This window comes from Williamsia muralis NBRC 105860, assembly GCF_001598915.1.
In the GTDB taxonomy this organism is placed as follows: domain Bacteria; phylum Actinomycetota; class Actinomycetes; order Mycobacteriales; family Mycobacteriaceae; genus Williamsia; species Williamsia muralis.
This window is the reverse complement of sequence record NZ_BDAP01000001.1, coordinates 799,065-855,227: the sequence shown is the minus strand read 5'-3', so window position 1 is coordinate 855,227 and position 56,163 is coordinate 799,065. Positions and strand designations below refer to the sequence as shown.

General features: G+C 65.1%; 54 protein-coding genes (1 of these 54 cut by a window edge). 27 read left to right on the top strand and 27 right to left on the bottom strand.

Annotated features, from left to right (window positions below):
• From WIMU1_RS04155 to WIMU1_RS04145, 3 genes are all read right to left on the bottom strand, one after another.
• A protein-coding gene (locus WIMU1_RS04155) for a DsbA family oxidoreductase (protein ID WP_062795228.1) crosses the window boundary here: on the bottom strand, positions 1-268 show its 5' end (the start). The gene continues 398 nt to the left of window position 1, outside the view; the window shows 268 of its 666 coding nt (coding positions 1-268); it begins with the start codon at positions 266-268; its stop codon lies off the left edge, out of view.
• Positions 269-325: 57 nt separating this feature from the next.
• Entirely contained in the window at positions 326-721 is a 396-nt protein-coding gene (locus WIMU1_RS04150) for a hypothetical protein (protein ID WP_062795227.1), read from the bottom strand.
• A gap of 114 nt (positions 722-835) precedes the next feature.
• Positions 836-1,732: an MSMEG_6728 family protein gene (locus WIMU1_RS04145; RefSeq protein WP_062795226.1), complete on the bottom strand. Its 897-nt coding sequence runs from the start codon at positions 1,730-1,732 to the stop codon at positions 836-838.
• Positions 1,733-2,076: 344 nt separating this feature from the next.
• Here WIMU1_RS04145 and WIMU1_RS04140 point away from each other — a divergent pair, with 344 nt between their 5' ends.
• On the top strand, positions 2,077-2,859 hold the full coding sequence (locus WIMU1_RS04140) for a DUF559 domain-containing protein (protein ID WP_245969124.1): 783 nt from the start codon (positions 2,077-2,079) through the stop codon (positions 2,857-2,859).
• 138 nt (positions 2,860-2,997) lie between these two features.
• On the opposite strand, the gene groL is transcribed toward WIMU1_RS04140, so the two are convergent.
• From groL to WIMU1_RS04125, 3 genes are all read right to left on the bottom strand, one after another.
• Entirely contained in the window at positions 2,998-4,623 is a 1,626-nt protein-coding gene (groL, locus tag WIMU1_RS04135; protein ID WP_062795225.1) for a chaperonin GroEL, read from the bottom strand.
• Positions 4,624-4,848: 225 nt separating this feature from the next.
• Positions 4,849-6,798, bottom strand: coding sequence for an acyl-CoA thioesterase/bile acid-CoA:amino acid N-acyltransferase family protein (locus WIMU1_RS04130; RefSeq protein WP_062795224.1), 1,950 nt, complete (start codon positions 6,796-6,798; stop codon positions 4,849-4,851).
• Between the two features lie 174 nt (positions 6,799-6,972).
• Positions 6,973-7,545, bottom strand: coding sequence for a TetR/AcrR family transcriptional regulator (locus WIMU1_RS04125; RefSeq protein WP_062795223.1), 573 nt, complete (start codon positions 7,543-7,545; stop codon positions 6,973-6,975).
• A 94-nt stretch (positions 7,546-7,639) separates the two neighbouring features.
• Between WIMU1_RS04125 and WIMU1_RS04120 the strand changes: the two genes are divergently transcribed.
• The gene (locus tag WIMU1_RS04120; RefSeq protein ID WP_062795222.1) at positions 7,640-8,917 is read left to right on the top strand and encodes an MFS transporter; all 1,278 of its coding nucleotides are present in this window, start codon (positions 7,640-7,642) and stop codon (positions 8,915-8,917) included.
• Here the strand turns inward: WIMU1_RS04120 and WIMU1_RS04115 are convergent.
• Positions 8,880-9,662 (bottom strand): DNA-formamidopyrimidine glycosylase family protein, encoded by a 783-nt coding sequence (locus WIMU1_RS04115; protein ID WP_062795831.1) that lies wholly within the window; start codon positions 9,660-9,662, stop codon positions 8,880-8,882. The genes WIMU1_RS04120 and WIMU1_RS04115 overlap by 38 nt on opposite strands.
• 124 nt (positions 9,663-9,786) lie before the next feature.
• Here WIMU1_RS04115 and WIMU1_RS04110 point away from each other — a divergent pair, with 124 nt between their 5' ends.
• On the top strand, positions 9,787-10,956 hold the full coding sequence (locus WIMU1_RS04110; RefSeq protein ID WP_062795829.1) for a benzoate/H(+) symporter BenE family transporter: 1,170 nt from the start codon (positions 9,787-9,789) through the stop codon (positions 10,954-10,956).
• A gap of 128 nt (positions 10,957-11,084) precedes the next feature.
• Here WIMU1_RS04110 and WIMU1_RS04105 read toward each other — a convergent pair whose 3' ends face one another.
• The 4 genes from WIMU1_RS04105 to WIMU1_RS04090 all read right to left on the bottom strand — a co-directional run bounded on the left by WIMU1_RS04105 (position 11,085) and on the right by WIMU1_RS04090 (position 15,251).
• Positions 11,085-11,297, bottom strand: coding sequence for a heavy-metal-associated domain-containing protein (locus tag WIMU1_RS04105; RefSeq protein WP_062795221.1), 213 nt, complete (start codon positions 11,295-11,297; stop codon positions 11,085-11,087).
• Positions 11,298-11,461: 164 nt separating this feature from the next.
• The gene (locus WIMU1_RS04100) at positions 11,462-13,813 is read right to left on the bottom strand and encodes a heavy metal translocating P-type ATPase (protein ID WP_062795220.1); all 2,352 of its coding nucleotides are present in this window, start codon (positions 13,811-13,813) and stop codon (positions 11,462-11,464) included.
• Positions 13,814-13,846: 33 nt separating this feature from the next.
• Complete coding sequence (locus WIMU1_RS04095; RefSeq protein WP_174548695.1) at positions 13,847-14,827, bottom strand: DUF8832 domain-containing protein; 981 nt, start codon at positions 14,825-14,827, stop codon at positions 13,847-13,849.
• 112 nt (positions 14,828-14,939) lie between these two features.
• Positions 14,940-15,251: a metal-sensitive transcriptional regulator gene (locus WIMU1_RS04090; protein WP_062795219.1), complete on the bottom strand. Its 312-nt coding sequence runs from the start codon at positions 15,249-15,251 to the stop codon at positions 14,940-14,942.
• Positions 15,252-15,445: 194 nt separating this feature from the next.
• Here WIMU1_RS04090 and WIMU1_RS04085 point away from each other — a divergent pair, with 194 nt between their 5' ends.
• From WIMU1_RS04085 to WIMU1_RS04075, 3 genes are all read left to right on the top strand, one after another.
• Positions 15,446-16,894: an MFS transporter gene (locus WIMU1_RS04085; RefSeq protein WP_062795218.1), complete on the top strand. Its 1,449-nt coding sequence runs from the start codon at positions 15,446-15,448 to the stop codon at positions 16,892-16,894.
• A 761-nt stretch (positions 16,895-17,655) separates the two neighbouring features.
• Complete coding sequence (locus WIMU1_RS04080; RefSeq protein WP_342767047.1) at positions 17,656-18,645, top strand: HNH endonuclease family protein; 990 nt, start codon at positions 17,656-17,658, stop codon at positions 18,643-18,645.
• Between the two features lie 266 nt (positions 18,646-18,911).
• Complete coding sequence (locus WIMU1_RS04075) at positions 18,912-19,307, top strand: hypothetical protein (protein WP_133248744.1); 396 nt, start codon at positions 18,912-18,914, stop codon at positions 19,305-19,307.
• 63 nt (positions 19,308-19,370) lie between these two features.
• Here WIMU1_RS04075 and WIMU1_RS04070 read toward each other — a convergent pair whose 3' ends face one another.
• Positions 19,371-20,969, bottom strand: coding sequence for an ABC-F family ATP-binding cassette domain-containing protein (locus WIMU1_RS04070; protein ID WP_062795216.1), 1,599 nt, complete (start codon positions 20,967-20,969; stop codon positions 19,371-19,373).
• 211 nt (positions 20,970-21,180) lie between these two features.
• Between WIMU1_RS04070 and WIMU1_RS04065 the strand changes: the two genes are divergently transcribed.
• Complete coding sequence (locus WIMU1_RS04065; protein ID WP_211339031.1) at positions 21,181-21,627, top strand: GNAT family N-acetyltransferase; 447 nt, start codon at positions 21,181-21,183, stop codon at positions 21,625-21,627.
• Positions 21,628-21,678: 51 nt separating this feature from the next.
• Positions 21,679-22,005 carry an HPr family phosphocarrier protein gene (locus WIMU1_RS04060; protein WP_062795214.1) on the top strand — a complete coding sequence of 109 codons (327 nt, stop codon included), beginning with the start codon at positions 21,679-21,681 and terminating at the stop codon, positions 22,003-22,005.
• Between the two features lie 47 nt (positions 22,006-22,052).
• Here the strand turns inward: WIMU1_RS04060 and WIMU1_RS04055 are convergent, their stop codons facing one another.
• The 7 genes from WIMU1_RS04055 to WIMU1_RS04025 all read right to left on the bottom strand — a co-directional run bounded on the left by WIMU1_RS04055 (position 22,053) and on the right by WIMU1_RS04025 (position 28,435).
• Positions 22,053-23,126: an MSMEG_0565 family glycosyltransferase gene (locus WIMU1_RS04055; RefSeq protein ID WP_245969126.1), complete on the bottom strand. Its 1,074-nt coding sequence runs from the start codon at positions 23,124-23,126 to the stop codon at positions 22,053-22,055.
• A gap of 41 nt (positions 23,127-23,167) precedes the next feature.
• Positions 23,168-24,004: a carbon-nitrogen hydrolase family protein gene (locus WIMU1_RS04050; RefSeq protein ID WP_062795212.1), complete on the bottom strand. Its 837-nt coding sequence runs from the start codon at positions 24,002-24,004 to the stop codon at positions 23,168-23,170.
• A gap of 50 nt (positions 24,005-24,054) precedes the next feature.
• Positions 24,055-24,366, bottom strand: a complete 312-nt coding sequence (locus WIMU1_RS04045; protein ID WP_062795211.1) for an MSMEG_0570 family nitrogen starvation response protein — start codon at positions 24,364-24,366, stop codon at positions 24,055-24,057.
• Between the two features lie 44 nt (positions 24,367-24,410).
• Positions 24,411-25,820 carry an MSMEG_0567/sll0787 family protein gene (locus WIMU1_RS04040; protein ID WP_062795210.1) on the bottom strand — a complete coding sequence of 470 codons (1,410 nt, stop codon included), beginning with the start codon at positions 25,818-25,820 and terminating at the stop codon, positions 24,411-24,413.
• Between the two features lie 2 nt (positions 25,821-25,822).
• Positions 25,823-26,878, bottom strand: coding sequence for an MSMEG_0568 family radical SAM protein (locus WIMU1_RS04035; protein ID WP_062795825.1), 1,056 nt, complete (start codon positions 26,876-26,878; stop codon positions 25,823-25,825).
• Positions 26,879-26,971: 93 nt separating this feature from the next.
• Positions 26,972-27,496 carry an MSMEG_0572/Sll0783 family nitrogen starvation response protein gene (locus WIMU1_RS04030; RefSeq protein ID WP_062795209.1) on the bottom strand — a complete coding sequence of 175 codons (525 nt, stop codon included), beginning with the start codon at positions 27,494-27,496 and terminating at the stop codon, positions 26,972-26,974.
• A gap of 258 nt (positions 27,497-27,754) precedes the next feature.
• Positions 27,755-28,435, bottom strand: a complete 681-nt coding sequence (locus tag WIMU1_RS04025; RefSeq protein ID WP_062795208.1) for a TetR/AcrR family transcriptional regulator — start codon at positions 28,433-28,435, stop codon at positions 27,755-27,757.
• A 188-nt stretch (positions 28,436-28,623) separates the two neighbouring features.
• Here WIMU1_RS04025 and WIMU1_RS04020 point away from each other — a divergent pair, with 188 nt between their 5' ends.
• The 3 genes from WIMU1_RS04020 (at position 28,624) to WIMU1_RS04010 (ending at position 31,505) form a co-directional block, all read left to right on the top strand.
• Entirely contained in the window at positions 28,624-29,796 is a 1,173-nt protein-coding gene (locus WIMU1_RS04020; protein ID WP_030169363.1) for an acyl-CoA dehydrogenase family protein, read from the top strand.
• A gap of 84 nt (positions 29,797-29,880) precedes the next feature.
• Entirely contained in the window at positions 29,881-31,023 is a 1,143-nt protein-coding gene (locus WIMU1_RS04015; RefSeq protein ID WP_062795207.1) for an acyl-CoA dehydrogenase family protein, read from the top strand.
• Between the two features lie 26 nt (positions 31,024-31,049).
• The gene (locus WIMU1_RS04010) at positions 31,050-31,505 is read left to right on the top strand and encodes an SRPBCC family protein (RefSeq protein ID WP_023957098.1); all 456 of its coding nucleotides are present in this window, start codon (positions 31,050-31,052) and stop codon (positions 31,503-31,505) included.
• 4 nt (positions 31,506-31,509) lie between these two features.
• Here WIMU1_RS04010 and WIMU1_RS04005 read toward each other — a convergent pair whose 3' ends face one another.
• Positions 31,510-32,298 (bottom strand): HAD-IIA family hydrolase, encoded by a 789-nt coding sequence (locus tag WIMU1_RS04005; protein WP_062795206.1) that lies wholly within the window; start codon positions 32,296-32,298, stop codon positions 31,510-31,512.
• A 137-nt stretch (positions 32,299-32,435) separates the two neighbouring features.
• Here WIMU1_RS04005 and WIMU1_RS04000 point away from each other — a divergent pair, with 137 nt between their 5' ends.
• Genes WIMU1_RS04000 through WIMU1_RS03980 form a run of 5 tightly spaced genes read left to right on the top strand, consistent with a single transcriptional unit; the run spans position 32,436 to position 39,026 of the window.
• Positions 32,436-33,797 (top strand): dipeptidase, encoded by a 1,362-nt coding sequence (locus WIMU1_RS04000; protein WP_062795823.1) that lies wholly within the window; start codon positions 32,436-32,438, stop codon positions 33,795-33,797.
• Positions 33,797-35,032 (top strand): molybdopterin molybdotransferase MoeA, encoded by a 1,236-nt coding sequence (gene moeA / locus WIMU1_RS03995; protein WP_062795205.1) that lies wholly within the window; start codon positions 33,797-33,799, stop codon positions 35,030-35,032. The genes WIMU1_RS04000 and moeA overlap by 1 nt, the downstream gene beginning before the upstream one ends.
• Before the next feature lie 28 nt (positions 35,033-35,060).
• Positions 35,061-35,774, top strand: a complete 714-nt coding sequence (locus WIMU1_RS03990) for a phosphatidylserine decarboxylase (RefSeq protein ID WP_031331973.1) — start codon at positions 35,061-35,063, stop codon at positions 35,772-35,774.
• Positions 35,771-36,742: a CDP-alcohol phosphatidyltransferase family protein gene (locus WIMU1_RS03985; protein ID WP_062795204.1), complete on the top strand. Its 972-nt coding sequence runs from the start codon at positions 35,771-35,773 to the stop codon at positions 36,740-36,742. Before WIMU1_RS03990 ends, WIMU1_RS03985 begins: the two co-directional genes overlap by 4 nt.
• A gap of 52 nt (positions 36,743-36,794) precedes the next feature.
• Positions 36,795-39,026, top strand: a complete 2,232-nt coding sequence (locus tag WIMU1_RS03980) for an AAA family ATPase (RefSeq protein ID WP_062795203.1) — start codon at positions 36,795-36,797, stop codon at positions 39,024-39,026.
• A 16-nt stretch (positions 39,027-39,042) separates the two neighbouring features.
• Here the strand turns inward: WIMU1_RS03980 and WIMU1_RS03975 are convergent, their stop codons facing one another.
• Entirely contained in the window at positions 39,043-39,567 is a 525-nt protein-coding gene (locus tag WIMU1_RS03975) for a hypothetical protein (protein WP_062795202.1), read from the bottom strand.
• 189 nt (positions 39,568-39,756) lie between these two features.
• On the opposite strand from WIMU1_RS03975, the gene WIMU1_RS03970 reads away from it, so the two are divergent.
• Together WIMU1_RS03970 and WIMU1_RS03965 are read left to right on the top strand one after the other, a co-directional pair.
• Positions 39,757-40,311 (top strand): dihydrofolate reductase family protein, encoded by a 555-nt coding sequence (locus tag WIMU1_RS03970; protein WP_062795201.1) that lies wholly within the window; start codon positions 39,757-39,759, stop codon positions 40,309-40,311.
• 229 nt (positions 40,312-40,540) lie between these two features.
• Positions 40,541-42,109, top strand: a complete 1,569-nt coding sequence (locus tag WIMU1_RS03965; protein ID WP_158599287.1) for an HNH endonuclease signature motif containing protein — start codon at positions 40,541-40,543, stop codon at positions 42,107-42,109.
• A gap of 35 nt (positions 42,110-42,144) precedes the next feature.
• Here WIMU1_RS03965 and aroQ read toward each other — a convergent pair whose 3' ends face one another.
• Positions 42,145-42,747 carry a gamma subclass chorismate mutase AroQ gene (gene aroQ / locus WIMU1_RS03960; protein ID WP_062795199.1) on the bottom strand — a complete coding sequence of 201 codons (603 nt, stop codon included), beginning with the start codon at positions 42,745-42,747 and terminating at the stop codon, positions 42,145-42,147.
• A gap of 149 nt (positions 42,748-42,896) precedes the next feature.
• Positions 42,897-43,319 (bottom strand): hypothetical protein, encoded by a 423-nt coding sequence (locus tag WIMU1_RS03955; protein WP_116916489.1) that lies wholly within the window; start codon positions 43,317-43,319, stop codon positions 42,897-42,899.
• Positions 43,320-43,596: 277 nt separating this feature from the next.
• Here WIMU1_RS03955 and WIMU1_RS03950 point away from each other — a divergent pair, with 277 nt between their 5' ends.
• Genes WIMU1_RS03950 through WIMU1_RS03920 form a run of 7 tightly spaced genes read left to right on the top strand, consistent with a single transcriptional unit; the run spans position 43,597 to position 51,414 of the window.
• Positions 43,597-46,500, top strand: coding sequence for a Na+/H+ antiporter subunit A (locus WIMU1_RS03950; protein ID WP_062795197.1), 2,904 nt, complete (start codon positions 43,597-43,599; stop codon positions 46,498-46,500).
• Positions 46,497-47,063 carry a Na(+)/H(+) antiporter subunit C gene (locus WIMU1_RS03945; RefSeq protein ID WP_030169326.1) on the top strand — a complete coding sequence of 189 codons (567 nt, stop codon included), beginning with the start codon at positions 46,497-46,499 and terminating at the stop codon, positions 47,061-47,063. The genes WIMU1_RS03950 and WIMU1_RS03945 overlap by 4 nt, the downstream gene beginning before the upstream one ends.
• Positions 47,060-48,673, top strand: coding sequence for a Na+/H+ antiporter subunit D (locus WIMU1_RS03940; protein WP_023955462.1), 1,614 nt, complete (start codon positions 47,060-47,062; stop codon positions 48,671-48,673). The genes WIMU1_RS03945 and WIMU1_RS03940 overlap by 4 nt, the downstream gene beginning before the upstream one ends.
• A complete protein-coding gene (locus WIMU1_RS03935) occupies positions 48,670-49,431 on the top strand; it encodes a Na+/H+ antiporter subunit E (protein ID WP_062795196.1) in 762 nt (253 codons plus the stop codon). Before WIMU1_RS03940 ends, WIMU1_RS03935 begins: the two co-directional genes overlap by 4 nt.
• The gene (locus tag WIMU1_RS03930) at positions 49,428-49,691 is read left to right on the top strand and encodes a monovalent cation/H+ antiporter complex subunit F (protein WP_023955466.1); all 264 of its coding nucleotides are present in this window, start codon (positions 49,428-49,430) and stop codon (positions 49,689-49,691) included. Before WIMU1_RS03935 ends, WIMU1_RS03930 begins: the two co-directional genes overlap by 4 nt.
• A 2-nt stretch (positions 49,692-49,693) precedes the next feature.
• A complete protein-coding gene (gene mnhG, locus WIMU1_RS03925; RefSeq protein ID WP_023955468.1) occupies positions 49,694-50,026 on the top strand; it encodes a monovalent cation/H(+) antiporter subunit G in 333 nt (110 codons plus the stop codon).
• Positions 50,026-51,414: an ABC1 kinase family protein gene (locus tag WIMU1_RS03920; protein WP_062795195.1), complete on the top strand. Its 1,389-nt coding sequence runs from the start codon at positions 50,026-50,028 to the stop codon at positions 51,412-51,414. The genes mnhG and WIMU1_RS03920 overlap by 1 nt, the downstream gene beginning before the upstream one ends.
• Here the strand turns inward: WIMU1_RS03920 and WIMU1_RS03915 are convergent.
• The 4 genes from WIMU1_RS03915 to napA all read right to left on the bottom strand — a co-directional run bounded on the left by WIMU1_RS03915 (position 51,404) and on the right by napA (position 54,371).
• Positions 51,404-52,486 (bottom strand): glutamate--cysteine ligase, encoded by a 1,083-nt coding sequence (locus tag WIMU1_RS03915; RefSeq protein ID WP_023955470.1) that lies wholly within the window; start codon positions 52,484-52,486, stop codon positions 51,404-51,406. The genes WIMU1_RS03920 and WIMU1_RS03915 overlap by 11 nt on opposite strands.
• Before the next feature lie 56 nt (positions 52,487-52,542).
• On the bottom strand, positions 52,543-53,223 hold the full coding sequence (gene sodC / locus WIMU1_RS03910) for a superoxide dismutase[Cu-Zn] (protein WP_062795194.1): 681 nt from the start codon (positions 53,221-53,223) through the stop codon (positions 52,543-52,545).
• Positions 53,224-53,327: 104 nt separating this feature from the next.
• Positions 53,328-53,948 (bottom strand): LytR C-terminal domain-containing protein, encoded by a 621-nt coding sequence (locus tag WIMU1_RS03905; protein WP_245969127.1) that lies wholly within the window; start codon positions 53,946-53,948, stop codon positions 53,328-53,330.
• A gap of 75 nt (positions 53,949-54,023) precedes the next feature.
• Positions 54,024-54,371 (bottom strand): nucleoid-associated protein NapA, encoded by a 348-nt coding sequence (gene napA, locus WIMU1_RS03900; protein ID WP_023955476.1) that lies wholly within the window; start codon positions 54,369-54,371, stop codon positions 54,024-54,026.
• Positions 54,372-54,524: 153 nt separating this feature from the next.
• Here napA and WIMU1_RS03895 point away from each other — a divergent pair, with 153 nt between their 5' ends.
• Both WIMU1_RS03895 and WIMU1_RS03890 read left to right on the top strand, forming a co-directional pair.
• Positions 54,525-55,133, top strand: coding sequence for a peptide deformylase (locus WIMU1_RS03895; protein ID WP_062795192.1), 609 nt, complete (start codon positions 54,525-54,527; stop codon positions 55,131-55,133).
• A 38-nt stretch (positions 55,134-55,171) separates the two neighbouring features.
• On the top strand, positions 55,172-56,134 hold the full coding sequence (locus WIMU1_RS03890) for a GNAT family N-acetyltransferase (RefSeq protein WP_062795191.1): 963 nt from the start codon (positions 55,172-55,174) through the stop codon (positions 56,132-56,134).
• The last annotated feature ends 29 nt before the right edge of the window (positions 56,135-56,163 follow it).

Sequence of the window (56,163 nt, the reverse complement as noted above, 5' to 3'; positions counted from 1 at the left end):
GCAGTCCGACCTCATCCGCGATGGCGCTGACCTGGTCGAGCATCTGGCGCACCTGCCCGGCCGGCATCCCCTTGTGCTGCACGAGGAAGTCGATCTCCGAGCCGTCGAAGTCCACCGGGGTATCCGGGGCCAGCTCGAAGCTGTGGTAGGTCACCTCGACGTCGTCGCGGCCGGCGAAGTCGGCGAGCCCGGCCTCGAACTTGCGTTTGCCGATGTAGCACCACGGGCACGCGATGTCGGACCAGATATCCACGGTGATCGAAGCCATGTGACGTGCAACAGCCTGGTGTCGATCGGCATTCCCAGCGTCACGTAGACCGGCGTGTCAGGAGGGCACGACGCTGCTGGCCAATCCGGCTCCGAGTGCGAAGGTGAAGATCTGCAGGATCAGGCCCACCACCGGAACCCAGAACGCCACCCGGCGCCGCACCATCAAGATGGTCGCGGCGATGGTCGACACCACCACAGCCGCCACACCTCCGCCATCTGCGACGACGTACGCCCACAGCAGATTGTCCGTGTCACACCGATCGGCGTAGCAGCTGTCGGTGGCCATGACGAAGAAGAGGCTCATGTACACGCTGCCCACAAGGACGAGGACTTGCAGAGCCAGCAAGCAAAGTGTGGCGATGATGTCGGCGACCAGGCCCGGACTGCGGGGTGGAATCGCCGGAATCGGGGTGGGGTGCGGGTACGTCATGGCGGGAGGACCGTAGGTCATGACGATGAGAGTAGGACCGCGCACCGAGGCCACGGCAGCGTGAAACTACTCAAATCCGCGGTTTGGTTGTCGCCTCCCAGTGGCGTGATCAGCGATGACTCGAACCGGGTTCTGTCATCGAGTGGCGACTGGCACGGGGAAGAGCGCCCGCGGATTCTGGAGCAGAGCCGGCGGCACGACATCGCTGCGGGCGAGTACTCCCTCCCACTGCACCCGCCTGCGGTGCGGAACGAGAGTCGTTGCGCTGCGGGAGAATTGATACTCTCCCGTCAGCCTTCCGACGTGCAGATCCGGCGTGTCCGGAATCGGCACCGCGATCTCGTCGCCCACGGACAGGTCACCGACAAACGATGCCAGAACGCGCAGATCCTTGCCCGGCCGGCGTCCCGGAGCCCGTTCCTTCAGCAGCCTGCGGAGATCTCCGCCTGCCGCCGCGATGACATCGATACCGGACTCGGTCCCGAAACCGACGATGCCGCGGCGCCTGAACTCTTCGTACTGCTCTGCAGATGACGGCCGCACTACCCAGACCGTGCGGTCACCGGCGCGCAGCTGCGTCGGAACTTCTGGAGGGTCGGGCCAGAAGTACGGCATGTCGCCATCCATCTCTCCGAACACGGGGACGTAGAACTCCGGATCCTTCCGAACCAATGCGGCGCGGTGACTGAGGTAGAGGCGTTCGTCGTCCCACCACGGTGGCATCAGGCCATCAGCCACCAGCTCCGATTGGGGGCGCCCGACCACCTCCGGCGCGAACTCCGCGATCTGCCCCGCGGTGGTGTCGGCCCGCCCGCCCGCGGTCCACACCTCGACGAACGTCAGTCCGTAGCAAACCAAGGCCGGGGTATGTCCACGCCACATCTGCACCGCCGGATGGTTCCCCCACCCGTAGTCGAAGAGTTCGAGCGCCCGCAGGATCTGCAGTGTTTCGACCCGCTGCTTCCCCAACCGCGGCACGTCCAACACCGCGGCCGAGCGCGCGAAGTCCGGATACGGCAAGAAGGTCTGCATGGAGTTCGCATACCCCCTCGTGGAGATTTGATGCGGTCGGGTGGGGGCTGGCGGGCCTGGCTGCACACAAGTCGCTGTCGGAGGGCCGGATGTGACGTCAGCGGGTTACTTGTGTGCACTCAGCCCGGTGGCGCGTCTTGGTTGCACACAAGTCGGTGTCGCAGGGCCGGATGTGACGTCAGCGGGGTACTTGTGTGCACTTAGGCCCACCCTTACCACTTTTCGCGACGACACGTCGCCGGTCATCCACAGGCTGTGGATAGCCGGATGCGCGAATTATGTTTTGCGGCAACCATGCTCGGATGGGGGAAGTACGAACACGTGCGCAGCTTTTAGCGGGCGGGATGACCAAACGCGAAGTCTCGCGTCTGAATCGACTATTGCCTGAGGTCTACTCGACGTCCGACCCGGGATACGTCGAACTCTGTGCGGCAGTCACCTTGTGGAAGCCGACTGCCGTTCTCAGTCACACCACGGCTGCGTGGTTGTGGGGATTGCTGGAGGACGAGCCCACGACTGTCGAGGCCACCGTTCCGCCGAGCGTCTCGGTCCGCGGGCCGAGCTGGGTGCAGTTGCATCGGCGACCCGGTGTACATACGGTGCGCCGCAAAGGGCTGCCGGTGGTGCCGATCGAGCACTGCCTCATCGACGTCGCCACTACGCTTGACCAGCTGGCTCTCGAGGCTCTGTTCGACGCCGCAATCGGAACGCGGGTGAACTGGCGGGCAGTCGCCCGCCTCTGCGAGCGTTCAACAGGACGCCACGGAATCGTCGCTGTTCGCGAGCAACTACGCACGTGCTGTCCTCTCACCCGCTCGGAACCGGAGAGATTGGTGGCTCGCGCATTGAGTGCGCGCAACTTCCCGCTCGAGATCAACGTGAGAGTCGGCCGCTACTACGGCGACCTGGTGTGTCGTCGTGCGAGAGTCATCGTCGAAATCGACGGACGCGAATTCCATACAGACCCTGCAACTTTCAACAACGACAGAAAGCGCCAGAACGAACTCGTCGACGATGACTGGCGCATCCTTCGCTACTCGGCCGCGACGGCGATCGCCAACCTCGACGATGTCGTCGACGACATCATCCGCGTCGTGCGCAAGCGGCGCCGAAGCAGGCGGGCCTGAGTGCACACAAGTACCCCGCTGACGTCACATCCGGCCCTGCGACACCGACTTGCGTGCAACCACGCACGCACAAACGAAACCGGCCCACTCCCGAAGGAGTGGGCCGGTTCGCGTGAACGGTTGAGCGAGAAGCGTGGACTAGAAGCCCATGCCGCCCATCTCGTCGCCGCCCGGCATGGCCGGTGCAGCGTTCTTCTCGGGCTTGTCGGCAACGACGGCCTCGGTGGTGAGGAACAGAGCCGCGATCGAGGCTGCGTTCTGCAGCGCCGAGCGGGTGACCTTCACCGGGTCGTTGATGCCACGGGCCAGCAGGTCCTCGTACACACCGGTTGCGGCGTTGAGGCCGGTTCCCAGCGGGCTGTTGCGGACCTTGTCGGCGACAACACCGGGCTCGAGGCCTGCGTTGATCGCGATCTGCTTGGCCGGAGCCTCCAGGGCGACGCGGACGATGTTGGCGCCAGTGGCCTCGTCGCCTTCCAGGGTGAGTGCGTCGATGGCGGGCTCGGACTGCAGCAGAGCCACGCCGCCACCGGCGACGATGCCCTCTTCGACAGCAGCCTTGGCGTTACGCACGGCATCTTCGATGCGGTGCTTGCGCTCCTTGAGCTCGACCTCGGTAGCAGCACCGGCCTTGATCACAGCAACGCCGCCGGCCAGCTTGGCCAGACGTTCCTGCAGCTTCTCACGGTCGTAATCGGAGTCGCTGTTCTCGATCTCGGCGCGGATCTGCGACACACGACCGGCGATGGCGTCGGAGTCGCCCGAGCCCTCGACGATGGTGGTCTCGTCCTTGGTGACAACGACCTTGCGGGCGGTGCCGAGGAGTTCGACGCCGGCGCTCTCGAGCGACAGGCCGACCTCTTCGCTGATGACCTCGCCACCGGTGAGGATGGCGATGTCGGCCAGCATGGCCTTGCGACGGTCACCGAAGCCCGGAGCCTTGACGGCAACAGACTTGAAGGTGCCACGGATCTTGTTGACCACCAGGGTCGAAAGGGCTTCGCCCTCGACGTCTTCGGCGATGATCAGCAGCGGCTTGCCGGCCTGGATGACCTTCTCCAGCAGCGGCAGCAGGTCCTTGACGGTCGACACCTTGCCGGAGACCAGCAGGATGTACGGATCTTCGAGAACGGCTTCCTGGCGATCTGCGTCGGTCACGAAGTAACCGGAGATGTAGCCCTTGTCGAAGCGCATGCCCTCGGTGAGCTCGAGGCTCAGGCCGAAAGTCTGTGCCTCTTCGACGGTGATGACGCCTTCTTTGCCGACCTTGTCCATGGCCTCGGCGATGAGCTCGCCGATGGCCGGGTCACCGGCGGAGATACCAGCGGTAGCAGCGATCTGCTCCTTGGTGTCGATCTCCTTGGCGGACTTCAGCAGCGACTCGGTGACAGCCTCGACGGCCTTCTCGATGCCGCGCTTGAGGCCCAGCGGGTTCGCGCCGGCAGCGACGTTGCGCAGACCTTCACGGACGAGTGCCTGTGCCAGGACGGTGGCGGTGGTGGTGCCGTCGCCCGCGACGTCGTCGGTCTTCTTGGCGACCTCTTTGACCAGCTCTGCGCCGATCTTCTCGTAGGGATCCTCGAGCTCGATCTCCTTGGCGATGGAGACGCCGTCGTTCGTGATGGTGGGGGCGCCCCACTTCTTTTCGAGCACGACGTTGCGACCCTTGGGTCCCAACGTCACCTTTACGGTGTCGGCGAGGGCATTGAGGCCCCGCTCGAGGCCGCGACGGGCCTCTTCGTCAAACGCGATGATCTTGGCCATTACGAAGTGATCCTCCGATAGGGGGTGACACTGAAGTTCGGTGGTTGGTTCCGGTGCCCGCGACGGACGATCGGTCGTGTCATTAGGACCGATCTCACCGTTCCAACCTGGCACTCACGGTTGTCGAGTGCCAGCCACCGTTTTAGCACTCTCAGGTGCCGAGTGCAAGGTGGGGAGGCGGAGCTCGCCCCTTTGCAGAGACGGCCTTCACGCCGTGTACAAGGTCTAGACGAAGACTCCACTGAGGAAGCCGAGAACAGCGGTCGTCGCTGCGCGTTGTCCCTGTCCCTGACCGGCTGCGGTGCCTCCGAAGGCGATGCCAGCGCTCCACTGAGCGGTGCCGGGGAACATCCCCAGTCTGATCAGATGGCCCGCATTCTCGAGCCGCACGTGCTGGTCCAGCGGATGGTTGCGGGCTGCGAGCAATTCATCGGCCATTCGCTCGGACGGCCACAGATGGTCATCGGTCCCGGAGATGCAGAGCAGGGGCACGTCGATGACCTCGCTCCGTAGTCGGGCGGGTGAACTGGTGATGGGTCCGAGCTCGTCGAGACCTGCGGCGTACGCGTCGTGCAGTTTGAGCAGACTCGGGCGGCCGTGTGCGACGTCGCGATGGACGCGCCATGCATTGCGGATCAGCTGAGGCATCAGGGAACCGGTCGGAAGAGGCGCCCACGGGCCGTCTTGCCCGCCCGATGTCCAGGTGGGAGTGTCGGGTATCTCGCCGTCGGGTCCGATGGCCTGCCACGACACCGAGCTCGGGCTGATCAACACCAGGCCACTCACCGGCAGCTGCGTCACCGTGGCCGCGGCGAGCAGTCCTTCGGCACCCCTCGAGATGCCCATCGCGGTGATCCGCGCGCGGTCGATCCCGGGTAGCGACGTCAACGTGGCGACCGCGTCGGCGAATCGCTCGAGAGGGATCTGGGCCAGCGGCGCCTCGGCGTGTGCCGTCGACTCGTCGACCCAGGAATAGGCCAGCGCTGCGAAGCCGTTGGAGGCCAGCGTCGCGATGGTCGCGCGCTGCGAGTCGACCCCACCTTCGGACCCGCCGAAGCAGGCAACCGCGGGCCAGCCCGCGTCGGGCGCGGTGCCACCCGGCGTCGCCAGGAGCGCCGCTCGTCCGCCGATCTGTAGCTCGCGCACGTCGACGCCGACCTCGGACGGGAATCTCGACACCGTCCGCCGGGCCGACCTTCCGGTGGAGGTCGCCTCGATGGTCACGTGCCAGGGACCGACGGGAGGAACGAACAGGTCCGGCGCCGTGGAGTCGGAGATGTCGGGCCGCATCGCCCACAGTGGTGCGTCCGGATCGGCCACCGACCAGTCCCCCTCGATCGGGACATCCCGGGCGACATCGACTGTGCCGTCGGCCGATGCCGTGAAGGCTGCCTGTGCGCGCCAGCGGCGACCGAACAGGTCTGTCCCACTGACGTCGATCTCCACGCGGACACCGGGTTCGGCACCGGTGAGCTGCACGCCAAAACTCTCGTCGTGCCGGGATGAGCTCGGAGCGGTGATCGCCAGACCGTCGGTGGTGTCGGGCGCGGGCGACGGCTGATCGACAATCGTCTCTGCACCCGCGTCCCGGGCGGACACCTCCACCGAGCGCGTCTCGAACCAATTGGGAAACACCGACGACACCACCCCGGCGATGCCGAGCAACGTGAAGGGCGCTACCCAGTAACAGATGATCGACAGTGCATCCCCGTCGTCCTTGATGGTCGCGTCGCCGTCGACGAGCGGCGGGATGATCGAGAGCAAGGTCATTGCACCGAAGGCGGCCACCCACATCCACGTCATGGCATTGGTGATGTAACGGAATCCGTCGGTGGTGGCGGTTTTTGCATCCACCGAGTCCTCGGCGTACTCACGGACGAATGGCCGGCCGAGCAGGACACCACCGAGTGCGATGAGGAACAGCCCGAGATTCGACAGCGGCTGCAGCCAGCGCTCCAAGACGTCGTCGTCGAGGGTGAGGGCAGCGATCACCAGGAGCACGAAGACGACCATCGTGCCGACCTCCAGAGAGCGGAAGGGCTCGCCACGCCAGCGCTGGAAAACCTGACCTGCGATGGTCAGCGCGAAGGCGACGAGTACTGCCGTCAGGAACCCGGCGTTGCCCACCAGAACCCAGAACAGAATCCAGGGCGCGAACCCGATCACAAATCCCACGTTGCTTCCCTACCTGTTCGGTTGCCGCTCCCACCGCTGCGATCGGGCGGGTCGGACTCGCCGCAGCCTCGCGGTCACCGAAGGAACCCGCCGCCACAGTGCCCCGGAAAAATAAACACTAAGCCAATGAGGCGCCGTGAGCACGGTTTTCAGCGCGCAGGCTGCACGCACGTCTCAGGCCTCGCCCATCGCGAGCACGTCTTCGACCAACCGATCGGCGTAGGCGCGGTCAGCCGGGAGACCGAAGACCACGTGGTGGTAGAGCGGAGCGACGATGTGGTCGAGAGCCCGTCGCGCCGACGGCACCTTCTCCCCGCGGCTTCGTGCGCGTTCGATCATCGACTGCAGCTGGGCGTCACGGGTGTCCCAGCAGGGACATGTACCGATCTCCTTGCGGGCACCGACCATCGCTCGTAGGTATGTCGTCCGCTCGGGGCGGGTGATGTCGTCGACGATCACCGTCGCCCAGGCGCGCAGGTCTCCGGCGATGCTGCCGGTGTCCGGAAGCGGTTCGTTCTTGGTCAGCGCCGCAACCGCGACCTCTTCGAGCAACGCGTCCATCACACCCCACCGCCGGTAGATGCTCGTGGGGTTCACCCCGGCACGTTCGGCGACCTGGGGAATCGTCATGGTCTCGCGGTATCCCTCGCTCACGAGTTCGCCGACGGCGGTGTAGACAGCGGACTGCACGCGAGCGCTCCGACCACCGGGTCGGCGTGGGGCTGTTGATCGTGCGGGTGCGCTCATGCGACCATTATTGCAAATCGAATGGCTTTAATCCGCCAGATGGTGCTACCGTCTCCAAAAGCAAACATCGTTGCTTTAACCGTTGGGAGATGTCATGCACCGACCCACCCTGGGTTCGAAGGCAGCGTTTCGGCTGATCATCGTCACCACCATCGCCGTGATGTTCGGTGCCGCCGCTCCCTCGCCGCTGTATCCGGTTTATCAAGAGCTGTGGGGCTTTTCGTCGTTCACACTCACCGTGATCTTCGCCGCCTACGTCATTGCGCTGCTCGCGGGCCTGCTGACCGTCGGATCACTATCCGATCACGTGGGCCGTCGACCGGTGATCCTCGGTGCGCTTGCGGTCCTGACCGGTTCGATGCTGATGTTCGCCTTTGCTGACGGCGTTCCGATGTTGATCGCCGCCAGAGTTCTGCAGGGTCTTGCTGCCGGGGCCATCACCGGCACGCTGAGCGCTGCCCTGGTCGATCTGCAGCCCACCCCACGGGCGGGTTCGATCGCCAGCTCCGCCTCTCCTCCAGGCGGTTTGGCCCTCGGCGCCGTCGGGGCGGGAATTCTCGTGCAATACGCGCCGATGCCTCGCGAGTTGGTGTTCCTGTTGTTGGTCGCCACGTTTGTGCTCGTGGCAGCGGTCGTCGTGTTCGTCCCGGAGACGTCACCTCGCACCGGTTTCACCTCTCGTCGCCACCTGTGGAGGGTTCTGCGCCCCAACGCGAGCCTGCCGCCCGCCGTGCGCGGTGCGTTTCTCGCAGCGACCCCGGCCATGTTCGCCACGTGGTCCCTTGGGGGCCTTTATCTTTCGCTGGGTTCGTCGATCGTCGCGCGCATCCTCGGCCTGGAGAACCACATGGTGGCCGGCCTGATGATCGGGGCGTTCTTCGGATCAGGAGCACTCGGCTCGGCCGTCGCATCGGGGTGGGGCGCCCACCGCAAACTGGCCGTCGGTCTGAGTACGCTCGGTTCCGGACTGATCGTCAGCCTCGTCGCGACGTTGACGGCCAACGTTCCTGCCTATGCCATCGGTTCGGTGGTCGCCGGGTTCGGCTTCGGCGCAACGTTTGTCGGCGTGATGGCGACGCTGATCGCGGTCACCGATCCTGCCGCCCGCGGTCAGGTGTTCTCCACCCTGTTCATCGTGAGTTACACCGCATTCAGTGTTCCAGCCGTCCTCGCCGGGTTCGCCGTGATCCATGTCGGGCTGCGATCCACTGCTGTCGGCTACGGCCTCTTCGTCCTGGCGATGGTGATTCTGGCTGCGGTCGCGGCGATCTGGCGTGCACGGGCCGAGCGACAGACGTCCCCACCTGTTACGCCTGCAACCGACACCGAACTCGTCACGGCGGCGGCTGACACGTCGGACACCAGTAGATGACGCGGTCGAGGTCGGCGCTCCCACCGAGATCTCCCCGTTCGATCGTGGTGCCGCAGCGACGGCAGGATCGGCCGGCGCGCCCGTAGACCCAGAATCGCTCGCCGTTCCGATCGACGTTGGTGACCCGATTCGCCCGCGTGCGGTTGTATTCGAGTAGCTGTTTGGCCAGGTCAACCCACTCGGCCAAGTCACCTGCTTCGCCCGTGGGAACCGCCGGATGTACCCGTCTCAGAAAGCACATCTCCACGCGGAAGACGTTGCCGATGCCGGCCAGGTTGCGCTGATCGAGCAGCGCCAGCCCGATCGGCCGCTTGAGGTCGGCAGCCAGGTTGTCGACGGCAGTTTGCGCATTCCAATCGGGCCCCAGCAGGTCGGGGCCCAGGTGGCCCACCGCCTCGTCCTCGTGATCGCGCCGCAAGATCTCCAGTTTGCCCAGTTCGAATCCGACGGCCTGCACCTTCTCGGTCTCGAGGATGATCCGAGCCTTGAATCCGGGCCGGCGCCAGCGCGCACCTTTGGCGTAGATGTCCCAGCGACCCTCCATCTTCAGATGTGAATGTACGGTGCGGTCACCGACACGGATGAGCAGATGTTTGCCGCGGGCGATCACCTCATCGACCGTTCTGCCACTGAGATCTACGGTTGCGTACCGCGGCACCCGAACATCGCAGCGCGTCAACACTTTTCCGGCAAGTGCGCGATGCAGCCGGGCGGCTGCCTGATGGACGGTGTCACCTTCGGGCATGAATCCATTGATACCCCATCCCACGGTGGGGCCAGGGTGAACGGCCGCGCAGGGCGGCGCATCCTACGATGGGCCTACCCAGCCCCCACCGGATCGAGAGGCACGCGTGTCCTACGGACAACCGATGATCGCCGGTGTCGTCACCGCACTTGTCGGTTTCACCAGCTCGTTTGCCGTGGTGCTCACCGGATTGCGGGCGGTCGGTGCGTCTTCCGAGCAAGCCGCCTCCGGGTTGTTCGCACTGTGCCTGGTGATGTCGATCGGGATCGCGTTCTTGTCCCTGCGATATCGGATGCCGATCACGCTCGCATGGTCGACGCCCGGAGCCGCACTGCTGGCCGGCACGGCAGCCCCGGATGGAGGATTCGCCGCGGCGATCGGGGCCTTCGTCTTGGTCGGGGTGATGGTGGTGGCGACCGGCCTGTGGCCGCGGCTCGGCTCGTTTGTACAGGCGATTCCGGTGTCCATTGCCCAAGCGATGCTTGCGGGCATCGTGCTGCCCCTGTGTCTGGAGCCCGTACGCGCGTTCGCCGACGAACCCCTGGCGATTGCGCCCGTGGTGGTGGTGTGGCTGGTGCTCACCCGGTACGCCAAGCGTTGGGCCGTGCCGGCAGCGTTCGCGACGGCCGCGGCGGTGATCGCAGTTGTCCTGATGACCTCGGACAAGTCCGTGTCTGCCGACGCCCTCATGCCACGATTGCAGTTCGTGCAGCCCGAATGGACGTGGCAGGCGGCCGTCGGTATCGCGATACCGCTGTACATCGTCACCATGGCCTCCCAGAACCTCCCCGGCACGGCGGTGATGGCCAGCTTCGGCTACAAGATTCCTTGGCGTGCGGCAATGCTCACGACAGGCATCGGCACCGCTGTCGCTGCACCGGCAGGCGCGCACGCAGCCAATCTTGCGGCAATCAGCGCCGCCTTGTCCGCCGCACCGAGCGCAGATCCCGATCCGCGCCGGCGCTGGATCGCCGCCGCCACCGGCAGCCCGATGTACCTCATTCTCGGCGTCGGCTCCGCGGCCATCACGGCGTTGGTCGCCGTGGCACCTGCCGGTTTGGTGGAAACCGTTGCCGGACTCGCGCTCCTGGACACCCTGGCCGTCGCTTTGGCGACCAGTCTCCGGGACGAGAACTCGCGAACTGCGGCAGTACTGACGTTTGTGGTTGCGGCCGCGGGCTTTTCGGTCCTGGGTATCGGTTCGGCATTCTGGGCACTTGTCGCAGGATTGGTGGTCTACGGCACGTTGCGACCCCAAGCTGAGGTGACGTCTCCCCCGGCCACAACATCGTGAGCCGTCCAATGGGTGGGCACGTGACAAGGTTGCCTGATGGTCCCTCTGCATCTCGCCTGTCGCCGGGTGCCAGCCCGATGGCCTAAGCCTGGCAAACAGGCGAGATGCTTGGGAGTGCCGGCCTGGGTTCAGTTCTCGGCGAGCCGGTACCCTGCGTTTTCGACTGCATGTTGGACGTCGGCGTCGTTGATTGGGTTATCGCTGGTGAGTGTGATTGCCCCGGTGGTCAGGTCGAGGTCGAGGTTGCTGATTCCGGGGAGTTGCTCGACGGTGCTGGCGACTTTGCGGGCGCAGCTTTGGCATGTCATTCCGCTGACGAGGTAGGTACGTGTGGTGGGCATGAAACGCCTTTCGTTGACGAGATTAACCCAGGCTGGGTGTTGCGTGGGCGGTTGGGTGTGCTGCCTACGCTCAGATCAGTTGCGCAAGTAGAGCGGTGGCAGGGTTTTCCGGCGTTCGAACGAGCAGCGTGAGCTGTTCAATTGGAAGCGCGGGAAGCTGTGTGTCAGGCGTTGACTGACGACTGTTCGACGCCGACGTCTGCGGAGACCGGGGGTGGTTCGTGGTTGGCGGCTTTGAAGTTGCGCAAGCGCAGACTGTTGGAGACCACGAACACTGAGGAGAGCGCCATGGCGGCACCGGCGAGCATCGGGTTGAGCAGTCCAGCGGCAGCCAGTGGTAGCGCTGCAACGTTGTAGGCGAACGCCCAGAACAGATTTCCCTTGATGGTGGCGAGTGTTTTGCGGGCCAGGCGGATCGCGTCCGCTGCAGCACGCAGGTCGCCGCGGACGAGGGTGAGGTCGGACGCTTCGATTGCCACGTCTGTGCCGGTGCCCATTGCCAGGCCGAGGTCAGCTTGGGCCAGGGCGGCAGCATCATTGACGCCGTCACCGACCATGGCCACGGCTTTGCCCTCGTTCTGGAGACGTTCGATGACCGCCACTTTGTCTGCTGGCATGACGTCCGCGATCACGGTGTCGGGGCCGGGGTCGATTCCGACTGCCGCAGCAACCGACGCCGCGACGGTGGCGTTGTCGCCGGTGAGCAGGATTGGAGTCAGTCCGAGGTCACGTAACTGCCGGATCGCTTCGGCGCTGGTGGGTTTGATCGCATCCGCCACGACCAGGACCCCTCGTGCTTTGCCGTCCCAGCCGACCGCGACTGCAGTCTGCCCGTTCTCCGCGGCAGCGGTCATCGCCGCTTCCAGGTTCGGGGGCAGGTGTTGGGACCATTCGGCGAGCAGTCGGGGTCGGCCGACCAGTACTGCGTGGGTGGTTTCACCGTCGGTGATGATGCCCTGGACGCCGAGTCCTTCTATGTTGGCGAAGTCCTCGACGGCGGGCAGCGTTCCGACCTGGTCGACCGCACCTGCGGCGATGGCGTGTGCGATCGGGTGCTCGGAGGCGTTCTCGAGGGCTCCTGCATACCGCAGTAGATCCCTGCGATTCTCACCGTTGGCAGGGATGACCTTGGTCAGGGTCATGTGGCCGGTGGTGACGGTTCCGGTCTTGTCGAGGACCACGGTGTCCACGCGTCGGGTTGTTTCGAGTACCTCGGGTCCCTTGATGAGGATGCCCAGCTGAGCGCCCCGTCCGGTGCCGACCATGAGGGCGGTCGGTGTTGCCAGCCCCAACGCGCAGGGGCAGGCAACGATGAGTACGGCGACGGCGGCAGTGAACGCGGCGGCAATGCTGCCGCCCGTCCCGGCCCAGAACCCGAACGTCGCGATGGCCAGGACGATCACTACGGGCACGAAAATGCCGGAGATCTTGTCTGCCAACCGTTGTGCCTGGGCCTTGCCATTCTGTGCGTCCTCTACCAGTCGAGCCATCTGCGCGAGTTGGGTATCGGCACCGACACGAGTGGCTTCGATCACGAGTCGGCCACCAGCGTTGACGGTGGCGCCGACGACCGTGTCTCCCGCCGCGACCTCGACGGGTACCGATTCGCCGGTGACCATCGATGCATCTACCGCCGATGTTCCTTCGACGATTGTGCCGTCGGTGGCGATGTTCTCCCCCGGCCGGACGACGAATCTGTCTCCGACGACGAGGTCGTCGATTCTCATTCGCTCTTCATATCCGTTGCGTAGGACCGAGACTTCCTTGGCGCCGAGTTGTAACAGCGCTTGTAGTGCCGCGCCGGCGCGTCGCTTGGACCGGGCCTCGAAGTAGCGGCCGAGCAAGATAAACGTGACGACTCCCGCGCCGACCTCGAGGTAAATGTTTGCCGCACCGTCACTGCGGGCGGTGGTGAGCTCAAATGGGTGCGTCATGCCAGGTTCCCCGGCTGTGCCGAAGAACAACGCGTAGAGCGACCATGACAGGGCGGCGCCGGTGCCCATGGAGATGAGCGTGTCCATCGTGGCGGTGGCGTGCTTGAAGTTGGTCCAGGTGGCTTTGTGGAACGGCAGTCCGGCCCACACGATAACCGGTGCAGCCAGGGTGAGTGAGAGCCACTGCCAGTAGGTGAACTGTAGGGCCGGAACCATTGCGAGGGCGATCACCGGGATCGTGAGGACGGCCGAGACGATCACCCGAGTACGCAGCTCCCGGATGGACGCGTCTTGACCATCTTCGGCGACGTCGTCTTGGTCCTCGGTTGTTGTCGCGGCCTTGGGCACGTGCGCGCTGTAGCCGGCGGACTTGACTGCATCGATCAACGCCTCGGTTTCGATGCCCTCGGCGTACGTGACCTTTGCCTTTTCGGTCGCATAGTTGACGGTGGCATTCACGCCGTCGAGCTTGTTCAGTTTGCGTTCAATGCGATTCGCACATGACGCGCACGTCATGCCACCGATCGCAAGCTCGACGTGACTACCAATTTCGGTTGGTGTGGTCTTCCCCGTCGTGGTCATTCGAGCACCTTTCTCCTCAGGGCCGGGCGGGTGTCAGTGCTGATGGCCATCGGGCTGCCCAGGATTTGGTGTTACAGAGGTGTGTGTAGGTGTCGGCACTGCCGCGGCGTGTTGCTGGGCCGCGGCCTGCGCGGAAAAGTCAGCGGTGCGGACCACACCGTCATGCCGAAAGTCGAGGAACAACCGGTACGTGCCCGCTGATGGTGCGGTGGCGACGAAGGTGATGTCGGGTCCCGGTTTCGTCACGCCATCGTCAGGCTCGCCGTCGGGGTGAACATGGAGGTAGGCCAGGTCGCCGACGCGCAACGCGACCAGGTGGCCATACGCGGCCAGGTACGGTTGCAGATCCGTTACCGGCTGCCCTGCCCTTGTCACGGTCAGTGTGAGTTCGCTTGGCGCACCGGGGATTAAATGACCGTCGAGGGTAACCGTGTACTCGCCGACCTGTGCGGTTTGGGCGGGCGCTGGAATCGGCTGTGGTTCGTATCCGCCGGCAACGAAGGCGTCGATACCCAGCGTCACCGTCTGGTCGTGGCCTGCTGGGCGGAAGTCGGCGTAGAACCTCCACACCCCCGCAGTCAGGTCCAACGTGGTCGTCCACCTACCGCGGGCGTCCATTGTTGGGTGCACGTGCTGGAACCCGGTGGTGTCCCGTCGGACGGCGATGAAATGTAGATCTTTGTCGTGGGTGCTCTCATAGCGCGTGACCGGTTGGTCGTCGGGTCCGGTGATGTCGAACGTTACTTCGGTTGTGCCGCTGGACAAGACCGTGGAATCAAGCTCGAGTGTGTACCCGTGCTCGGAAACCATGAGGCCGCCCGGCTGAGCCGCGGCGTTCCCCCCGTGCCCGGATGGGCCGTGTGCTGTGGTGTCCTTCATGTCGCTCCCGCCTTCGTGGTGAGTGTTGTTGGCGTTCTGTCCGATTGGTCCGATGGCGTTGCCTACGCCGAAGGACAGTGCGAGTACCGCAGCCGTTGCTACAGCGAACCCGCCGAGTTTGAAAGGGGCATCCATAATGTTCCGGGCTCCTGCTTATCTGCGTTTGAGGCCGGCAACGGCGGAGGTGGAGGTGGAGGTGTTCATGGTGACGTTCTCCGAATGGGTGGTACGAATGATATTGCGCGAGTCAAGATTTGACGAGTCGGGCGATCGCATCCGAGGCTTCTCTGAGCTTGTGCCCGGCGTCCGGTCCGCCAACAGCCGCCGCCCGAACGAAACAGTGAGCCAGGTGCTCATCTAGTAAACCGAGTGATACCGACTGCAGGGCCTTGGTCAGTGCGGCGATCTGCGTGAGGACGTCAATGCAGTACTGCTCCTCCTCCACCATCCGGTGGACTCCCCTGGCTTGACCCTCGATGCGGCGCAAGCGCTTGAGGTAGTCGTCCTTGCCGTGCAGATACCCGCGCTCGCTGTCCTGGTATTGGTCTTGGTCGTTCATATCTGTTGTCCCTCTGTCATGTTCGGTCCTCAGCTGCCGGCCCGAGTGGCTGCAATCGGTACCCCCATGGGGTACCTGTTGTAGAGTACACCATACCCCTATAGGGTATGGACTCTGAACGGGTCAGCATTCCTGCGCTACCAAGGATCCCGGTCAGGCCACGGTCGTATACCCCCTACTAGTACGGAGTACAAATGTCATCGCCAACCGCACCATCTGCGGGCAACGCCCGGTGGTGGGCACTCGCACTGATTGCCACCGCGCAGTTCATGGTCATCATGGACACCTCCATCATCGGAGTCGCGCTACCTGAAATGCAGGCCAACCTCGGCTTTACCCAGCACAACCTGTCGTGGGTCTTCAACGCCTACGTCGTCGCTTTCGGCGGGTTGCTGCTGCTCGGCGGGAGACTGTCCGACTTGTTCGGTGCTCGACGTATGTTCGCCACCGGCTGGGTCATTCTGTTGGTGGGTTCTTTCGTCGCCGGCATTGCCGGCAACGTCGGTGTCGAGCTCACCGGCCGCGTCGTCCAGGGCATGGGCGCAGCTCTCATCGCACCATCAGCACTGACCCTGCTGATGATGCTGTTCGGGTCCAACCCGAAAGAACTCACCAAAGCGTTGGCACTCTATGGCGCCGCCGCTCCCGCCGGCGGAACTGCTGGCGTATTTCTAGGTGGCGTACTCACCGAATACGCCTCATGGCCCTGGGTCTTTTACATCAACATCCCCATCGCGGTCATCGCACTCCTGGCCACTCGGGCCCTGATGCCCAGCGGCGCCATGGGCGGGGGCGGATCGATCGATCTGTTCGGTGCGCTCACAGTGACCCTCGGTCTGGCGGCTGCGGTCTATGGCATCGTTCGCGCCCCTGAGTCCGGCTGGAACTCAAGCGAAACATGGGTGGCCCTCGGTATTGCCGCCCTGCTCCTGATCGCCTTCTTCGTCTCCCAAGCCAAAACGCGTGACCCACTCATGCGACTATCGATCTTCCGAACCCCCAATCTGGGGGCGGCCAACCTCGCCCAGTTACTACTCGGCGCCGCGTGGATCCCGATGTGGTTCTTCCTCAACCTCTATCTGCAGCAAGTGCTCGGCTACAACGCCTTCCCATCCGGAGCAGCACTGCTGCCCATGACCGGCCTCATCATGCTGGGCATGATCGTTCTCGCGCCCAGAGTCATCGGCACGATGGGACCCAAAGTGCCGATCGTGGTCGGGCTGCTGATACTGGCGCTGGGTCTGGGCTGGCTCTCACTCGCACGCCCCGACGGCAATTACTGGATCGACGTCCTGCCCGCATCGCTGGCCGCCGCGCTCGGCATGTCCCTTGCGTTCATCCCCTCGCTGAGTACGGCCATCTCCGCAGCACGACCCGAAGAAGGCGGCCTGGCCTCCGGCATCGTCAACACCAGCTATCAGGTCGGTTCCGCACTGGGACTCGCCGCAATGACCGCAGTCGCCGCCGCGTACGGAGCTGACCAACTCGGCAACAAGGCAGCACTCACCGACGGCTTTTCCGCAGCATTCCTCGGCGCAGCCGCTATCGCACTAGCTGGTGCAGCCCTAGCACTCGTCACCATCCGCACACCGAAACCCAACGCCGGCGCAGCCCCTGCCGACGCCGCCACAAGCGCAACCTGACCGCGACCCGGGTCTGGCAGGGCGTACTACCCAAACGCTCTGCCAGACCGGGGAACAAGACACGCCCTGAGTCCCGAGAAAGGCCCCTCCATGCCGTTCGTCACAGCCATCGGCCGCAGTGTGATCACCGCCAGCACGTCCACCACCGCACGCCGCATTGTCAAGTGCCTCATCGGCTGCGCACTCACCGCAATCACCACCCCACCCACAACACCAGCACACTGCACGCCCCCCAGGAACTAAGCGGCAGCGGGGTCGACGAACTACAGTCACTAAAGTGTTCATTTGCCGCGTAACACTCTGAAGCACAAGCTAATTCGTAATATCACTGGGTACGCTGTGGCCGGTGAGATCACGCTGCGTGCGGCCGTATGGACTACATCGTCGACGGAGACTCAGGACGGCACCGGCATCTGTTCGAGTTGCAGGAAGCCATGCGTGATGAATCTGGAGAGGTCGGCCCCGACTTTTCGCTCACCTTGGCCCAGTTGCACAACATTTGGGCTTGTTCGGGCCCAAGGGTGCCCGTCCGGGCAGCTGCGGGGTGGGTTGCGGTCGGTGTGCATGTTCGCCTCCTTCGCCGAGCCTTCTCCCTTTCCACCCGCGAGCGTCAACGACGGACACACCGGGCGCGCGCAAGGGTTGCTGACGGAACGTGTCACGGCCTCGGCTGCGGGTGCTATACCTAGTTTGCACCCGGCACGCTCGCCAAACGTATTGGGAGCTATGCAATTTTGTTAGTGTCCCGAAAGGTTTCTGTGGTGTCTGACTGTGTTGATCTGACGTCTCCCCCGCCCTCGTCGACCCCCGTTCGTCGGTCGTCGATCGTGGGTGTTGCCGCGATCGGCGTGCTCGCTGCCGTGCTGGTCTCGTGCAGCTCGCCGACGGAAGAGACGCCCGCACAGGTGGCAGACACGTCGACGCCGACGTCTGTTGGCCAAACGTTGCTGCCCGAGCCTGCGCCGGTGTCGACAACCCCAGATGCGAACGAGATACTGGCCACCCTCAACACGCTGCCGGTCAAGGGCCGTGCTCCGAAGACTGGGTACGACCAGGCCAAGTTCGGTGCCGCATGGACTGATGATGTGACTGTGGATGGTGGGCGCAATGGCTGCGACACCCGCAACGACATCCTGCGCCGCGATCTGACCGACCTCGTGCTCAAGGCCGGCTCTCGAGGGTGCACGGTACAGACCGGCACCCTGATCGACCCGTACACCGCAACCACCATCGGTTTCGTGCGCGGGCAAGACACGTCAAGCGCGGTCCAGATCGATCACGTGGTCGCGTTGTCGGATGCCTGGCAGAAAGGTGCCCAGCAGCTCTCCCCAACGCAGCGTGCCGATTTCGCGAACGATCCCCGCAATCTCCAGGCCACCGACGGTCCGCTAACCAAGCAAAAGGGCGACGGGGACGCGGCGACCTGGTTGCCGCCGAGCGATGCCTACCACTGCGCGTATGTGTCCCGCCAGGTCGAGGTCAAAGCCTCCTACAGGCTGTGGGTGACCCAACCCGAAAAGGACGCGATCACAGACGTTCTCGCGTTGTGCGGGGCCAACTCACCCACTATCGGCCGCGGTGGCGGCGTGGCCAATGCCCCTCGCCCACCCACCTCCGATACGCTTCCCTCCCCTAGCCCGGAGCCTGTCGCGCCGGCAGAGGTAACCCCCGATGACGCGGCGGGTGCGTACCAGGGCAATCTCCCCGCCGAGACGCTTGCCCCCACCGTGCAGGCACCGTCGGTGTCGTAGCCGGCTACGCCGCGATGCGGACCGGGTGGACTGCACCAAACTATGCCGGCGAGCCTGGCTACAGCCGAACTCGACCGCGACGGCAACGGAGTGGCGGCGAAACCTGACCTCAGACACACACAGGCCAGCAGACCTAGCGCGACAACTTCGACCCGATCCGGGCTTGCTCGCGCCACAGGTTCCGCGATTCGGGCACGGCAGGCGAAACTCGGGGACTCCCCCACCTACGTGTTGAAAATGCCTCTGCCAGGGTGCAGTCTGCCGGCATGGCCCGATCTCTCGGTTCCGAAGCCGCCGACGCCCTCGTCCATCAACTGGGAAACGACATCGTGGGTGATCAGTTCTACCGATCCGAACAGTGGGATCAGCTTGCGCTTGTAATCAACCTCGATCGCCGCAAGCAGATGTTCGGCTACGTGTATACGGCCGGGGACTGGGAAGCCGCGAGCCCCGACGGCATAGAACCGTTGGCGACCGCACACAAGCTGCAACAGGCCATGCGCCTGCCTGACGCATTGCCCTGGAAGAAGTGTCTGGTGAGAATCGATCGCGGAACCGCCACGATCGACATCGTCTTTGACTACGAAGGAACCGAGTGGGTTCCCGATGTGGTCGATCCTGAACGTCTCGCCGTGAGTCTCAAACCGGTGCCGCGGAGCTGATCTCGGGCGTACCGGCAGTGGCTCGCCTGATCCACACCCCGTTGGCGTCGTGCCCAAGACCGGTCACACCCCCACCGCGATGACGTCACCCGATCGCAACGACAACGACCGGGTGACCCCGAGCCGGGACAAGAAGTCTTCATCGTGACTGACCACGACCAATCCTCCGCGAAAGCCCGACAACGCCTCGACGAGCTGGTCGACGCTGTCCATGTCGAGATTGTTGGTCGGCTCGTCCATCACCAGCAGTTGAATGGGTGGTGACGCAAGGAGCAATCGCGCCAGGGCAACCCGGAAGCGCTCGCCTCCGGACAGGTCGCCGATCAGCCGTTCCACCGCATCCCCGCGGAGGAGGAATTGGGCGAGGCGGCCGCGGATCGTTTCCGGATCGACGCCCGGGACGGCAGCGCTGACTGTGTCGAGGACGCTCTCGGACGGATCGAGGTCGTCCAAACGCTGCGCCAGATAACCGATCCGATCCGTGTGAGCCACCATGTGCGCATCGCCGACGGCCGGCTCGACTCCCCACAACGTCCGCAGCAGCGTTGTCTTGCCCGCTCCGTTGGGCCCGGTGATGGCCACACGTTCAGGACCTTGGATGACGATAGTCTCTGTAGCCGAACGGATCTCGGCCAGGCGCCGGCCGGCGGGCACATCCGGATCAGGCAGTTCGATACGGATATGGCGATCATCGCGGATGGACTCATTCGCCGCGTCAATGGCCTCGCGGGCTTCGCGCACCTTGTCGGCGGCCTGTGTCCGAACCCGGCCGGCGGTGTTCTCGGCAGCGCGTTTGCGTTTGCCCAACAGTATCTTCGGCAGATTCCCGTCCGCGGCGTCTTTCCGACCGGACCGGGCCCGGCGGGCGAGTTTGGTTTCGGCCTCGACCCGTTGTCGCTGTTCGGTTTTCAGTTTCTGTTCGGCCACCCGCAGATCCCGATGGGCCGCCTCCTGTCGATGTCTGACGTATTCGCGGTACTCACTGAGCGGTCCGCCGAACAGGGTGATCCGGTTCTCCCGCAACTCAGCGGTGGTGTCCATCAGCTCGAGCAGCGCCGGGTCGTGCGAGACCACCAACAACGTGCCGGGCCAGGCGCGCACCATGTCGTACAAACGCTGGCGGGCATCACGGTCGAGGTTGTTGGTCGGCTCGTCCAACAAAGTGATGGGTGCAGCCGCCAACCACAGACCGGCGATGGCAACGAGCATCGACTCACCGCCCGACAACGTGCCCACCTCGCGGCCCAGTTCGATGCCTTGCAGGCCCGCTTGGCGCAGCGCATGTTCGGCACGGGTGTCGATGTCCCAGGCATCTCCCACGACGTCGAAGAGTTCAGGGGAGGTGTCTCCGGCCTCGATCGCCCTGAGTGCATCGACCCGGGCACCGATGCCCAGCAGATCGGCGACCGTACTGTGCACCTGCAGTGTCAGAGTCTGTGGCAGATAAGAGGTTTCGCCGACCACGTCGATCGATCCCGACGTGGGTATCATCTGCCCGGCGATGAGCCCGAGCAACGTCGACTTACCGCTGCCGTTGGCACCGATGAGTCCGGTGCGGCCATGCCCGAAGGTCGCCGTGACGTCGGACAGGGCGGGCGTGCCGTCGGGCCAGTCGAAAGAGATCTCACGTAGGACAACAGCTGATTCGGTGTTCGGGCGCATGTGGCTCCCAAGGGTGAGTGGTGGAAGACGCACCAACTCGATGACCGCGTGATAGCAGCGGTCGAGACAGGTCGGCGCGCTAGGACGCGGGGCCGTCGACTGTCTTCACTGCATTCCTCACTGCCGGGAACAGAACGTGATCGAGTGTGCGGGATGTAGGCGAGCGACGCAACTGCTTTTCCGGCCCCTCCGGTGTTGGCACACTGTTCTCATGACGATGATCCGTCCGGCCCGGCCCGACGATGCCGACGCGCTGACGCAGTTGATCGCGGTGTCGTTCGAGCCCTACATCGAGCGGATCGGTGCACGACCCGGGCCGATGTCGACCGACTACACGTCATTGATCGGACTCGGCTCGGTGTGGGTGGCCGACCGTGACGGCGATGCCGTGGGCACCATCGCGTTGACGGCGAAAGACGACCACCTGTTGCTCGACAATCTCGCCGTCTCCCCATCGGCTCGCGGACTGGGTGTGGGTTCACAGCTGCTGGAGTTCGCCGCCGACCACGCGCACTCGTGTGGACTCGGTGAATTGCGGCTCCACACGAACGTGGCAATGACCGAGAACCTGCAGTACTACCCGCGGCGGGGTTTCCGGGAGACCCACCGCGCCACCGTGGACGGGTTCGAGAGGGTCTACTTTTCCCGGACACTGTGACCGCCGGTGGTTACCCTCGATGGGGTAACTGCCAGCCACGGAAAGTGCCCGATGTATCTACAGGACTTCGAATCAGCCGGAACGCTGACATTCGACGCTGCTGAGAAGATCTCCTGGAAGACCTCGGAGTTCGACACCAAGATCATGCTGGTGGTCGATCGCCGCCGGGTGAATGCGAATTGTCTGGCCCTGTGCTGGGACGAGCTCGACATCCACCGCGGCACGCCGGTCGCGATCACTGTCGGCGAAGGGCCTACCCACAACGACGCCGAGGAACGCCGGGCACTGGTCGCGATGGTCGACTACTTCCAATCCATGACCGTTCCCGAATCACCGAAGAGTCGCCGACGACGCCGGTTCTCCTTCGGCGGGCACTGACCCGGGCCGGCACCGATCCCCGCAGAACGGCCCGGCGTGGTCGACGGTCAGCCGTGTTGCCGATAGAACTCGAGGTGTTGTCTGGCCGCATGCGCCCAGGTCAAGCCGTCCGCAAGGGTGCGGCCACGGGCCAGCCGGCTCCGGTCGGGTGTGAGCGCGGCGCTCAGCTCCGATGCCAGATCGGCAGGGGTGGCGGCGTAGCGAACCGTGTCGCCGAACACTTCGTGGAGCACGGGTAGGTCGCGTGTGACCACCGGGGTCCCGGCCGCGAGCGCTTCCATCGCCGCCAGCCCGAACCCTTCCTTGGTGGATGGGAAGGCGAAGACCGACGCCTCGGCCACCAGTGCGGGCAACTCGTTATCGTCGACAGGGCCGAGCACGATCGGTGAGATACCCAGGTCCGCCATCCGCTGGTCGAACTCCTCGCGGTAACCCCGGTAGTCGAACAGGGTCTCTCCCCCGGCGAACACGAGTTTCAGATCGGGGTGCTCGCGAACCATCAGCGCATGGGCGTCGAGCAGGTCGATGCTGCCCTTGCGCGGCTCGATGCCCCCGACCGCGAGCACGTACCGGCCCAGCCGCGATCGCCAGCGGGCGCGCCCGGCCACGGCTTCGGACGAGTCACCTGCGGCCGCCGCGAACCGGGCGGACTGAACCCCGTTCGGGATGACAACCGGCTGGTAACCCCAACCTTCGTGAACCTCCCGTGCGACCGCTGCCGACACACAGATCCGCGCATAGGGTTCGACGATCGCCTTTTCGTGGCATGCCGCGAGAACCGGGGTGGTGAACTGGTCGAGATGGTGAATGGTACGGATACACCGACCGACCGCATTCGCGCTGATACAGTCCTGCGCGTGCACGATATCGGCTGCGTCACGGTCGAATTCGGTCCGCAGCACCTCGATCGACCGCACGATCCGGTCGGTGACGGTGTCGCCGTCGCGATCGGTGAAGCGGGCCAGACGCACCGTGACAGCCGGATCCACCGGTCGGAAGAACCCTGGATCGCCACCCCTGGCCAATGACCAGACCGTTACCTCCGCACCCGCATGCGCCAGTGCCTCCGCGAGATTGAGGGTGTGCACAACACCACCGCGAGGCTTGGTCGAGTAGGTCACGAGGGAGATTCTCGGCGGTCGCTCGCCGGCCCATGCCGACGTCACGACTCGTCCCGCCAGTAGGTGTCCACCCGACGTTCTCGGAGATGATGAAGCACACGGCGCGCCCGGTCGACCTCCGCATCGATGTCGATGTCGCACACCGCCATTCCGCCTTTCGCCCACGTCTTGGCGAGCACTTCCCCGCCGGGGCCGACAACCTTCGCCTGACCGAGGAACCGCAACTTGCCCATCACTCCCGTTTGATTCGACGAGACCAGCACCACTTGATTCTCGGCGGCGCGCGCTGCGTCGTACAGGTCGAACAGACGAGACTGCCGGTCGTTGGGAAGCCGTGACGCACGGTCGGTCACGCTGGCGGGCCAGGCCGACAGCGCGGCGATGATCCGGGCACCGTCGAGCGCCAAGGTGCGCGCGGCCTCGGGAAACGTCTTGTCGTAGTCGATCAGCATCCCGATCCGGCCGACGGGAGTGTCGAACCCCCCGAAGTGATCGCCTGCGGAGTACGCCAGCGACTCGCCTGCAGGCTGATGAACTTTGCGGTGCACACCGAGTACGCCGTCGCCGGACAGGCACGCGGCCGCGTTGTAGCGTTGGCCGTCAACGTCTTCGGTGTATCCGACGCATACCGTCATCGGTCCCGCGGCCTCAGCGATTCGAGCCATCTCCGGTCCGTCGATGGCCACCGCAGGAGGGAGGTGATCCACATCCGGTGCCCGGAGATCACCGATGTAGCCGCCGAGTGACGCGTCGGGCAGCACAAGCAGATCCACGTTGTCTCGAGAGGCCGCTTCGATGATGCCGACGATCTTGCTCACCGCGCGTTCGACGTCCCGACCGAAGTGGGCTGCCAGTGCGGCAACACGAATGGGTGGCATGGGAGAAGACTAGTGAACCGCGGCAGGTGTGGGCGGGATGCTCGCCGAAGTCATCGGCCGGTGCTCTTGGGTTCGATGAGATCAGCACCGGTCATCGCGAGCACCTCGACAGCACCTTCGGGCATGCGGCGCGACACCGCTCGGATCTCCGACATCTGCGCGGCCGCCGACGTGCATGCGAACCCGAACTTCGCACGTACCCGGTCACTCGCCTCGGTGAGGGCACGTGTGGTGAGGCTGACGAACTCCGGTACGGGGTAACGCCCACCCACCTCGAGGTGGTCGTGCATCACCAAAGAGGGCGAATAGCACTGCTGTTCGGTTCCGTTCGGCCAGCGCACGGTGAAGCTCATCTCAGGCATGGGTCAGGACCTCGGCTCGATGTGTCGGTGGTTTGTACTCTGACTCATGCTTCTCCCAACCCGGTCACAGTGCTGTGCACGGCGCTCGTGACGGCACCGTCCGGCCAGCGCAAACCGACACCTGGGGTGTCGGTCAACCGACCACACGTCGCCGAGATTGCCGGTCCGGCATCGGGTATAGTCCGTCCCGGATCATCGGCGGTGATCATCGCGAAGCCGGGGAACGCGGTGACCCATTCCCCCACCGTGACACCTGCCGGCCGCGGTATGGCGGCGACGTCGAGAATCGCTCCTGTGCCGCTGGCCTCGGCGAGCATTCCCGTGGTGCCGACCAGACCCGCCATACTGACGTCCTTGGCCGCGGCCGGCGCGGCTCGCCGGACGAAGGTGCCCATCCGCTCGAGTTCGTCCGGCCGACGAAAGGACGTCGAATCCCATTGTTGCCCTGCGTAACCGCGGCGCCATCCGCCACCCACATCGGTGGTGAGACGCAGGGTGTGTCCCACCCTGCCGCCGCCGGCCGGCACCGGCGAGCCGGTCCGGCCCAGAGCGGTCACCGACAATGACGCCGGCACCCCTGACTGTGTGTGACCACCGAGTACCGGGACATTCCACGCCTCAGCGGCTTTCGCCATTCCCCGGATGATGCGCGTCAGTTGTGAGCGGGTCGGCGCCCCCACCGCATCGAGCAATCCGACGGGCGTGGCACCCATCGCCGACAGATCGTTGAGGTTCACGAGAACTGCGCACCAGCCGGCCCATTCGGGGTCTCGCTCCACCATCGACGGGATGATGGCGTCGCATGCGGCGATCATGTCGGTGCCAGGCACAGGGCTGCCGTCATCTCCTCGGAAGCCTGCGGGGCCCAGACCGGAAGCATGACCGGACAACGGCGCCAGCACGTCGGCGAGCATCGCCTTCGTCCCTGCCACCAGGCGCTCGATCTTGTTGATCGGCCAGCGCATTGCCGCATGCGCGGTACCCGCGACGTCCACCTCCCCGGTGTGGTCCCACCCGAGTGATGCGAACATCGAGCGGTAACGCACCTGTACCGCCGCATCGAACCGCAAGACGCCTGCATTCTCGGCGTAGGCACACGCCGCGCGTACCAGCGCAGGCCCCACCCCGCGTGCCTGATCGGTGGGAAGTACCACCAGCCTGCTTCCCGTCCACCAGCCGATGTCCTCGCCGGTGGCAGGGGCCAGACGCACGCCGCCGAGTACTGTGCCGTCGTCGGCCACCGCACACAACACCACCGTGCGCGGATCGTCGTCGAGGTCATCGCGATCGGTATAGGCGAAGAGTTGTTGTGTACGCACGAACGCGTCCTGACGCAAAGCTCGATACGACGCCAATTGTGCTGCCGTGTCGGCAGGTTGGATGATGAACCCACCGGGGGCGGTGACGCGCCGCGGACCGGTGAGAATGGACAGATCCCTGGCTTCGGTACGCATCGTCAACCACCCACATTCTGTAGAACACTGCAGGCGCCACAGGCCGCACAGCCCGCCTTCTGGTCCGAACCTGCCATGCCGGCAGCCGTGAGTTCCTTGGCAACCCGCCGGGTGACGGCTTCGACCACATCCGCCCGCGGAGCCTGCGCGAAGTCCACATCGACCGCAAGTGAACCCGGGTGTGGACGGAACGGCACCACAAAGGGATACACGCCCATCTCGATCAATTCGCGTGCGCCGTCGACCAGTTCGTCGGGATCTTCACCGAGTCCGATGAGGAGGTACGTGGACACCTGATTACGGCCGAACACCCGCACCGCCTCGGCCCATGCGGCCCGGTACTCGCCGATGGACACCGTGGCCTTGCCCGGCATCCACTGCGCGCGGACCGCGTCGTCGAGGGACTCGATGTGGATGCCGATCGACTCCGCGCCGGCTTCACGCAGTTCCGTGAGCGTCGCCAGGTCGCCCGGAGGTTCACACTGCACCTGGATGGGCAGTTGTGGGACAACCGCTTTGACCGCTCGCACACACCGTGCCAGGTGCTTGGCACCACGGTCTCCGGCCGCAGAGGTACCGGTGGTCATGACCATCTGCTTCACCCCGTCCAGGCGCACCGCCGCTTCAGCGACCTCGGCGAGTTCAGCCGGCTTCTTCACGGCCACGGTGGCTCCCGCACGCAGCGATTCCTCGATGGTGCAGAAGCGACACCGCTGCGCCGGGTCGTAGCGGATGCAGGTCTGCATGACCGTGCTCGCCAGGACGTCCCGGCCATGTAGTTTGGCAATCTTCTCGTACTCCGTGCCCGAACCGGTGCGGAGGTCGTAGAACGCCGGCCGATCGATGGCCGACACATCCAGTCCCAGGTCTTCGGACGAACCATCCAGGAGAATTTGGTCACCCTCAAGGACATAGGGACTCAACGGGTTCCGCGGAATCGCTGCGTTGATCCCGTTGATGACGAGATGGCCGTCGTCGCTGGGACCCGCACCAGCCGAACGCCTGACCGGCAACGAACCCCGCACGCCGAGCAACGCAAGATCCACGCGGGCCGACAACGCTGATTCCGGTCGAGCTCCGCTGCGCTTCGTCTGTGACTCCGGTCGAGCTCCGCTCCGCTCCGTCTCCGATTCAGGCATATCGGAGTGCCCTCAGACCATGTACGTGGAGTTGATGATGGCACCCTTACGGGCGTAATGAATCAACGCATCCTGCACATCAAGCGGATGAGCCGGAATCACACCCTCGATCAAATCCTCCTCACGACCACCATGAAGTGCCAACCCGAACCGACAGCAATACACCGTCCCACCCTCACCGATGAACGTCCCCAACGAATCATTGATGTTCTGCTCCCCCGGAAAACCCGAATCACCAGTCGTCGGAAAACCACGCGTAGCCAGGCAATTGATCGCACCAGGACCATAAAAATACAACGCCGACTCAAACCCCTTCCGCAACGCCCGCGTCGCCTGCAACACCGCCACAAAACTCACCGACGACTCATGCGCAATCCCATGAACCAACGTGAAATACGACTCCCCACCCTCAGCCTGATAATCCGGGAACAACTTCGTCCCCCCATAAATGTTGCTGCCCTTCGGCAACGACGGATGCGGGATCTCAGCCAACGACTTCTTGATATTCTCGGCAATCAACTGATCGATATCGGACACGGGTCCTCCTGGAGGGCGAAGATAGATGCCGCCTCGGCCGCATTGCCGATGAGCGAGAGCCGAAGTGGGCTACGTGTTCCAGTACAGAAGTCGCCTGTTTCCCGGTGGTTATCCAGGGAATAACACTGTGCTGCAGGAGTCTCACCGCTGTAACGAGCCGGTAATCACCGCTTCCGCACAGGGCGCCTGACCCCGATGGCCCGAGGTAGCCGCACTCTGTGCGGGGCCGCAAACCCGTTCACATCGGTGCGTGCGCTGTCACTGCGCGTGGAGACCACTCGCGGTGCGGTCGATGTTCTCCATGTGAACAGGTGCGAGATGTTTGAGGCCCGCGTGCGCAAGCGCAGTGGCAAAGAGTCCAACCTCGTGGGGTGGGAGCTCGAGGGCGAGGGCCTGCCGGCCGCCGTGGATGGCGATGCCGGCCAGCATCGAGGCGAGGAGCTCGGCGCTCTGCTCGGGCGCGGGCAGAGCCCGCAACGTGTAGTAGGCACGGATGCGCATGGCGATCTGCCCCGAGATGCTCAGCACGAGTTCGTCGCGGATCTCGGCGTTGGGCCCGGAGGTGACATCACCGAAGAGCAGCCCGAAGCCGGCAGGATGCTCTGACGCGTAGCGGAAGAAGGCCACCATGTCAGCCTTGACCTGCTCCTCCATCGACAATCCCGAGGCGGACTCGTACGCCGCGAACAACCACTCGCGAAGTTTGTCGGCCTCCCGGACCAGGCACGCCCGGTAGAGCTGCTCCTTGCTGCCGAAGTGGGAGTAGAGCGTCGGCTTGGTGGCATCGGCCTGCTGCGCGATGGCCTCCATGGAGGTTGCGTGATAGCCGTTGGCGTGGAACACATCTCGCGCTGCGTCGAGGAGCAGGTCGTCGCTTGGCCGGTTCCCGTTGCTGCGACGGGACGGCGCAGCACCCGATCGTTGCCGAACTTTGGCCATGGTCGCGATTTTACGTCACCGCCGCGCCTGCCAGTCCTCACGCTTCGCCCTTGGCACCACACCGTTCATCAGCTAGAATCGGCTTTGTTTGACCGACGAGTAAAACTCTGTGGCGCCGCGAGAAAAAATTGCGTTGGACCATGCCGGAGTTCCTTACGCACGCACACGATCGGGAGTATCAAGGAACAATGCACCTCAAACTGAGCGACGACGAAGTTGCCTTCCGCGAGGAAATGCGGACCTTCTTCACCACCGAGATCCCCAAGGAGATCCGCGAGCGGACCGCCGCGGGCACGCTGAACTTCCCCGACGACATGATCACGGTTCAGCGGATCCTGAACGAGCACGGTCTGGCAGTGCCGAAGTGGCCTTCCGAATGGGGCGGCCGCGACTGGACTCCCGTGCAGAAACACATCTGGCAGAACGAGATGAACCTCGCCTCCGTGCCCGAACCCCTCGCGTTCAACACCGACATGGTCGGCCCGGTGATCGCCAACTTCGGCTCTCAGGAGATCAAAGAGCGTTTCCTCCCCGCCACAGCCAATCTCGACATCTGGTGGTGCCAGGGTTTCTCCGAGCCGGAGGCGGGATCCGACCTGGCATCACTCAAGACCCGTGCGGTTCGCGACGGCGACCACTATGTGGTCAACGGTCAGAAGACCTGGACCACCATGGCCCAGTACGCCGACTGGATCTTCGCGCTGGTGCGCACCAACCCCGATGCACCGAAACGCCAGGCGGGGATCAGCTTCCTGCTCATCGACATGAAGACCGAGGGCATCACCGTCAGGCCGATTCAACTGGTCGACGGCGGCTTCGAGGTGAACGAGGTCTTCTTCGAGAACGTCCGGGTGCCGGTGGAGAACCTGGTCGGCGAAGAGAACGCAGGCTGGGGATACGCGAAGTTCCTGCTCGGCAACGAGCGAACAGGTGTCACCCGGGTGGGCATCACCAAGAACCGCCTCGCGCTGGCCAAGGAGCTGGCCGCGAAGACACCCGTCGGCGACGGCACCCTGCTGGAGGACCCCCTGTTCGCCGCGCGCCTGGCCGAACTCGAAAACGAGTTGCTCGCACTGGAATTGACGCAGTTGCGGGTAGTGGCATCGTCGGCAGACGGCAAGCCCGATCCGGTCTCTTCGGTCTTGAAGCTCCGCGGTAGCGAGCTGCAACAGGCGTCCACCGAGATCCTGGCCGACCTCGCGGGAGTCGACTCACTGGCTGTGGACGCGGCGGACATCGGCTCCCCGCACTGGGCGCAAGAAACCGTTCCGACGTACCTCAACCACCGCAAGGTCTCGATCTACAGCGGCTCGTCCGAGGTCCAGCGAACCATCATCGCGTCCTCCATCCTCGGCCTCTGACCACGACCTCCCCATCTACGGACTTCATCCCTGATGCCGACGTCGAGCGCTCGCGGCACCAACTAACGAAGGACTGCCTTCACCATGGATTTTGAACTCAACGAGGAACAGACGATGCTGCGCGACACCGCGCATGACGTCCTGACCAAGTTCTACGACATCGAGAAGCTGCGCGAGGTCACCGCCACCGACCTCGGCTGGAGCCGGGACGTGTGGAAGTCGTTGGCGGAGATCGGCATTCTCGGTCTCCCGTTCAGCGAGGACGACGGTGGCATGGGAGCCGGGCCCGAAGAGGTCGCGGCCGTACTCGGCGAGATCGGTCGCAGTCTTGCTCCAGAGCCCGTGCTCGACGCGGTGTACGTGCCCGGCGGACTCATCGCCGAGACCGGCAGCGCGGAACAACGTGCCCAGTACCTGCCACAACTCGCCTCCGGCGAACTCCTCGCGGCATTCGCGCACACCGAACCGGGCGACCGGTGGCCGAGCGCTGCTGTCAGTACCACCGCCACGGCATCGGGAGACGGCTACGTCCTCACCGGCCGTAAAAACCCTGCGTTGCACGGCGATTGCGCCGACGTCCTGGTGGTGACCGCCCGTATCGACGCCCAGGGCCAAGGGCAAGGCGAGATCGGCCTGTTCCTTGTGGACGCCACCGCGACCGGCGTATCTCGCACCCCGTTCCGTACGCACGACATGCGGCGTGGTGCCCAGGTGGAACTACAGGAGGCTCCCGCCACCCGACTGGCCGAGGGTGATGTGGCCGCGGCGCTGGTGCGTTCGGAAGTGGTCACGCAGGTCGCACTGTGCGCCGAGGCCGTCGGCGCCATGGAGGAATCGCTGCGGTTCACCACCGAATACCTCAAGCAGCGCAAGCAGTTCGGCGTACCACTGGCGAAGTTCCAGACCCTGACCCAGCGTGCCGCCGACATGTACGTACTCCTCGAGCAGGCCCGCAGCATGAGTCTCTACGCCACGGTCACCCTGGCCGACGGCGACGTCAACCCGATCGTCGCGTCGCGGGCCAAACTGCAGATCTGCCGTTCCGCCCGCAAGATCGGGCAGGAGGCCATCCAGATGCATGGCGGCATCGGCATCACCGCCGAGTACCCGGTCGGGCACTACGTGAGCCGGCTGCTCGCCATCGAACACACCCTCGGCGGCGCGTCCGAACATCTCCGAACACTGTCGAATCAGATCGCGGACTATGACAAGATCCTGATCGGATAGTGACAACGTTCATTGACAGGAGTTCCATGGCTGCCCCACTGCTCGAAGCGTCCACTCACATCAAGGCCACACCTGAGCAGGTGTGGAAAGTGGTGTCCGACCTGAAGCGGATGGGCGAGTGGAGCCCGCAATGCCGCAAGGTCGTGGTCCGCGGGGGCGGTCCCGTCACTCTCGGCACCAAGACTGTCAACGTGAACAAACGCGGTCTGCTGGTCTGGCCGACCACCGCAAAGGTGGTCCGGTTCGAACCGAACAAAGAGATCGCGTACAAGATCAACGAGAACAACAGCGTGTGGAGCTTCACCATCACCCCCACCGAGGACGGCGTGGAGCTCACCGAACGTCGTGAGGCACCCAACGGCACCACCAAGGTGTCGTCGACGCTGATCAACCTGGCATTCGGCGGCGAGAAGTCGTTCGACGCCGAGCTCACCGACGGGATGCAGCAGACGCTGGGCAAGATCAAGGCGTCGGTGCGCTAGCGCACTACAGTTTCTTCAGCAGTGCGGGCAGGTCCGCGATCGAGTCGATGACGTGATCGGGGACCTGCCCGAACTCGTCCTTGACCAGGGCGTCGAGTTGTTCGGGCAAGAACTTGCCGGTCCGCACCAACACGCCGGTGATCGCGGTCTTCTGGGCGCCCAGCACATCGCTGTACATGTCGTCGCCCACCATCACCACCCCGCCCGGATCACCGACGCCGAGCATCTCCACGGCCGAACGAAAGCCCAGCGGTGACGGTTTGCCGATCGCGCGGATCTTCTTTCCGGTGGCCTTCTGGAGGCCTTCGAGGTACACCCCGGTGTCGATCTTCGGTCCGCTGCTGGTCGACCACGTGAGCGACCGGTGCATGGCGATGGTCGGTACGCCTTCGATCATCCAGCCCAGGGCTCTCGACATCAGCTCGTGGGTGAACGACGGTCCCGCGCCCCCGAAGACCACCACTTCGGGGTCGTCGTCGACGAGATTCACCCCTGCCATGTCCTCGTTGACCGCACCCTCGTTGAACACCACAACCCGCTTACCGGGGTGTTTGGTGCGCAGGTACTCGGCCGTCAACACGGCGGCTGTCACGATCTCGTCGTCACGCACGTTGAACCCCACGTCGGTGAGCGCCTCGGCAATCTGCGCTCGCGACTTGGATGTGGTGTTGGTCAAGAACATTCGCGGCAGGCCGGTGGCGGCGATCTCCTCGAGGGCTTCGACGGCACCGGGCAGGGCTTTCCACGAGGTGACGAGCACCCCGTCGATGTCGAGCAGCAACCCTTCGGCCATACCTGAGAAACCTAGTCCTGCCAACGGTCGATCGCACGCGGGAGCCGACAGGTCCGACAATTCTCACAGCGCCGCCCGATCATGCCGAACTCGACTTTTCTGGCGGTCGTGGTGGTCCTTCCGGCATGCTTGGCACCATGGCCGACCAGCTCTCGACGCAGTACTCGACCCTGTCCAAACGTGTGACCGGCCTGATGTCGCGCGCTCACTCCGACCTCGCCGACCTCGTGTCGTTGCCGTCTGTACACATCGATCCCGACAAACGGGATGACTGCCGCGCCAGCGCTGCCTGGGTTCGTGGCGCGTTCGCCGACGCCGGGATCGAGACGCAGGTGTACGACACCGTCGACGGCAGTCAGGCCGTGATCGGTCATCGCCCTGGCCCGCCAGGATCGCCGACCGTCTTGCTGTACTCACACCACGACGTGCAGCCGGCCGGCCCCGAAGATCTCTGGAACTCGCCGCCGTTTGCACTCACCACTCACGACGGTCGCTGGTTCGGGCGAGGTGCGGCGGACTGCAAGGGCAACGTCGTCGCCATCCTCACCGCGCTGCGCTCATTTGCGGCGCTGCCGGCGTTGGGAATTCGAGTGGTGATCGAGGGCTCGGAAGAAGCCGGCGGCGAGGGTCTGGATCAACTCGCCCGCAGGCAGCCAGACCTCTTCGATGCGGACATGATCCTGATCTGTGACACCGGAAACGTGGCCCCGGGTGTACCCACGCTCACCACCAGCCTGCGTGGGGTCGCGGGCGTGAAGGTCTCGGTCGAGACCCTCGCATCGGAAGTGCATGCGGGACAGTTCGGCGGCGCGGCCCCCGACGCGCTTGCCGCACTCATCGCCGGGTTGGCGTCCCTGCGAGATGCGGACGGCAACACCACGATCGACGGGCTGCCCGCCAGTCAATCCTGGCCCGGCGCAACCTACGATCCCCTGCAGTTCCGCTCCGACTCCACAACGCTCGACGGTGTGGACATCCTCGGCTCGGGCACCCCTGCAGAGATGGTGTGGGCGCGGCCGGCGGTGACGGTGATCGGTTTGGACGCACCGAACACCGACGACTGCGTGGCCGCCATCAACCCACGCGCCTCGGCGATGCTCAACCTGCGTGTGCCACCCGGCGTGAATCCCGGTGTGGCCGCGTTGGCACTGGAAGGTCATCTGCACAAGCACATTCCGTGGCACGCCAAGGTGCAGGTCGACACCGTGATGACCGGGGCACCGTTCGCTGCCGACACCTCGGGCCCTGGGTACAAGGCGCTCACCGAGGCGATGGGCAAGGCGTACCGGGCCGAGGTGGTCCATTCCGGTCAGGGTGGATCGATACCCCTGTGCACGGTGCTCTCGGAAATCTGCCCCAGGGCCGAGATTGCACTACTCGGCGTCGAGGAACCGAATTGCCGGATCCATGCACCCAACGAGAGTGTGGATCCCGACGAGATCTCGAAAACCGCACTGTCGCTTGCCCTCTTCCTCGCCACGTACACGGTGGACGCCTGATGCGCACAGTCGAGGAACACCAGGCCATCGTCGCAGCCTTGTTCGCCGAGCCCCGGCCTGTCACCGTGCCTGCCGCAGCCGCCCTTGGCAGGGTGCTCGCCGACGATGTCGTCGCCGGGGTCACGCTGCCCGGCTTCGACAACTCGGCGATGGACGGCTACGCCGTCATCGCCTCGGACATCGCGCACGCGACGGAAACCGATCCCGTCATTCTGCCTGTCGCAGAAGACATCCCGGCAGGGCGAACCGATCAGCTCACCCTTTCTCCTGGCACGGCCCACCGCATCATGACCGGAGCACCCGTGCCGGCCGGAGCGGACGCGGTGATCCAGGTGGAGCTCACCGACGGCGGCGTCTCCGAGGTGAGGATCAACGCACCGGTCCCGGCCGGAGCCGCCATCCGCCCCGCCGGTTCCGATATCGGCTCAGGGACCCGTGCCCTCTCGTCCGGGCGCGTTCTGCACGCACCGCAGTTGGGCCTGCTGGCTGCGCTCGGTATCGCCGAGGTCGCCGTGTTCGCGCCGTTACGGGTGCTGGTCCTGTCGACCGGAAGTGAGCTGGTGCCCGCAGGGACGCCGCTGCAATACGGACAGATCTACGAGTCCAACGGCGCGATGCTGACCGCCGCGGCCATCGAGGCCGGGGCGATCTCCGAACAGGTGCACTTCGTACCCGATGACGTCGACCAGTTCCGGGCACGACTCGACGAGTACGTCGACGGCGCAGACGGTACCGCCGTCGACCTCATCATCACCTCCGGCGGCGTCAGCGCCGGCGCCTACGAGGTCGTCAAGGATGCGTTGGTCGGTCACGGGGTGGAGTTCGCCAAGGTGGCCATGCAGCCCGGCATGCCGCAGGGTTGCGGCACCTATACGAGCTCGGGGGGCACAGCTGTCCCGATCATCACCCTGCCTGGCAATCCGGTGAGCGCTCAGGTGTCCTTCGAGGTGTTCGTCCGGCCGGCCCTGCGCGCAGCCATGGGCCTGCCCGCCTCACGGCGGACCACCACCGCGTCGGTCACCGAACCGATCACCTCTCCGAGAGGCAAACGCCAGTTCCGCAGGGGTGAACTCACGATCGCCGACGGTGTCGCCTCGGTGCGACCCATCGGGCCACCGGGTTCGCATCACCTGGCGTTCATGGCATCGGCAAACGCATTGCTCGACATCGCTGCGGACACCGACAGGGTCGAGACCGGCGCCGACGTCGAAGTGCTGATCCTGGAGGACAGCTGACCGATGAGCACCTGCGACAATGGCGGCCATGGCCAGACGACCCAGACCTACTGAACCCGAGAGTGTGACCCGCCTGGCACATTTTGCCGACCTCGTGCGGGAAACCGTGCCACCGATCCACCGGGCCGGTGTGCCGTTCGTGGCGGCGGGCGCCGCCGTGGCCCTCGCCGGCCGACGCCACGGCTGGATCCGGACACCGGCAACCGCAGCCACACTCGCCACCGCCGCGTTCTTCCGTCACCCGAGCCGGGTGCCCCCGAACGCTGCCGGAGTAGTGGTCGCACCGGCCGACGGGCAGGTCGCGTTGGTGGACCATGCCCCGCCACCGCACGAGCTCGGACTGGGCGACACTCCCCGACCACGCGTGTCGATCTTCCTCTCGATCTTCGACGTACACGTGCAACGGATCCCGATCGCCGGCACGGTCGAGTCGGTCGAATACCGGCCGGGCAAGTTCGTCAGCGCCGACCTCCCCGATGCAAGCGCCGAGAACGAGCGCAACTCCATGCTGATCCGCACCGCCGACGGCACCGAGTTGGTGGTGGTGCAGATCGCCGGGCTCATCGCCAGGCGCATCGTGTGTGAGGCCCGCCCCGGCGACCCGGTGACGCTCGGCGACACCTACGGCTTGATCCGGTTCGGATCACGTGTGGACGTCTACCTGCCCGAGGGCACCCGACCGCTCGTCGCCGTGGGCCAACGCGCCGTCGGCGCGGAGACCGTGTTGGCGCAGCTGGGATGAAAGAGTCCGTTCGCAAGGAACCCGTCCGAAAGGATCCGGGTCGCAAGGACACGGGCCGACGTTCCGGCAGCCGGGTGGTACCGGCAGGTAGTCCGAGGCGGCGGCGCCGTCCGAGCCGTGCGGGAACACTGAACACCGGCAAGCTCCTCGTTCCGTCGGCGCTCACCGTGCTTGCCATCTGCGCCGGCCTGTCGGCCACCAAGTTCGCTCTCGATGGCCGAATCCACCTGTGCGTTGCCATGATCGCGGCTGCGGCGCTCCTCGACGGCCTCGACGGCCGGGTGGCCCGCTTGCTGGGGGCGACCACGCGTATCGGCGCCGAACTGGATTCTCTCGCCGACGCCATCAACTTCGGGGTGGCCCCCGCGTTGACCCTCTACGTCCTCCTGCTCGAGGGCAACGACGTGGGATGGCTGCTGTCGCTGATCTATTGCTGCGCAATCGTTTTGAGGTTGGCTCGGTTCAATACACTGATCGACGAAGACGACACACCGCAGTACACCAAGGATTTCTTCGTGGGTGTACCCGCTCCCGCCGCCGCTCTCATCGCGATGTTGCCCATCGCCCTCGAAGAGCAATTCGGAATGGGATGGTGGACCTCGGATGCCACCGTCGGCACATGGATGACCATCACTGCACTGCTGGCCGTCAGTCGTCTGCCGACCGCATCCCTGAAGTCGTACGCGGTGCCGCCGAATGCGTTGGTGCTGGTGCTCATCGGGGTGGCCCTGTTCGCCGCCGCGCTGCTGACCTACCCGTATCTGCTCATGGTGGTGGCGATCGGTCTCTACCTGCTGCACATCCCGTTTGCCTGGCGCACCAAGCGATGGGTGGCCAGCCGACCGGAGACCTGGGACTTCCACCCCCGGGAACGCCGGGCCGAACGACGCGCCATCCGGCAAGTGCGGCGCGGCAGGCCGACCAAATCGTCGGCCCGTCTGGGCCTGCGCCGCCCCGGCGACCAGTAACGGGTAGCGAGCACCAGCCCGCGCCGATCGCCGCAGACGGTAGTTTTGCCCTGTGACTCCCGCATCTGCCGCGTCTCCGCAACTGACGCTGACCGCCCGGCTCAACCTCTCGGCGGCCGAGGCGCGCCGCGGCATCGTCAGGGTGCATCCCGAGGTCCTGGCCGCGTTGGCGTTGCGTGAGTGGGATGGGGTGGCCGTGATCGGCTCGCGTACCACCGGCGCGGTGATCGCAGCCACCGATGCGTCCGCGCCCACCGGCATCGCGCTGCTCGACGAGTTGACGCTGTCCAACGCGGGCCTGAAGTCCGATGCCCCGGTGGTGTTGTCCCCCGTCGTGGTGCACGGCGCCACCCGCGTGATGGTGCGCGGTTCGCGGCTGACCGCCGATTCGGTGGACGAGACCACCCTGCGGCGCGCACTCCTCGGAAAGGTGGTGTCGGCCGGGGATGTGGTGTCACTCTTGCCGCGAGATCTCGGTCCCGATTTCGCGACGTCCGACGCCACTCGTTCGCTGGCGAGATCGGTGGGCATCACCTGGACCAACGAACTGCTCACCGTGGTGGACGCCGACCCATCCGGCCCGGTGAGCGTGCAACCGAACACCGCAGTGCTGTGGGCGGACAAGAGCGCCGGCCTGCCGACGACCACCGAAGCGGCCACCAGTGCATCCACCCGGCACACACCGGCCAAGGCGACCGTCAGTACTGCTCCCCCGGCTCGGACCGTCGACGAACTCGTCGGCGTCGACGCACAGGTGGACAAGCTGACCGAATGGCTCGGCCTCGCCCTCGACAACCCGGAACTGCTCACCGCTCTCGGGGCGCAAGCCCGACTCGGTGTGGTGCTCACCGGCCCACCCGGGGTGGGCAAGGCAACCGTCGCCCGGGCCGTGTGCGCCGGCCGAGCTCTGGTCTACCTCGACGGCCCGGTCACCGGCGCGCTCGAGGCATCCGGGCGGCTCGCTGCTGTCAAAGATGCGGTCAGTCAGCTGGTGTCGGCAGCGTCCGACACGGGCGCGGTGTTGCTCATCAGCGATGTCGAGGCGCTGCTGCCCGCCGAGGCAGACCCCGTCTCGGCGCTCATCCTCGACGCCTTACGCACGGCGATCACGGCTGACCGGGTGGCTCTGATCTGCACCAGTTCGGCGCCCGAAAACCTCGACCAACGGCTCCGCGATCCCGACCTCTGCGACCGCGAGCTGTCGATCGGATTGCCCGACAACAAGATCCGGCGAGGGCTCCTCGGTGCGCTCTTGGAGTCCGTGCCCACCGGAACCATCGACCTCGGCGCGATCAGCGCTCGTACACCCGGTTTCGTCGCCGCCGACCTCGCCGCCCTCACCCGCGAGGCCGCCCTGCGGGCAGCTGCCCGCAGCGCCCGCGACGGCAAGCCACCTACGCTCATCGAGGCCGATCTGCTGGGCGCACTGGAGGTGATCCGGCCGGTGTCCAGGTCGGCATCGCCCGAGGTCGCGGTCGGCAGCCTGACGCTCGACGAGGTCGGCGACATGGTGGAGACCAAACAGGCGCTCACCGAGGCCGTGCTCTGGCCGCTACAGCACCCGGACACCTTCACCCGGCTCGGCGTCGACCCACCCCGCGGTGTGCTGCTCTACGGTCCCCCCGGATGCGGCAAGACCTTTGTGGTGCGGGCACTCGCCGCGTCCGGACAACTGAGCGTGCACAGCGTCAAAGGTGCTGAGCTGATGGACAAATGGGTCGGGTCATCGGAGAAGGCAGTCCGCGACCTGTTCGACCGGGCACGCGAGTCGGCGCCATCGCTCATCTTCCTCGACGAGATCGACGCGCTGGCCCCACGCCGCGGTCAGTCGTCGGACTCGGGCGTCGGCGATCGTGTGGTCGCCGCGCTGCTCACCGAACTCGACGGTGTCGAACCCCTACGGGATGTGGTGGTCCTCGGCGCAACGAACCGCCCTGATCTCATCGACCCGGCACTGCTGCGTCCCGGCCGTCTGGAGCGGCTCGTGTTCGTGCCGCCACCTGACGCCGATGCCCGCGCCGCGATCCTGCGGACGTCGAGCAAGTCGGTGCCACTGGCAGAAGACATCGATCTCGACGAGCTCGCCGCGGAGCTGGACGGATACTCGGCCGCCGACTGCGCCGCACTGCTCCGAGAGGCTGCTCTGGCCGCGATGCGGCGGAACATCGACGCAGCCATCGTCACCGCCGAGGACGTCGGGGTGGCGCAGGACAAGGTTCGGCCGTCCCTCGATCCGGCCCAGGTGGAGAACCTGCGTCAGTACGCCGAAAAGCGTGGAGCCTGAAGCTCTCTTGCGACCCTCAGTGGGCCAGCGACGGCGTCTTGGTCAGCGACGTCGTAGATGCGGTGCGATGCCGACGCGCGGCCAAGGCCGTGCCGACGAGCAATCCGAGCACCGGCAGCGCGACGAAGACCACGCCCCGCGACAGGGTGGTGCCATGGCCCGCGGTGTCCTGGAACACCAACTGCTGGGGAATGAGCCAGACCGCACCCGCGGCCCCAGCGCCTCCGGCCGTGCACCCCGCGATGAGCAGACCATCGCGTACTCGTGGGGTCACCGCCGTGTTCGCCCGCTCGAGAAGACTTTGCACCGCCAATCCCGCCAGCCCGAAAGTGGCCCCGAAGATGTAGGGCAGCCACCAGATCACGTCGGGAGTGTCCACCGACTGGTACTGGCCTGCAGCCTCCACCGGAGCACGCTGGTGCCCGTTGTCGGTGACGAACCATGCGCCAGCCGCCACCACACCGGCGCACAAGCCGATCAGGCCGGACCAGTCCCACAACCGATACACCTCGACCTCAGGCTGATTTGACGCTTTCACCACCTCAGTATTGTCGAGGCATTGTTAATTCGCTGGCGAACACGACGGCGGAGCAAGGGGTGCACCGGCGCCACGTGTCTCTTCTCGCGTGATTCCTCTGCAATTCGTGTCGATTTCCGGTTCTCCCATTCGACGTAGGGATGAGAACAGCTTCGGCACGGGCCGAGGCACCACCCATCACGGAGGTTTGTCATGCGCACATTGATCGTCACCGCATTCGTCTCGCTGGGCGGTGTCATGGAAGGGCCGGGCGGCGAGCCCGGGTATCGCAATTCGGGGTGGACCTTCAAAGATGTCGAGTTCGACGAAGCTGCCTACGAGATCAAGGGGCGCGAGCAGGAGGAGACCACAGCACTACTGCTGGGCCGCACGTCGTACGAGGCGTTCGCTCCGACCATGGACGAGTTCGCCGAGTACAACGCGATGCCCCGATACGTCGTCTCCACAACACTGCAGAAGGACGACCCACGTTGGCCGGCCACGATCCTGCGGTCGGTTGACGATGTGGCGGCACTCAAAGAGACCGAAGGTGGCCCAATCGCCGTGCACGGCAGTGCGACCCTGGGTCGCGGTCTTGCCGACGCGGGTCTTGTCGATCGCTACCACCTCTTGGTGTTCCCCCTCCTACTCGGCGCCGGCAAGCGCCTGTTCAGTGAGTCGGACAAAGACACCACCAAGCTCAACCTGGTCGAGCACGAGGTGTACGGCAACGGCATCCAGAAGCAGGTCTTCGATGTGGTGCGGTAAGTCGAGCCGATAACTTTGTAGCGCAACACTGTTCGTAGCTGCGAAAGTCCGCCGCGGTGTAGCGCAATCAAGCGCAGGGCTTGTGTCCGTCTGCAGGTGTTGCAACACCTGCAGACGAACACAAAGCCTGCATAAACTCGGAACTCGTCAGATTCGAACGCATGTTCGACAATGTCCGATTCTGTTGGTAGACTTGATGAACGGGGTTCGAGGGCTGGGGGGCTTGTCGATGAGTGATTCAGTGACGGTGGATCCACCGCCAATGCCGGTGTTGGTGGGGTTGTATCGCGATCTTGATGCGGTGCTGCAGCGGATTGCTGGTGCGTCAGCAGCTGATGTTGATGATGTGCAGGTTGCTGAGTTGGTGCGGGTGAACGAGAGAGTGGTTCGGGCACTGACGTTTCAAGGCCTCAAGCGGTTGCAGGAGGTGAATGATCGGGGCCTGTTCCGCAAGGCTGGTCATTCGACGTTGCACCGGTTTGTGATGAATGAGCTGCGGGTCTCTCGTGGTGATGCCTCCTCGCGGTTGAAAGCACTTGATGCTGCTGGTGTGTTGTTGTCGATGCAGGGCGAGGCGCTGCCCCCGAAATGCCCGGCCGCCGCCCACGCCCTCGCCGACGGGGCAATTGGGTTGGCGCACATGGATGTGATGCTCAAAGTCCGCGATCGCATTCCGCACAAATCAGCGCCGGAAGTGTATGACGTGGTCGATGCGTGGATGACCGACAACGCCCGCGTATTGACTCCGACTGAGCTTGAGGTGTGTGGTCGGGAAGTGTTGGCGCGAGTCGATCCGGACGGGACACTCACCGATGACGCTGACCGCAAACGCAACCGGGGTTTGTCCGACGGTGCGCAAGGGTTGGACATGATGGCCAAAATTGCCGGCAACCTGGACCCGGCAACGTTGGCGTTGTTTCGCACGGTGATGGATGTGTGGGCAGCACCCGGGATGAACAACCCTGATGACCCGAACTCACCCACCGGCGCCGTCGACGACCCGACCATGGACCCCGCGATCATCGAGGCCGCGGCCGGGCGTGACACCCGTTCCCGTTCCCAGCGACAGCACGATGCGTTCAAAGCAATCCTCAAGACCATCCTCGAGTACAAACTGCTCGGCACCTCCCACCGTGGCCTGCCAGTGCAGGTCATCATCACGATGACCAAACAGCAACTTGATGAGGCCGCCGGGATTGCCCACACCGCCTCCGGTGTTGATATGCCGGTCAAGGACGCTCTCGAACTCGCCGCCCGGGCGGATTGGTCGTTGGCGGTGTTCGCCAACCACTCCGCCGACGTCCTCTACTTCGCCCGGGCCAAACGCACCGCCCAACAAGGCCAACGGATGGCGTTGTTCGCCAAAGACCGAGGCTGCACCAGCCCAGGCTGCCGTAACCCCATCTCCTGGACCGAAATCCATCACACCACCGCCTGGGCAGACGGCGGACACACCGACATCGACGAGCTGGCCCCGGCGTGCATCCCGCACCACGCGATGATCGGCCCCGGCGAGGATCAGTGGCAGACGGTGATGGTCACCGACGGGCCCGATACGGGCCGAGTGGCGTGGATCCCACCGAAGTACATCGACCCGGACCAGCAGCCACGCATCAACCGGGCCCACCACACCGACCACACCATCGAAACGGCATGGCAGAACATCATCGCCGAACGCCAAGCGGCACTCAACGAACGCGAACAACGCACGCAGCAGCAGCAGCAGCAGCAGCAGCAGCGAAATGCTCCACCAATTGTGGGTTCCGAATCAGACGACGAAGCAACGCATCTCGAATAAAACCTCGACGAGGGCGATCCGGCCGCACACCTATCTCAGCAAATATGTTGCACTGCAACCCGCATCGCCGTCACGATGCTCGGAATCATTGCGGGATCGCCGGCGTCGGCGATGACCCGTGCAGCGGTCGGACCGCTTGCCGCGACTACCGACAGTTGGCAGAGCTGCGGTGAGGTGTTCGCCGACCTCACCCCGGCAAGGTCGGTCAGGAGGCGTGAGGAGATGCTGTCGAGCTTGGCCCGTAGATCCGACAGCGGCGGGTTCGGGATGGACAACTGCGCTTGGTCCGAGAGCGTCCATGTGGAGAAATACGCGTATTGAACACCGGTCGCCGCCTGTACCTGATCGGTGAAGAACGCAGCCACCCGCGCTCGATCCAGCCCGTGAGCGGCCGCCGAGTCCGACGCGGCCTGGACGACCGTGGCCGCACGAACAGGGTCGTTGATCGGGCTGCCGGAGTGCCACTTCGACTGGGCGACCTCGTGGGCCACGATCAATCGGTCACCAATAGTGTTGACCAACTGAACGACTGGATCATGTCCTACCGGCGTCGCATGAGCTGTCGGGCCCGCCAACACCGCACCGACTGCGGCCAATGACATCACCAGGAACGACGCAACAATTCGTACTGCCCGCATTCTTCCTCCGACCCGTCCAGCCCAATTCCATGCGACCGTACTCGCCGAGACCGGGCCCAGCGTTGCGAATTGCCGCACGCCAATCCTTCAGCCGCCCGCCCATTTGCTGCGCTGGCCGGGCCGGGGCGCGCGACAACCGATGAGCAATGTCAGCGTTGCGACACGAGATAAGTGATCGACGTCGGGCCGCTCGGTGAGCCGGCCGTGGTCCCGATCACCACTGTGTAGCGCTTGCCGTCCTTGTCGGCTCCATACCCGACGACGGTCTGGCCACCTTCTTGCCGACGGAACTCCTCGGTGAACCCGGCGTCGGTGAGGACCTTGCCTGCGTTGTCGAAGGGATTCCCCGCGTCGGGCTTGCCGGCGACGGTGAGGTTCCAGCCCTCCTGCGCGGTCCCGCCCGCGGCGAGTATCGAACCCTCGATCAGCGGTACCTGATCCGGGAAATCTTGCGGCAGATTCACTGACCCGACCGTCGTGGATTCAGCCTCCTCGCTGTCTCCGCCACACGCTCCCAACACCAGCGCAAGACCCGTGATCATCAGCACCAAAACCACTCGCACCCGACTCATGCGAACAGAGTAGGGGGTGGGGTCCGGTTGTGCCCGATCGGCTGCGATCTTGTCGGGAACACCAACTTGTCCGTTTTGCGGTGACCAGCGGCGAGAGGCGACCTCGGTGGCCGCCTCATCCCCGAATACGGCACCTAGCAGCAGCAACGGTAGACTGGGTGACAACAAACCGGAGCTAATCCGTCTTCGGTGAACGGTCGCAGGCATTGTTCGGTGTGCCTGTCCCCGTTGTCACGACCCACCCGACACCCCGCCCATTCGATCGACGGAGTGCCTCTTGATCGCAGTCTTGGCCGCCCTGGCCATCACGGCTGTGCTGGCCCCTGCGATCATCACCGCCCTGGGCAGGCGCGGCTTCTACCTCCTCGCGCTCGCCCCGCTGGGCGGCCTGGTGTGGGTGGTGCTCAACTGGCCCGACGACGAGCACGGCGTCCGGACGGAATCCTTCAGCTGGGTCCCTGCCCTGCAGATGAACATCGACTTCCGCTTCGACACGCTCGCGGCCGTCATGTCTGTTCTGGTGCTCGGGGTCGGAGCCCTGGTGCTCTGTTACTGCGCCGAGTACTTCAGTGAGGTGCGACGTCGGGTCGCCGGCTTCGCGGCCGAGATGGTGGCGTTCGCCGGCGCGATGTTCGGGCTGGTCATCAGCGACAACATGCTCGTGCTCTACATCTTCTGGGAACTGACCACGGTGCTGTCGTTCCTGCTGGTCGGTTTCTACGCCGTCCGCGCGACGAGCCGCCGCGCCGCCACCCAGGCCCTGCTCGTGACCACGGCCGGTGGACTGGCGATGCTGGTCGGCATCGTGATGCTGGGCGAGAAAGCCGGCTCCTATCTGTTGTCGGACATCGTGGCCGACCCCCCGGTCGGGTGGACGGTCACCGTGGCCATCGTCCTGATCCTGATCGGTGCGCTCAGCAAGTCGGCGATCTTCCCGTTCCACTTCTGGCTTCCCGGTGCCATGGCGGCCCCCACCCCGGTCAGCGCCTATCTGCATGCCGCAGCCATGGTCAAAGCCGGAATCTTCTTGGTGGCCCGGCTCGCCCCAGGCTTCTCCGACCTCGTGTCCTGGGACGTCCTTGTGGTCGGGCTCGGCTGCGCCACCATGGTCCTCGGCGGATTCCGGTCGCTGCGCGAATACGACCTCAAGTTGGTGCTCGCCTTCGGAACGGTCTCGCAGCTGGGGTTCCTGATGGTGCTGGTCGGCATCGGCGACGAGGATGTCGCGATGGCCGCGATGGCGATGTTGGTGGCCCATGCGCTGTTCAAAGCGTCGCTGTTCATGGTGGTCGGCATCATCGATCACTCCACCGGTACCCGAGACCTGCGCAAACTTGCCAGGCTCGGTCACAGCACCCCTGTGTTGGCGGGCATCGCAGCACTCGCGGCCGCCAGCATGGCGGGCCTCCCCCTCACCCTCGGATTTGTCGGCAAGGAGACCGCCTTCGCCGAGATCTGGGACACGGGCGCCCTGAACGAGTGGCAGGGGCCGGTGGTGGTCCTGGTGCTGGTACTCGGATCCACTCTGACCGTCGCCTACTCGCTGCGATTCCTGTGGGGCGCCTTCGGCCGCAAACGCAAGGCCGAACCCAGCCCAGCAGTGGCGCGCATGCACCGTCCGAGCGCCGCGTTCCAGGCGCCGGCGGCGATACTCGCGCTCGCCGGGGTGGTCTCCGGTCCACTCGCCGGACTCATCGGCAAGCGCGTGGAGCCCTACGCCGAAACAGTGCCCAGCTACGACGAAGGCATAGCCCACCTCTCGCTGTGGCATGGCTTCAACCTCGCCCTCGGTTTCACGGCCATCGCAGTGGTCGCGGGTACCGCGCTGTTCCTCCTGGTGCGCGAACTCGGCCGGCTGGGGTTTGTGCGTCCCGCACTCGGTAACGCCGACAGGATCTACGACGCGGTGCTGCGCGGCGCGGACACCATCTCGATCAACCTGACCCGCAACACCCAACGGGGGTCGTTGCCACTCACCCAGGGTGTCATCGTGATCACGCTGGTGCTCCTACCCACGATCGTCCTGTTCCTCGGGCAGCGGAACAGGCTGGAGATCAACGGCTTCGAGTCTCCCGTGCAGTTCGTGATCGGCGGGATCATGGTGGCCGCGGCGATCGCCGCCACCGTCCTGCGCAACCGGCTCGCAGCCGTCCTCGTCGTCGGGGTCACCGGCTACAGCTGCGGCGTGCTGTTCGCCTTGCACGGCGCACCCGATCTCGCGCTCACCCAGTTCCTGGTGGAGACACTGACGCTGGTCATCTTCGTACTGGTCCTGCGCAAACTCCCCGCCGAGGCGGAGAACCGCCATGCCACCGGGTTCAAGCCGTTGCGGGCCTTGCTCGGTCTGGCGTTCGGCGCACTGCTCGTGGTGGTCGGTCTGTTCGCCGCCGCTGCCCGCAACACCATTCCGATGTCCACCGAGATCCCCTACGCCGCATACAAATATGGCAACGGCTCCAACGCGGTCAACGTGCTGCTCGTGGACATCCGCGCATGGGACACCCTCGGTGAGGTGTCGGTCCTGATGGTTGCCGCAACCGGTGTGGCGTCGATGGTGTTCCGCCACCGCCGGTTCGGTGCCGCACCGCGTGTGGCCGATGCGACCAGAGCGGGTACGCCCCGCCCCGAGACCGAGGGCGAGCAGTTGTTCGGCGAGCGCACCACGTGGTTGCGCGGCAGCAACTTCCGCGACCCGCGCCACCGGTCGATGGTGCTCGAGGCGACCACACGACTGCTGTTCCCGACGATGATCGTGTTGTCGCTCTACTTCTTCTACGCCGGTCACAACGCGCCGGGCGGCGGATTCGCAGGTGGATTGACGATGGGCCTGGCACTCGTCCTGCGTTACCTGGCCGGCGGCCGGTACGAGCTCGGCGAGGCGCTGCCGATCGACGCGGGGCGCATTCTCGGGGTCGGCCTCGGCCTGTCTGCCGGTACTGCCGCCGCGTCGGTTCTGCTCGGCGCACCCGCACTGTCGTCGGCGACCTTCGAGTTCACGTTGCCGATCTTCGGAGACGTCAAACTGGTGACCGCCTTGTTCTTCGACCTGGGTGTCTACCTCATCGTGGTGGGCCTGGTGCTCGACGTACTGCGCAGTCTCGGCGCCCGGCTCGATGAAGACAGTCCACGGGTGCGTCGCGACGTCGACCAGTCCGAGCCCGGGGAGGTGGCGGCACGATGACCATCAACCTCGGCCTGATGATCGTGGTCGCCCTGATGGCCGCCTGCGGCGTCTACCTTTTGCTCGAACGCAGTCTCATCCGCATGCTGCTCGGACTACTGCTGGTGGGCAACGCGATCAACCTGATGATCGTCACCGTCTCGGGAGCCATGGGCAATCCGCCGATCATCGGCCGCACGTCAGAGGGCCGCACCGGAGACGCCGATCCGCTGGCGCAGGGCATGGTGCTCACGGCCATCGTCATCACGATGGGCATCGCTGCCTTCGTCCTGTCGTTGGCCTACCGCTCTTTCATGATCAACACCGACGACGAGGTGGACGACGATCCCGAAGACCTCAAGGTGAAGTCACAGTCGAGCGCCACCGCACCCGACCGCGATCGCAGCGATGACCCGATCACCGGTCTCGACACGTTCCGGGGCGATCTGTTCGACGATGACGGCAACCCACTCACCGACGAACAACTGCGCGCCCGTGCCGAGTTGCATCAGACCGACCTGCTGCCCAGCGCCGACGACAGTGCTGACTTCGAGCCGACCGACCGTGACGGTGATGGCCGATGACCTTGTCGCACGAGTGGTTCTCGACGCTCATCGTCGCGCCCGTCCTCGCCCCGATGATGGGCGCGGTGCTGACCCTGATCATGGGTCGGTACCCCCGATTCCAGCGTGTGGTCACAGTCGCGGCGATCACGGTCGCGTTTGTCGCCTCGTGCCTCCTGCTTTATCTGACCAACCGCGACGGTACGTATGCCTTGCACGTCGGCGGTTGGGATTCCAAGGGCGGTGACCTCGGCCCCCTGGGCATCACGCTTGTGGCTGACCAGCTCTCGGCGTTGATGCTGGTGGTGTCCACCGCGGTGCTGCTCTGCGTCATGCTCTACGCCGTTGGGCAGGGTATCCGCGACGGCACCACCGAACAGCCGGTGTCGATCTTCTTGCCGACCTATCTGTTGCTGTGCACCGGCGTCTGCAACGCCTTCCTCGCCGGCGACCTGTTCAACCTGTACGTCTCGTTCGAGGTGCTGCTTGCCGCGAGCTTTGTGCTGCTCACTCTCGGTGCCAGCGCGGACCGGGTGCGCGCCGGCGTCTCGTACGTGATGGTCTCGATGGTGTCGTCGCTGATCTTCCTGGCAGGCATCGCGTTTGCGTACGCAGCCACCGGCACACTGAATCTCGCGGAGATGGCGGTCCGGCTCGAGGATGTTCCCGACGGGACCAAGGGTGCGCTCTACGCGGTGCTGCTGGTGGCGTTCGGCATCAAGGCCGCGGTCTTCCCGCTGTCGACCTGGCTGCCCGACTCCTACCCCACAGCTCCCGCCCCGGTCACCGCGGTGTTTGCCGGCCTGCTCACCAAAGTCGGTGTGTACGCGATCATCCGTGCGCACACCCTGCTGTTCCCCGGCGGCGCAATGGACCGGGTGCTGTTGGTGGCCGGACTTCTCACGATGTTGGTCGGCATCTTCGGCGCGATCGCGCAGTCCGACATCAAACGCCTGTTGTCGTTCACGCTGGTCAGCCACATCGGGTACATGATCTTCGGCATCGCTCTGTCCACCGAGTTCGGTTTGTCGGGCGCGATCTACTACGTGGCGCACCACATTTTGGTCCAGACGACTCTGTTCCTCGTGGTGGGGTTGATCGAGCGGCAGGCAGGCTCGGCCTCACTACGACGTCTCGGTGGTCTGGCGGCCAGCCCTCTGCTCGCTGCCTTGTTCCTGATCCCAGCTCTGAATCTGGGTGGCATCCCGCCCTTCTCGGGTTTCATCGGCAAGGTCGCATTGATCGAGGCGGGCGTACAAGAGGGCAGCGTGCTGGCCTGGATCCTGGTGGCCGGCTCGGTGGTGACCAGCCTGTTGACCCTCTACGTCGTCGCCCGCGTCTGGACCAAGGCGTTCTGGCGGCCGCGCGCCGATGCCCCCGACGGCGAGATGGCCGATGCGGGACCGGCAGCTCTTCTCGAGGGTTCGGCCGACGTGTCCTTCGACGACCGCGCCGACGTGGGCCGGATGCCGATCGGCATGGTGGTCCCCACCATCGCCATGGTGGCAGCCGGGCTCGTGTTGACGTTGTGGGCCGGGCCGTTCTTCGAGTTCACCGAATCGGCCGCTGCCGACCTGATCGACTCCAGCATCTACCTCGACGCCGTCCTGGGCGCAGGAGGTCCCCGATGACCGACAAACCTGACCCCGGACAGCGGCCACAACCGCCGGCTCCCCGGGGCCCCATCCGGGCGCACCTGGTGAACGCCTGGCGTTATTCAGTGATCTTCCTGGCGTGGTACTCGGTGAAGACCTTCCTCTTCCTCAAGTCCCATATCCACATCAAGCTCTGGTTCGGCGGAAATGCACGCGAGGTGGCCGTCCGGCTGTGGACGATGGCGTGGCTGACGTTCGTATGGGTGCTGCTGTGGGGTACCTACGACATCGCAACGGTGGTCAGTGGTCTCGGTATCGCACTCCTCGTGCTGATCGCATTGCCATTGCCCCGGGTACCGGTCGAGGGCCGGATCCATCCGCTGACGATCCTCGAACTGGTGATCAGGCTGGTGATCGACCTGTTCCGGTCGAGCCTGCAGGTGGCGTGGCTGTCGGTGCGCCCGCGCAAGCCACCCTTGAGCGCGGTGGTCCGGGCACGCCTGGCCATCAAATCCGACATGGTGTTGACCCTTGCGGTCGACTACCTCAATCTTGTGCCCGGCACCATGGTCGTGGAGATCGACCACAGTCGCCGTCTGCTGTACGTGCACCTCATCGACGCGAGCTCACCGGAGAAGGTGAAGGCGTTCTATGGGCAGGTCGCCACCATCGAGAGGCTGTTCATCAAAGCCTTCGAGCGTGAGAGCGAATGGCACGCCAGTCCCTACCATGGGATCGACGATGAAGTCGGTGGCCAAGACAGCCAGGATCTTCGGAGCGGAGCGAAGTCATGAACGTGGTCTGGATGATCGCCGCCGGGCTGCTGTTGGCAGCATCGGTACTCACCACCGCCCGGATTCTCATCGGCCCCAACACGCTCGACCGCCTGGTCGCCCTGGACACCGGTGTCGCGATGGCGATGTGCTCGCTGGCCGTCTGGGCCGCATATTCGATGGATTCGACAGTGGTGTCCGGCCTCGTCGCCTTGTCGCTGCTGAGTTTTGTGGGCACGGTTGCAGTCGCCCGATTCCGCGTCCGGGACAACGAGGTTTAACGATGGTCTCCGACATCTTCGTCGCCGTGCTGGTGCTGTCCGGTTCAGGTCTGGCGTTCACGGCATCGGTGGGCATCTTGCGATTCCCCGACACGCTCACCCGCATGCACGCGGCCACCAAACCGCAAACCCTCGGCTTGTTGCTGGTCCTGATCGCGGCGATGATCCGTCTCTGGGACACCGTCGATTTCGGAATGCTGGTGCTGACCGGGATATTCGCGCTGATCACCGCACCGGTGATCGCACACCGCGTCGGCAAGCTGGCTTATCAGGAGCAACGGGTGCGAGACGACCTGATCGACAGCAGCGAGCTCGAATCCCCCCGCAGCGACTGATGACCGGCGACGATCAGCTTCCCCCCACCTCTCGTGTGCGCCGCGGGAGTGAACTGGGAAAGGTTGCCGCCCATTCGGTTGCCAGGCGCGTCCGCTCGCGTGCCGCTGGGGTCGGTGCCACACCCGACGAGCGGCGCTCGCGCGCCGAACTCGATGCCCTCGCTGCCGCAGACGAACTCATCACCGTGCTCGGGTCGATGAAGGGCGCAGCGATGAAGGTCGGCCAGTTCCTGTCGATGATGGACCTGGGCATGGTGCCGGCACACGCGCGTGACGGCTTCCACCGCAAACTCGCGATCCTGCGCGACAACGCCCCTCAGGTCTCCTCGGAGACGATGCTCGAGGTTGTCCGAAAAGAGCTCGGCTCGAACATGTCCCACATCGAGTCCATCGATCCGGCTCCTATCGCTGCCGCTTCCATCGGCCAGGTCTACCAGGCCAGATTGATCGACGGGCGCGACGTGGCGATCAAGGTGCAATACCCGGGCATCGACCGGGTGGTCCGGGCAGACCTCAAGAACCTCGCGATGGCCCTGCGCCTCTACAAGGGCCTGCTGCCGACGGTGGACCCCCAGTCGTTTGTCCGCGAGATCTCCGGGGACATGTTGTCGGAGCTGGACTATCGGGCCGAGGCGGCCAATCACCGTCGTCTCGCGGACCGCTACGCCGGGCACCCGTTCATCCAGATCCCCGATGTCGTCGAAAGTCTCTGCACATCAAAGGTCCTCACCTCCGAGCTGATCACCGGGATACCGTTCGACGAGATCACCACCCTCGACGCCGACACACGAGACCAGGTCGGTGAGGTGATCTATCGCTTCTACTGCGGCAGTATCCATACCGACGCCACCTTCTGCGGCGATCCGCACCCGGGAAACGTGATGCTCGCCGACGACGGCCGGGTGGCGTTCCTCGACTTCGGATCCTGCAAGACCATGTCGGCCGACGCCCGGGACCTGGAACGTCGCGCGGTCATCGCGGCTCGCGCCGGGGATGCTGCCGAAGTGGCTCAAGTCCTTCGCCAGGGACATGTGCTGATCAGCGAGGAGTCCATCGATGACGCCGACGTGCTGTCCTACGTTCGAGACGCCACCTGGTGGCACATGGACGACGCCGAACTGACCATCACCCCGGACATCGCCAACGGCGTCATGATCTCCGCGGTGCACCCGGCCACCGAGTACGGCAGCGCGGCACGAGAACAGCATTTCCCCAAAGACAATCTGATCGCGCGCCGCGTCGAGTTCTACACCTGCGCGATGCTCGGGCAACTCCGGGCAACGGCGAACTGGTGTCGGATCGAAGCCGAATGGCTGACCGGGGCCGAACCCGACACCGAACTGGGTCAGATCGATCTGTGGTGGCGCCGGCGGACGTTCAGCGATTGAGTTCGGAGACAACCTGATCGACCACGGCCACCATGTCTCCCGTGTCGGCGAATGTACGCCGCTGCCGCTGGTACGAGCCCCCGTGGCCGGGGATGTCGGCGACCGACGCCAACTCGTCGGCGCACCCGAGGTCGACGGCGACGGGAGTGAGGCGTTCGAGCATGTCGTAGAGGTCGTCCGTCACCAACCGCTCGTTGCAGTCCGAGTCGGTGATGATGATCGCGTCGAGTCCGTAACGGGCTGCGCGCCATTTGTTTTCCTGCACCAGCCAAGGCGCCATGTCGGGCAATGTCTCCCCGGCATCGAGGCGCCGATCGAGATCCACCACCAGGCAGTGGATCAGTGCCACAAGCCCGGCCAATTCGGCAATGGTCGAAACGCCGTCACACACCCGGATCTCGACGGTACCGAGGTTCGGAGAAGGCCGGATGTCCCAACGGATCTCGTTCAGGTTCTCGATGATGCCCGTGGTCATCTGGTCACCGACGAACTTCTCGAACTCGCTCCACCGCTGGAACTGGAACGGCAGGCCGGCCGTGGGCAACTGCTGGAACATCATCGCCCGGTTGCTGGCGTACCCGGTGTCCTGCCCCGACCACATCGGAGATGACGCCGACAGCGCGAGCAGATGGGGATACTGGTTCAGCAGCGACGACACGATGGGCAAGACCTTGTCGCGGTGATTGATCCCGACGTGAACGTGCACACCCCAGATCAGCATCTGCCTGCCCCACCACTGGGTCCGCTCGATCAGCTCGGCGTACCGCGGCGACGGGGTCAACTGCTGGGTGGACCACAGTGCAAACGGGTGGGTACCTGCGCCGAACAGATCCACACCGAGATCGTCGGCGATCAAGCGAACCACCGACAGCGACTCTTCGAGATCGGCGATCGCCTCACCCGTGGTGCGGCAGATACCCGTCACCAGTTCAACGGTGTTGCGCAGCAGTTCCTTGTGGATCCGATCGCCGGAACTGGGATTGTCCAGTTCGCTCACACGCTCGAACAGCTGCGCCGCAGAGTTCGACAGATCACGCGTCTGCTTGTCGACAAGCGCGAACTCCCACTCCACGCCCAGCGTGGGCCGCGGGGAAGCGTTGAAATCGATGGAGCGAACGTTGTTTATTCTCAGCTCTTTTCGATCACACCGCAGGCGATCCGCTTGCCCGCGTCTCCGGTGGCGAGGGTTTCCTCATCAGGGGCGGGAGCGTACTTGGTGGGGATGTTGCCGAAGTTGTCCGGCTTCTCGTGGATCATGATCGAGGTGTCGATGATGTCCTCGATGCTGAAAGCATCACTGGCAGTGGTGGTCTCGCCGTTGCCGGCCTCGTCGATGAAGATCGAGACCAAGTCGCCACTGGCAGGGTGACCGGAGTGGCCCTCGACCTGCAGGTGGCCGCCCGCGGAGAGGAAGTCGCCGGCCGCGCCCCCGGTGGGAGGCGTCGAGTTGGCTTCACACTTGCCGACCGCGTGCAGGTGCATGCCGTGGAATCCCGGGGCGAGGTTCTCGGCCTTCACACTCACGATCACCGAACCCTCCGCGGTGGTGAACGTCGCCTCGCCTGCCGGTTCGCCACTGGGGGTCTGGAGTTCGGCAGTGGCCTCGCCACCTTCGCTGGGCGCACCGATCGCGCCCACATCCTCCGGTGCCGGGTTACCGGTGAGCACACTGGGAGTGGTTCCCTTGGCGTCGGTCGGCTCTTCGTCCGGACTGCAACCCACAACCAGCAGCGCGACGGCTGCGGCGGGTGCCACCAGCGCGGCGATTCGCCGGGTGCCGGTCAAGTTCCTGAGCGAACGCTGCGCCATGGTTGAGCTCCCTTGCAGTTGGCGGTCGAGTGCAGTTCTACCGTTGGTAGTAGTCAGCGAAATCATATCGGTTCCCCGCACACGGTTCGCCGCCGGTTGAGTGGCTAACGCGTCACGACGATCAGGACGAGGCCACCCTGGCATTGACTGAAGGCGGCCGGACGGGGATCCACCGAGATGTCGCCGCCGAGTTCTTCGGCCAGCTGATCGGCGTACTCCTGCTGCGTCGCGGTGTAGAAGATGGTGTTCTCGGTGATGCTGGCCGACTGCAGATTGGACGGCGTGGCCGTGGTCCAGCCCGCATCGTCGACGAGCTTGCGATATGTCTGCCCGAGCCCGCCGACTGTGCCTGCGTTGAAGATGCACACGCGCGGCCGGTCGGGGTCCACCGACGTCGACGTGCTGCTGCTCGCAGACGTCTCGGCACCGCTCGAAGTGGTGGTCGCTGGTGACGACGATGTGGGCTGGCGGCTCTGAGCTGCCTCGAGGCCCGCCTCGGGGTCGGAGTCACCGGTGGCTGCCGAGTGCCATCCGAGTCCGATGAACACCACTGCGATCGCCAGCAACAGCATCGCCCCGGCACGTAACGGCAGGTGAGCCGCCTCGGAGCGGGCCGGCGCGGGGGGCCGCGCACGACGCGAGCCCGATGTGCCCGAGTCCGGACTGTTCGTGCCGGTCCCGCTCGGGTCTTCCCCGGGCTGGTCTGGACGGTCGGACGTGGTCATTGGACCAACCTTACGAAACTTGCCAACCTTACGAAAATTTGCGGCCCGACCCCGCGCGGCGGGTCGGCACACCCATCAGGTGACGTCGAACCCGAGCCGGCGAGCCGCCCGGGCCTTCTGCCGGCTTGCACGCAGACGACGGAGTCGCTTCACGAGCATCGGATCTGCGGCCAGTGCCTCCGGCCGGTCCACCAAGGCGTTGAGCACCTGGTAGTAACGGGTCGCGGACAGGCCGAACAGTTCTTTGATGGCCTCTTCCTTGGCACCGGCATACTTCCACCACTGCCGTTCGAAGGCCAAGATGTCATGCTCACGCCGAGTCAATCCGTCGGCCCCGACCTCGCCCGGACCGAGCTCTGCGTGGTCTTGGTGTGAGTTGTCCGCCTGCCCGGATTGCTGGTCTCGCGCGGTTGCGCCGTCCATCTCGCTCCCTTGAGAATCGGTCCTGCTCCACCCCGTCGCCACACCGGAGTTCGTCGCTATCAACGGTGTGAATTACAACAGTGTGGTTCGCAGTACATCTAACCACGCCGCCAAAGGAATTCGCGCGATGGCGTGCCGAGTAATCTGACCCCCATGGCAATTCTTCCCATCTGCATCGTCGGTGATCCGGTGCTGCACAACCCGACTGAAATCGTCGCATTGGACGCCGAGGGCAAGGCCCCCGCCGACGTGGCCGCACTGCTCGACGACATGTACGAGACGATGGATGCCGCCAACGGTGTCGGACTCGCCGCCAATCAGGTCGGTGTCGCCAAGCGCATGTTCGTCTACGACTGCCCCGAGGGCGACGGCCGCACAGGTCCTCGTCGTCGCGGCGAGGTGATCAATCCCGTCCTCGAGACGTCGGAGATCCCCGAGACGATGCCCGACCCCGACGACAACGACGAGGGGTGCCTGTCGGTACCAGGCGAACAGTTCCCGACCGGCCGGGCCGACTGGGCCAAGGTCACCGGGGTGGACCGCAACGGCGACCCGGTGGAGATCGAGGGCAAAGGATTCTTCGCCCGGATGCTGCAGCACGAGACCGGCCACCTCGACGGCTTCCTCTATGTCGACGTGCTGATGGGGCGCAACGCACGCGCGGCCAAGAAGACCATCAAGCGTAACGGCTGGGGGGTGCCAGGGCTCTCCTGGCTACCCGGCGAAGACGCCGATCCCTTCGGACACGATGACGAGGACTGACCGCATCGGTCGGGTCTGCGTGTGACCGGCCGCCGCACGTGAGCACCCCGTCACCCGGGGATCGGGTGGTGGTCCGCTTTCACAAGGGCCCCGGCGCCCCGGCCGACTGGCGCGCCGACGAGTCGGCCACGTTGAGCGATGTCACCGGGGTCCTGGAGTCGAGCGATTCGTCCGTGCTTGTGGTCCGGCGTGGTGACAAGTCGGTCCGGGTACCCGCCTCGTTGGTGCAGGCCATCAAGGTCCTGTCGATCAAACCGGTCCGGAACTCCGAGATCCGGTCGCTCGAGGTGGCCGCGGCCCGAGGCTGGCCCGGCCTCGAGTGGGAGATGATCAGCGGCTGGCGCGCCCGGGCGGGCGGCGGGTTCAGCCGACGTGCCAATTCGGCGGTGCCGCTGGAGATGGGCGCGAAGGTCGATGGCGAAACGATCGACCTTCTACGGCAGTGGTACGCCGAGCGCGGTCTGCCGCTGAAGCTGGCTGTGGTGACACGGCTGGTCCCGGGTTCGCATGTGCCGGTTGACGACTACGTCATCACGGTCGAGGCACTCACCGCTCCGATCGGCGTATTGGCATCGTCCCCCGATCATCCGGTCGACATCACCGACAGCCCCACCGAACGATGGGCTGCGAAATACTGCGCCGCACACGGCGACTCCGACGCCCCACTGGCCGCAGCCGTGGTGTCCGCGGTCGACGGCGGCACCCTGGCGTTCGCGGGTATTCACGACTCAGACGGCGCACTCGTGGCGATCGGCCGAGGTGCGGTGACCGACGGACTACGTGACGATCGGTGGCTTGGCCTCTCGGCTCTGTGGACCGCACCCGAGAGTCGGGGCCGCGGGCTCGGGCGGTCGATCCTCACCGCACTGGAGCAGTGGGGTGAGGCACAGGGCGCCACGTCGATCTACCTGCAGGTCGAAAGCGGGAACACGACAGCTCGAGAGTGGTACCGCCGCTTGGGCTTTGGCCTGCACCACAGTTACGGGTACATCGACTACTGACGCCCCCGCCGAGCGGATCCTTTCCCCGC

Excerpts from the sequence above, each read along its gene's own strand:
- WIMU1_RS04150 (WP_062795227.1), bottom strand. The coding sequence starts at position 721 with ATGACCTACGGTCCTCCCGCCATGACGTACCCGCACCCCACCCCGATT.
- WIMU1_RS04145 (WP_062795226.1), bottom strand. The coding sequence starts at position 1,732 with ATGCAGACCTTCTTGCCGTATCCGGACTTCGCGCGCTCGGCCGCGGTG.
- WIMU1_RS04140 (WP_245969124.1), top strand. The coding sequence starts at position 2,077 with ATGACCAAACGCGAAGTCTCGCGTCTGAATCGACTATTGCCTGAGGTC.
- groL (WP_062795225.1), bottom strand. The coding sequence starts at position 4,623 with ATGGCCAAGATCATCGCGTTTGACGAAGAGGCCCGTCGCGGCCTCGAG.
- WIMU1_RS04125 (WP_062795223.1), bottom strand. The coding sequence starts at position 7,545 with ATGAGCGCACCCGCACGATCAACAGCCCCACGCCGACCCGGTGGTCGG.
- WIMU1_RS04120 (WP_062795222.1), top strand. The coding sequence starts at position 7,640 with ATGCACCGACCCACCCTGGGTTCGAAGGCAGCGTTTCGGCTGATCATC.
- WIMU1_RS04115 (WP_062795831.1), bottom strand. The coding sequence starts at position 9,662 with ATGCCCGAAGGTGACACCGTCCATCAGGCAGCCGCCCGGCTGCATCGC.
- WIMU1_RS04110 (WP_062795829.1), top strand. The coding sequence starts at position 9,787 with ATGATCGCCGGTGTCGTCACCGCACTTGTCGGTTTCACCAGCTCGTTT.
- WIMU1_RS04105 (WP_062795221.1), bottom strand. The coding sequence starts at position 11,297 with ATGCCCACCACACGTACCTACCTCGTCAGCGGAATGACATGCCAAAGC.
- WIMU1_RS04100 (WP_062795220.1), bottom strand. The coding sequence starts at position 13,813 with ATGACCACGACGGGGAAGACCACACCAACCGAAATTGGTAGTCACGTC.
- WIMU1_RS04095 (WP_174548695.1), bottom strand. The coding sequence starts at position 14,827 with ATGGATGCCCCTTTCAAACTCGGCGGGTTCGCTGTAGCAACGGCTGCG.
- WIMU1_RS04090 (WP_062795219.1), bottom strand. The coding sequence starts at position 15,251 with ATGAACGACCAAGACCAATACCAGGACAGCGAGCGCGGGTATCTGCAC.
- WIMU1_RS04085 (WP_062795218.1), top strand. The coding sequence starts at position 15,446 with ATGTCATCGCCAACCGCACCATCTGCGGGCAACGCCCGGTGGTGGGCA.
- WIMU1_RS04075 (WP_133248744.1), top strand. The coding sequence starts at position 18,912 with ATGGCCCGATCTCTCGGTTCCGAAGCCGCCGACGCCCTCGTCCATCAA.
- WIMU1_RS04070 (WP_062795216.1), bottom strand. The coding sequence starts at position 20,969 with ATGCGCCCGAACACCGAATCAGCTGTTGTCCTACGTGAGATCTCTTTC.
- WIMU1_RS04065 (WP_211339031.1), top strand. The coding sequence starts at position 21,181 with ATGACGATGATCCGTCCGGCCCGGCCCGACGATGCCGACGCGCTGACG.
- WIMU1_RS04060 (WP_062795214.1), top strand. The coding sequence starts at position 21,679 with ATGTATCTACAGGACTTCGAATCAGCCGGAACGCTGACATTCGACGCT.
- WIMU1_RS04050 (WP_062795212.1), bottom strand. The coding sequence starts at position 24,004 with ATGCCACCCATTCGTGTTGCCGCACTGGCAGCCCACTTCGGTCGGGAC.
- WIMU1_RS04045 (WP_062795211.1), bottom strand. The coding sequence starts at position 24,366 with ATGCCTGAGATGAGCTTCACCGTGCGCTGGCCGAACGGAACCGAACAG.
- WIMU1_RS04040 (WP_062795210.1), bottom strand. The coding sequence starts at position 25,820 with ATGCGTACCGAAGCCAGGGATCTGTCCATTCTCACCGGTCCGCGGCGC.
- WIMU1_RS04025 (WP_062795208.1), bottom strand. The coding sequence starts at position 28,435 with ATGGCCAAAGTTCGGCAACGATCGGGTGCTGCGCCGTCCCGTCGCAGC.
- WIMU1_RS04020 (WP_030169363.1), top strand. The coding sequence starts at position 28,624 with ATGCACCTCAAACTGAGCGACGACGAAGTTGCCTTCCGCGAGGAAATG.
- WIMU1_RS04015 (WP_062795207.1), top strand. The coding sequence starts at position 29,881 with ATGGATTTTGAACTCAACGAGGAACAGACGATGCTGCGCGACACCGCG.
- WIMU1_RS04010 (WP_023957098.1), top strand. The coding sequence starts at position 31,050 with ATGGCTGCCCCACTGCTCGAAGCGTCCACTCACATCAAGGCCACACCT.
- WIMU1_RS04005 (WP_062795206.1), bottom strand. The coding sequence starts at position 32,298 with ATGGCCGAAGGGTTGCTGCTCGACATCGACGGGGTGCTCGTCACCTCG.
- WIMU1_RS04000 (WP_062795823.1), top strand. The coding sequence starts at position 32,436 with ATGGCCGACCAGCTCTCGACGCAGTACTCGACCCTGTCCAAACGTGTG.
- moeA (WP_062795205.1), top strand. The coding sequence starts at position 33,797 with ATGCGCACAGTCGAGGAACACCAGGCCATCGTCGCAGCCTTGTTCGCC.
- WIMU1_RS03990 (WP_031331973.1), top strand. The coding sequence starts at position 35,061 with ATGGCCAGACGACCCAGACCTACTGAACCCGAGAGTGTGACCCGCCTG.
- WIMU1_RS03985 (WP_062795204.1), top strand. The coding sequence starts at position 35,771 with ATGAAAGAGTCCGTTCGCAAGGAACCCGTCCGAAAGGATCCGGGTCGC.
- WIMU1_RS03970 (WP_062795201.1), top strand. The coding sequence starts at position 39,757 with ATGCGCACATTGATCGTCACCGCATTCGTCTCGCTGGGCGGTGTCATG.
- WIMU1_RS03965 (WP_158599287.1), top strand. The coding sequence starts at position 40,541 with ATGAGTGATTCAGTGACGGTGGATCCACCGCCAATGCCGGTGTTGGTG.
- aroQ (WP_062795199.1), bottom strand. The coding sequence starts at position 42,747 with ATGCGGGCAGTACGAATTGTTGCGTCGTTCCTGGTGATGTCATTGGCC.
- WIMU1_RS03955 (WP_116916489.1), bottom strand. The coding sequence starts at position 43,319 with ATGAGTCGGGTGCGAGTGGTTTTGGTGCTGATGATCACGGGTCTTGCG.
- WIMU1_RS03945 (WP_030169326.1), top strand. The coding sequence starts at position 46,497 with ATGACCATCAACCTCGGCCTGATGATCGTGGTCGCCCTGATGGCCGCC.
- WIMU1_RS03940 (WP_023955462.1), top strand. The coding sequence starts at position 47,060 with ATGACCTTGTCGCACGAGTGGTTCTCGACGCTCATCGTCGCGCCCGTC.
- WIMU1_RS03935 (WP_062795196.1), top strand. The coding sequence starts at position 48,670 with ATGACCGACAAACCTGACCCCGGACAGCGGCCACAACCGCCGGCTCCC.
- WIMU1_RS03930 (WP_023955466.1), top strand. The coding sequence starts at position 49,428 with ATGAACGTGGTCTGGATGATCGCCGCCGGGCTGCTGTTGGCAGCATCG.
- mnhG (WP_023955468.1), top strand. The coding sequence starts at position 49,694 with ATGGTCTCCGACATCTTCGTCGCCGTGCTGGTGCTGTCCGGTTCAGGT.
- WIMU1_RS03920 (WP_062795195.1), top strand. The coding sequence starts at position 50,026 with ATGACCGGCGACGATCAGCTTCCCCCCACCTCTCGTGTGCGCCGCGGG.
- sodC (WP_062795194.1), bottom strand. The coding sequence starts at position 53,223 with ATGGCGCAGCGTTCGCTCAGGAACTTGACCGGCACCCGGCGAATCGCC.
- WIMU1_RS03905 (WP_245969127.1), bottom strand. The coding sequence starts at position 53,948 with ATGACCACGTCCGACCGTCCAGACCAGCCCGGGGAAGACCCGAGCGGG.
- napA (WP_023955476.1), bottom strand. The coding sequence starts at position 54,371 with ATGGACGGCGCAACCGCGCGAGACCAGCAATCCGGGCAGGCGGACAAC.
- WIMU1_RS03895 (WP_062795192.1), top strand. The coding sequence starts at position 54,525 with ATGGCAATTCTTCCCATCTGCATCGTCGGTGATCCGGTGCTGCACAAC.